The sequence below is a fragment of the Acinetobacter chengduensis genome (genome assembly GCF_003664645.1).
In the GTDB taxonomy this organism is placed as follows: Bacteria; Pseudomonadota; Gammaproteobacteria; order Pseudomonadales; family Moraxellaceae; genus Acinetobacter; species Acinetobacter chengduensis.
The window spans coordinates 173,015-224,640 of sequence record NZ_RCHC01000005.1 but is presented as its reverse complement, the minus strand read 5'-3'; the positions used below and the strand labels follow the sequence as shown (position 1 = coordinate 224,640).

The 51,626-nt window shown below is 38.3% G+C and carries 39 protein-coding genes, 4 pseudogenes and 1 other annotated feature (1 of these 44 cut by a window edge); of the genes and pseudogenes, 18 read left to right on the top strand and 25 right to left on the bottom strand.

The genetic code is table 11. From position 1 onward, the window contains the following. Positions 1-1,518, top strand: a 1,518-nt coding sequence (locus D9K81_RS06560; RefSeq protein WP_147433934.1) for a glycosyltransferase family 4 protein, incomplete at its 5' end; no start/stop codon positions are given. Between the two features lie 97 nt (positions 1,519-1,615). Here D9K81_RS06560 and D9K81_RS06555 read toward each other — a convergent pair. The 6 genes from D9K81_RS06555 to D9K81_RS06530 all read right to left on the bottom strand — a co-directional run bounded on the left by D9K81_RS06555 (position 1,616) and on the right by D9K81_RS06530 (position 7,937). Beyond that, entirely contained in the window at positions 1,616-2,521 is a 906-nt protein-coding gene (locus D9K81_RS06555; RefSeq protein ID WP_120375291.1) for a DUF1796 family putative cysteine peptidase, read from the bottom strand. Between the two features lie 11 nt (positions 2,522-2,532). Then, complete coding sequence (locus D9K81_RS06550; RefSeq protein ID WP_120375292.1) at positions 2,533-3,183, bottom strand: ABC transporter ATP-binding protein; 651 nt, start codon at positions 3,181-3,183, stop codon at positions 2,533-2,535. Then, complete coding sequence (locus tag D9K81_RS06545; RefSeq protein ID WP_120375293.1) at positions 3,180-3,962, bottom strand: ABC transporter permease; 783 nt, start codon at positions 3,960-3,962, stop codon at positions 3,180-3,182. Before D9K81_RS06545 ends, D9K81_RS06550 begins: the two co-directional genes overlap by 4 nt. A 1-nt stretch (position 3,963) precedes the next feature. Next, entirely contained in the window at positions 3,964-5,064 is a 1,101-nt protein-coding gene (locus D9K81_RS06540) for a hypothetical protein (protein WP_120375294.1), read from the bottom strand. Positions 5,065-5,161: 97 nt separating this feature from the next. Next, a complete protein-coding gene (locus tag D9K81_RS06535) occupies positions 5,162-6,616 on the bottom strand; it encodes a mannose-1-phosphate guanylyltransferase/mannose-6-phosphate isomerase (RefSeq protein ID WP_120375295.1) in 1,455 nt (484 codons plus the stop codon). A 22-nt stretch (positions 6,617-6,638) separates the two neighbouring features. Next, the gene (locus D9K81_RS06530; protein WP_120375296.1) at positions 6,639-7,937 is read right to left on the bottom strand and encodes a capsule biosynthesis protein; all 1,299 of its coding nucleotides are present in this window, start codon (positions 7,935-7,937) and stop codon (positions 6,639-6,641) included. A 504-nt stretch (positions 7,938-8,441) separates the two neighbouring features. Here D9K81_RS06530 and D9K81_RS06525 point away from each other — a divergent pair. From D9K81_RS06525 to D9K81_RS06495, 7 genes are all read left to right on the top strand, one after another. Beyond that, the gene (locus D9K81_RS06525) at positions 8,442-9,026 is read left to right on the top strand and encodes an anthranilate synthase component II (RefSeq protein WP_120375297.1); all 585 of its coding nucleotides are present in this window, start codon (positions 8,442-8,444) and stop codon (positions 9,024-9,026) included. Positions 9,027-9,037: 11 nt separating this feature from the next. Next, on the top strand, positions 9,038-10,084 hold the full coding sequence (gene trpD / locus D9K81_RS06520) for an anthranilate phosphoribosyltransferase (RefSeq protein WP_120375298.1): 1,047 nt from the start codon (positions 9,038-9,040) through the stop codon (positions 10,082-10,084). Positions 10,085-10,102: 18 nt separating this feature from the next. Further along, entirely contained in the window at positions 10,103-10,909 is an 807-nt protein-coding gene (gene trpC, locus D9K81_RS06515) for an indole-3-glycerol phosphate synthase TrpC (protein ID WP_120375299.1), read from the top strand. Positions 10,910-11,143: 234 nt separating this feature from the next. Then, a complete protein-coding gene (locus D9K81_RS06510) occupies positions 11,144-12,451 on the top strand; it encodes a flavin monoamine oxidase family protein (protein ID WP_120375300.1) in 1,308 nt (435 codons plus the stop codon). Positions 12,452-12,679: 228 nt separating this feature from the next. After that, positions 12,680-13,363 (top strand): Smr/MutS family protein, encoded by a 684-nt coding sequence (locus D9K81_RS06505; RefSeq protein WP_120375301.1) that lies wholly within the window; start codon positions 12,680-12,682, stop codon positions 13,361-13,363. 94 nt (positions 13,364-13,457) lie between these two features. Next, entirely contained in the window at positions 13,458-14,006 is a 549-nt protein-coding gene (gene folE / locus D9K81_RS06500; RefSeq protein WP_171406891.1) for a GTP cyclohydrolase I FolE, read from the top strand. Positions 14,007-14,092: 86 nt separating this feature from the next. Next, positions 14,093-14,452 carry a cupin domain-containing protein gene (locus D9K81_RS06495; RefSeq protein WP_120375303.1) on the top strand — a complete coding sequence of 120 codons (360 nt, stop codon included), beginning with the start codon at positions 14,093-14,095 and terminating at the stop codon, positions 14,450-14,452. Between the two features lie 55 nt (positions 14,453-14,507). Here the strand turns inward: D9K81_RS06495 and D9K81_RS06490 are convergent, their stop codons facing one another. From D9K81_RS06490 to hemE, 5 genes are all read right to left on the bottom strand, one after another. Beyond that, positions 14,508-15,884: a diguanylate cyclase gene (locus D9K81_RS06490; RefSeq protein ID WP_121523165.1), complete on the bottom strand. Its 1,377-nt coding sequence runs from the start codon at positions 15,882-15,884 to the stop codon at positions 14,508-14,510. Positions 15,885-16,150: 266 nt separating this feature from the next. Beyond that, positions 16,151-18,118, bottom strand: coding sequence for an Lnb N-terminal periplasmic domain-containing protein (locus tag D9K81_RS06485; RefSeq protein ID WP_120375305.1), 1,968 nt, complete (start codon positions 18,116-18,118; stop codon positions 16,151-16,153). Positions 18,119-18,195: 77 nt separating this feature from the next. Next, a complete protein-coding gene (locus D9K81_RS06480) occupies positions 18,196-18,666 on the bottom strand; it encodes a DUF3015 family protein (protein WP_120375306.1) in 471 nt (156 codons plus the stop codon). 132 nt (positions 18,667-18,798) lie between these two features. Continuing rightward, complete coding sequence (locus D9K81_RS06475; RefSeq protein WP_120375307.1) at positions 18,799-19,611, bottom strand: DUF817 family protein; 813 nt, start codon at positions 19,609-19,611, stop codon at positions 18,799-18,801. A 30-nt stretch (positions 19,612-19,641) separates the two neighbouring features. Continuing rightward, the gene (hemE, locus tag D9K81_RS06470; RefSeq protein ID WP_120375308.1) at positions 19,642-20,712 is read right to left on the bottom strand and encodes a uroporphyrinogen decarboxylase; all 1,071 of its coding nucleotides are present in this window, start codon (positions 20,710-20,712) and stop codon (positions 19,642-19,644) included. A gap of 204 nt (positions 20,713-20,916) precedes the next feature. Here hemE and D9K81_RS06465 point away from each other — a divergent pair, with 204 nt between their 5' ends. The 3 genes from D9K81_RS06465 to D9K81_RS06455 all read left to right on the top strand — a co-directional run bounded on the left by D9K81_RS06465 (position 20,917) and on the right by D9K81_RS06455 (position 24,254). Next, entirely contained in the window at positions 20,917-22,143 is a 1,227-nt protein-coding gene (locus tag D9K81_RS06465) for a L,D-transpeptidase family protein (RefSeq protein ID WP_120375309.1), read from the top strand. A gap of 224 nt (positions 22,144-22,367) precedes the next feature. Next, entirely contained in the window at positions 22,368-23,441 is a 1,074-nt protein-coding gene (locus tag D9K81_RS06460; RefSeq protein WP_120375310.1) for a hypothetical protein, read from the top strand. A gap of 114 nt (positions 23,442-23,555) precedes the next feature. After that, positions 23,556-24,254 (top strand): pirin family protein, encoded by a 699-nt coding sequence (locus D9K81_RS06455; RefSeq protein WP_120375311.1) that lies wholly within the window; start codon positions 23,556-23,558, stop codon positions 24,252-24,254. Positions 24,255-24,376: 122 nt separating this feature from the next. Here the strand turns inward: D9K81_RS06455 and D9K81_RS18770 are convergent, their stop codons facing one another. Continuing rightward, entirely contained in the window at positions 24,377-24,499 is a 123-nt protein-coding gene (locus tag D9K81_RS18770; protein ID WP_265091317.1) for a hypothetical protein, read from the bottom strand. Positions 24,500-24,892: 393 nt separating this feature from the next. On the opposite strand from D9K81_RS18770, the gene D9K81_RS06445 reads away from it, so the two are divergent. Beyond that, positions 24,893-26,170 (top strand): tyrosine-type recombinase/integrase, encoded by a 1,278-nt coding sequence (locus tag D9K81_RS06445; RefSeq protein ID WP_120375313.1) that lies wholly within the window; start codon positions 24,893-24,895, stop codon positions 26,168-26,170. Between the two features lie 93 nt (positions 26,171-26,263). Here the strand turns inward: D9K81_RS06445 and D9K81_RS06440 are convergent, their stop codons facing one another. From D9K81_RS06440 to D9K81_RS06430, 3 genes are read right to left on the bottom strand one after another with little or no spacing between them, the layout of a single operon-like run. Continuing rightward, on the bottom strand, positions 26,264-30,250 hold the full coding sequence (locus D9K81_RS06440) for a hypothetical protein (RefSeq protein WP_120375314.1): 3,987 nt from the start codon (positions 30,248-30,250) through the stop codon (positions 26,264-26,266). Between the two features lie 3 nt (positions 30,251-30,253). After that, positions 30,254-31,408 carry a PD-(D/E)XK nuclease domain-containing protein gene (locus D9K81_RS06435; protein ID WP_120375315.1) on the bottom strand — a complete coding sequence of 385 codons (1,155 nt, stop codon included), beginning with the start codon at positions 31,406-31,408 and terminating at the stop codon, positions 30,254-30,256. Next, positions 31,396-33,588 carry an argonaute/piwi family protein gene (locus D9K81_RS06430; RefSeq protein ID WP_171406889.1) on the bottom strand — a complete coding sequence of 731 codons (2,193 nt, stop codon included), beginning with the start codon at positions 33,586-33,588 and terminating at the stop codon, positions 31,396-31,398. Before D9K81_RS06430 ends, D9K81_RS06435 begins: the two co-directional genes overlap by 13 nt. Before the next feature lie 219 nt (positions 33,589-33,807). On the opposite strand from D9K81_RS06430, the pseudogene D9K81_RS18655 reads away from it, so the two are divergent. Continuing rightward, positions 33,808-33,930, top strand: a pseudogene (locus D9K81_RS18655) (integrase); the annotation flags it as partial. Positions 33,931-33,996: 66 nt separating this feature from the next. Here D9K81_RS18655 and D9K81_RS06420 read toward each other — a convergent pair. From D9K81_RS06420 to D9K81_RS06400, 5 genes are all read right to left on the bottom strand, one after another. Continuing rightward, the gene (locus D9K81_RS06420) at positions 33,997-34,575 is read right to left on the bottom strand and encodes a hypothetical protein (protein ID WP_120375316.1); all 579 of its coding nucleotides are present in this window, start codon (positions 34,573-34,575) and stop codon (positions 33,997-33,999) included. A gap of 264 nt (positions 34,576-34,839) precedes the next feature. Further along, positions 34,840-37,971 carry an AAA family ATPase gene (locus D9K81_RS06415; RefSeq protein ID WP_120375317.1) on the bottom strand — a complete coding sequence of 1,044 codons (3,132 nt, stop codon included), beginning with the start codon at positions 37,969-37,971 and terminating at the stop codon, positions 34,840-34,842. After that, positions 37,961-38,500: an ABC-three component system middle component 1 gene (locus D9K81_RS06410; RefSeq protein ID WP_120375318.1), complete on the bottom strand. Its 540-nt coding sequence runs from the start codon at positions 38,498-38,500 to the stop codon at positions 37,961-37,963. Before D9K81_RS06410 ends, D9K81_RS06415 begins: the two co-directional genes overlap by 11 nt. Beyond that, on the bottom strand, positions 38,484-39,782 hold the full coding sequence (locus D9K81_RS06405; RefSeq protein ID WP_120375319.1) for an ABC-three component system protein: 1,299 nt from the start codon (positions 39,780-39,782) through the stop codon (positions 38,484-38,486). Before D9K81_RS06405 ends, D9K81_RS06410 begins: the two co-directional genes overlap by 17 nt. Then, on the bottom strand, positions 39,779-40,861 hold the full coding sequence (locus tag D9K81_RS06400) for a ComEC/Rec2 family competence protein (protein ID WP_228199840.1): 1,083 nt from the start codon (positions 40,859-40,861) through the stop codon (positions 39,779-39,781). The genes D9K81_RS06405 and D9K81_RS06400 overlap by 4 nt, the downstream gene beginning before the upstream one ends. 412 nt (positions 40,862-41,273) lie before the next feature. Between D9K81_RS06400 and D9K81_RS06395 the strand changes: the two are divergent. Beyond that, positions 41,274-41,702, top strand: a pseudogene (locus D9K81_RS06395) (UvrD-helicase domain-containing protein); the annotation flags it as partial. A gap of 29 nt (positions 41,703-41,731) precedes the next feature. Here D9K81_RS06395 and D9K81_RS06390 read toward each other — a convergent pair. Further along, positions 41,732-42,951 (bottom strand): IS3 family transposase gene (locus D9K81_RS06390; protein WP_100249712.1). Its coding sequence is split into 2 segments (ribosomal slippage): positions 41,732-42,675 and positions 42,675-42,951, totalling 1,221 coding nucleotides; the frame shifts between segments, so codons are not numbered across the junction. Further along, positions 42,560-42,676 (bottom strand) — a sequence feature (AL1L pseudoknot). (Overlaps the previous gene by 117 nt.) Before the next feature lie 51 nt (positions 42,952-43,002). Here D9K81_RS06390 and D9K81_RS06380 point away from each other — a divergent pair. After that, a pseudogene (locus tag D9K81_RS06380) lies at positions 43,003-45,324 on the top strand (UvrD-helicase domain-containing protein); the annotation flags it as partial. Here the strand turns inward: D9K81_RS06380 and D9K81_RS06375 are convergent. After that, positions 45,310-45,609, bottom strand: coding sequence for a hypothetical protein (locus D9K81_RS06375; RefSeq protein ID WP_228199860.1), 300 nt, complete (start codon positions 45,607-45,609; stop codon positions 45,310-45,312). The pseudogene D9K81_RS06380 and the gene D9K81_RS06375 overlap by 15 nt on opposite strands. A 17-nt stretch (positions 45,610-45,626) precedes the next feature. On the opposite strand from D9K81_RS06375, the gene tnpA reads away from it, so the two are divergent. From tnpA to tnpC, 3 genes and pseudogenes are all read left to right on the top strand, one after another. Next, the gene (tnpA, locus tag D9K81_RS06370; protein ID WP_120376010.1) at positions 45,627-46,055 is read left to right on the top strand and encodes an IS66-like element accessory protein TnpA; all 429 of its coding nucleotides are present in this window, start codon (positions 45,627-45,629) and stop codon (positions 46,053-46,055) included. Beyond that, on the top strand, positions 46,052-46,387 hold the full coding sequence (gene tnpB / locus D9K81_RS06365) for an IS66 family insertion sequence element accessory protein TnpB (protein ID WP_120376011.1): 336 nt from the start codon (positions 46,052-46,054) through the stop codon (positions 46,385-46,387). The genes tnpA and tnpB overlap by 4 nt, the downstream gene beginning before the upstream one ends. A 74-nt stretch (positions 46,388-46,461) precedes the next feature. Further along, positions 46,462-48,049, top strand: a pseudogene (gene tnpC / locus D9K81_RS06360) (IS66 family transposase). A gap of 322 nt (positions 48,050-48,371) precedes the next feature. Here tnpC and D9K81_RS06355 read toward each other — a convergent pair. From D9K81_RS06355 to D9K81_RS06345, 3 genes are all read right to left on the bottom strand, one after another. Beyond that, complete coding sequence (locus tag D9K81_RS06355; RefSeq protein ID WP_120376012.1) at positions 48,372-49,469, bottom strand: patatin-like phospholipase family protein; 1,098 nt, start codon at positions 49,467-49,469, stop codon at positions 48,372-48,374. Further along, complete coding sequence (locus tag D9K81_RS06350) at positions 49,469-50,356, bottom strand: diguanylate cyclase regulator RdcB family protein (RefSeq protein ID WP_120376013.1); 888 nt, start codon at positions 50,354-50,356, stop codon at positions 49,469-49,471. The genes D9K81_RS06355 and D9K81_RS06350 overlap by 1 nt, the downstream gene beginning before the upstream one ends. A gap of 71 nt (positions 50,357-50,427) precedes the next feature. Next, on the bottom strand, positions 50,428-51,626 hold the end of the coding sequence (locus D9K81_RS06345; RefSeq protein ID WP_120376014.1) for a dynamin family protein. 1,285 nt of this gene lie beyond the right edge of the window; 1,199 of the gene's 2,484 nt are visible here — the last part of the coding sequence; its start codon lies beyond the right edge, outside the window — the gene reads right to left on this strand; the stop codon is at positions 50,428-50,430.

Genomic DNA, 51,626 nt, shown 5'->3' with positions numbered 1-51,626 from the left:
GAAATTTTTAATCAATTAGCAGTTCATTACACTCATCGCTATGAAATTATCCCAGTTAAAATTTCTGAACATGGGCGATATTTAGAAGAAGTTAAAAATGCAAACTTAGTAAATATTCAAAAGCATCGCAATCAAGATAGCGACTTAAATGACATACGACCGGGTGATTTGTATCTGAGCGTAGATCTCGATCATGCCGTCTCATTAAAGCCAGAAGCATTTGATTTTTTAAGGCGCCAAGGGTGTAAAACTCATTTCGTCATTCACGATTTACTGCCATTGGATTTAGGCGATAACTTCTTTAGCCCAGATTCTGCAATTGCCCACTACAATTGGCTCAATGAAATTGCTAAAAGTAATGCCCTCATTTGTGTTTCTCAATCAGTCATGCAACATGCAAATTATTACTTAAATGCAATTCCAAACGTAAATTCAGACTTAAAATTGGGTTGGTTCCATTTGGGTGCTAATTTTAGTAATACATCTGCAAACTCAGCATCGAGTATCAAAAAGTTCAAAGACATCGACTTTGAACATCCTGTTTTCTTTATGGTCGGCAGTGTAGAGCCTCGAAAAGGTCATCTTGAAGTAATTGAAGCCATGACAGAACTTTGGGATAACGGCTATAAGGGTTCTTTAGTCATTGCCGGTGCGCGTGGCTGGAATAACGAATTGGTTGTTGAAATCACTAATGCTAGCCAATACAAAGATAAACGATTATTTTGGCCTCAAAAAGTGAGTGATGATGATTTAGCTTATTTGTATTCCAAAAGTACTGCACTGATTGCTGCTTCACTTGGTGAAGGTTTTGGCTTACCGATTATTGAAGCTATGCAACACAATATTGGTGTCATTGCGCGAGATATTCCTGTATTTAAAGAAGTTACACACGGCACAGCAACATATTTTAAGACTACAGAGCAATTACAAGAAGTTTTACTGAGCTATGAAAAGCCCACCGAAGTTACAGTAACAGCATTCCAAAGTTGGAAACAATCTACGCAGCAGTTGATGAGTGTGATTGAAAATAATCAATATCCTATTGAATGGCAGCGTGATGAAAAACTAAGAATTTTCCCACTGTATACAGGTCGCTTTGACAGCACTGCTGGGCTTAGAAAAAGCGATCGGATTTGTTCTAATAATACTGCTGGTCTTCTACTTTGGGGTGGATATTTCCCATTAGACGAAGGTCAATATACTCTGAATATTTTGGGTAAATCGTATATAGACCAATCTGTTACAATAAAGGTTATTAGCTTAATTGACGATGAAATTGTAGAGTTTGCTGTATATCCAAAGCTTCAACTTAATTCACAAAGAAGTATTTATGACGCGCCTGAATTACTTACTTCAGTTCAATTCACATTAAGCAAAAAGCTGGAAGAGGTAGAGGTTTATGTTGAAGTTGACGAAGAGAATGACCTTTATTTAAGTTCATTGGAGATAATTCAATTGGATGATTCTGACTTAGATACACATCCAATGGATGCAATGACACTTCAAAAATCAAGCTAAAAACTATCTAGAAGAAGCCCTATAATATGACTAATGTTATAGGGCTTTCACACTTTAATAAAAATACTTTAGATTCAAAATTATCGATAAAAATCTATTAAATATTATTAAGTTTAAAATTAAATTCATTCAAAATGCGTAATAAAATAACATCATCAAATGGATCTGCGAAATCAACACCATTTTCCTGACTCACAGGTTGATAATAATAATATTTATGTTCATTTAATACTTTATTGGTCAGTTGAAATTCATTAAATTTCTGACTAGCATTGCCTAACTTGATAAAAATTATTTGAAAATTACAAGTATATTTGGATAACAATTCCACGGTATACGCCAACTTATCTTCGATTTCTTCTTCTGGACGTGCAATGTAAATAAATAGTTTAGCTTCCTCTGAGGCTAATACTTTCCTAAATCTCTGTACGCTTCTAAGCGTATATTGATAATGTTCTTCCTGTGTAATATCTAAGTGATTGAACATTGGATCCAAAACACCAAATTGCTTTTCATAAAAGAAATGATGAGTTGCATCCCGCCCATCCTCAGTATCTGCCTTTAAATAATATTGTTTATCTAAAAAGATATTAAAGTCATTTTCGATTGAATGTAAAACAGCATCAAGATTAGAAAAAATCCAATCAAATGGAAGTGAGTATTTTTTTAATTTATATTTTTTTAATAAAAAACTTGTTAAGCAATGGTCACCCATCGAAATAATATGATTAATTTCTTTTTTATGAGTTAAATTTTGAGTCCAAACAAAATCATTTAGAAATTTTTGTTTTATTTCATCATCAGAGTTTTTTATTAATTTATTTTTATATTCCTCAGACTGTATAAAGGCACTGAGCAATGTCTTTACACCTTGCTCAAAGCCAACATTGTCTAAGAAGTTAACATGATTAGCCAAACCTTGTTGATCTGGTTCTCGTTCCAGTATTACACGATATAAATTTTCAACAAATATCTGATGTTGTTCTTTGGTTAAGCTTGGCATTTTATTCCCCCTCAAAGCAAAGCGTTATAATGTTCAAATCCTTCATCAACATTTTGAAAAAATTTCAGTTTTCCATCATTTAAAACACAAACAGATTCACAGCGCTCGCGAATATTATGCACTTCATGTGAAACTAAAATAATCCCGCGATCTTTTCTTTTTTCAAATAGTTCTTCTTCACATTTACGTTGAAATTTTGCATCACCAACTGCAATCACTTCATCAATTAAAAAACAATCAAACTCAATGGCCATAGACAATGCAAAAGCAAAGCGAGCACGCATTCCTGCTGAGTAGCTTTTTACAGGTTCATATAAATAATTGCCTAATTCAGCAAAATCTTGCACATAATCACGAACATGTTGAATATCTACATCATAAATTCGTGCAATGAAACGTAAATTATCCATACCCGTTAGCGTGCCTTGAAACGCCCCACCAAAAGCTAATGGCCATGAAACAGAGGTTTCTCTTGTGACCTTGCCCGATGTGGGTTGTTCTATACCACTAATGAGTCGAATTAAAGTTGACTTTCCTGCACCATTGCGTCCCAAGAAACCAATTTTATCCGTGCCATTCATTTCAAAATTAATATCATCTAGTACCGTTCGCCAACCCGATTGAATATGATATTGCTTTGTCACATGCTCAAGTTTAATCATGATGGAATTACCTTTTTATTTAACCAAGAGACACCTAACAACCCCAGCAATAACATAGTGATAGACACCATAAATAAATAAACTGGTTCTTCATGTGTTTGAATTAAATGCCCATAATAGCCGTGGCGTAACATTTCAATCGCATGGATCGGTGGTACATAAAGCGCATAAGTTTGTAATTTTGTTGGTAAGGTATCTACAAAGAAAAATGCACCCGAAAATGGTAAAAATAAATAAGTAAATGTGTGCCAAATGCGATCAAATACTTCAGATATTTCCGATAATACTCCGACTAAAAAACCAAGTCCCACAGTAAATAGAGCCAAGAGTAACCATGCACATAACATTAAAAAAATATTATCAGGAGGTGCAATTAACCCCAACACAATAAAGCTGGTCATCAATAAGATAAATGAGATGGTAATCCCTGCGATCTCAAGTAATATTCGTGACCAATACACATCTATAATTCTCACATTACGGTGATACATTAAAGAAAGGTTTGGTTCTACAGCACCAGCTAATCGGCCACCAATATTTCGCCACATCAATACATAGGAATATCCGGTAATTGCAAAAGCAATAATAGAAATACTGCCAGAATGTAATTTGGCATAAGACCATAGAATAATAATGCCTATGGTAAAAAGTAAGGGTTCTAAGAACAACCATAAAAACCCTAGATTATGCCGTCCGTAGCGGGTTAGCACTTCACGCAGTAATAATGCGCCAATGACTCTTAGCTGAATTTTTAAGCTCTGTGAAAAGGAACTTTTCATTTTATCCCTGATGCTCTCTTACACCGGCCGCTAAAAGCGTGAAGATTCCCCATAAAATAAGTGAAATCAAAACTGTTGCTACAATATTTTTAAAGCGTTTAGGCTCAGTTGCAGCATCTGAAATATTTGGTTGCGCGATTCGCTCTAAATAAAGCTGTTTACGTTCTGCTTCATTTTTATTCTGTTCTAAGGTTGCCATTGCTCCAGCAAGTTGCTTCACAGCAACTTCTTTTTCAATCATTAGACGCTCATATTCTGTCGATTTACTGTTATACGATGCATCCGTCTTGCCAAGCATCTGCGCGCGAATTTTAGCAATTTGACTGTCTAAGTTTTTCTCACGCTCTTTTAATACAGAGATTTGTGGGTTTTCTGGTGTAACCAGTTGAATCTGTGCAATTTGAGTTTGCACTAAAATCAGTTGATCCTGTAATTTTGAAATTAACTGTAAATCGATAGTTGCTTGTTTTTCTAAATCAAAAATTTGATTTTTAGTTCTAAAGTTTACTACTTTTGCAGAAATATCTTCTACTCGTTGTTGTGCTACAGCAACCTCCAAGTTAGATGTACGAATTAAATCCTGACGCCCACGGGCATTCAAACTGTTAACCAAAGATTCAGCCATATTCAACAGATTATTGTTTATTTCATAGGCTTCTTTTGCTGAGTAGGCGCGAACTTCTAAAGTTGAAATTGATGAAGTTGACTCTAAAGTGACTTTTACACGATTTTGATAATACTTGTATAAATTTTCCATTGAGTCATCTAAACCCAAGGTATTAAATTTACTCAGGAAATCAATATAATTTTGTGTATAAACTTGCTTTAAATCGAGATCTTTTTGCAGTTTAGCGACTGCATCACGTGACATCATATAGTCATTTACAACGTAACTATCATCTTGGGATCGTGCGAAACCTGAACTTTGTAAAAAAGCGGACAAACCACCTACTGACGAGGTTTTTTGTGGACTTCTCACCACAAAGCTCGATGTAGATACGTATCGGTCTGATGCGATCAATCCAAAATATACGATAGAAAATACTGACGGAATAATTACAATCAGTACGAATGACCACGATAAACGTTTTTGTTTCAACATGCGCTAGCATTACTCTATTTTTTAAAAATTTAAATTTTTATAACAATTTGCGGTAAGTTCCTCTCGCCGCAAATTTATTTTGTTTGATTGCTCTAGATTAACCACAGCGACCGTAATTGTCTTCTAAACGTACAATATCATCTTCACCAAGATAATGCCCCGATTGTACTTCTATAATTTCTAAAGGAACTTTTCCAGGATTTTCAAGACGATGAACCTCGCCCATTGGAATATAGGTCGACTCATTTTCAGTCAATAAAAATACATTTTCTCCACAGGTGACTCGACCTGTACCACGCACCACAATCCAATGTTCAGCACGGTGATAATGCATTTGTAGACTTAACTTTTCACCTGGATTCACCACAATTCGTTTGACTTGAAAGTTCTGCTCTTTATCTATCGAGTCATACGTTCCCCAAGGACGATCAACTTTACGACCATTTTCCATCAACTCAGGGTAGTGATCTTTAATTTTCTTCACCAATGCACGCATTTCATTCAGATTTTTACGATCGGCAATAAAGAGTGCGTCATCGGTATCTACAACGATTAAATTCTCTGCACCTAAAAGTGAAACAACGCGCTTATTGGAGGAATAGACCAGATTATTTTGCGATGCATGTACAAGGTTTGGATCTACCCCTTTAAGCACATTACCTTGTTCATTCTTTTGGCTAATTTCCCAAACTGCAGCCCAGCCACCTACATCAGACCAATCCACGTCAAATGGAACCACATAACTTGGCACATGTGAAAACTCGCCCTGCCCCAATTTCTCCATCACGGCATAGTCGATTGAGTCATCATGTGATTTTTCAAAACTTGGTTTATCTAAAATTGTAAATGCATCTACTTTGCTTGATAGCTGAAATGCTTCTTCACAGGCCGTATAAATTTCAAGATTGGCTTGTTTAATCAGCGATAGCCATACACTGGCTTTCAGCACAAATAAACCGCTGTTCCAATAATATTCACCTGAATCTACATACTGCTTGGCAATTTCTAAAGATGGTTTCTCGACAAATTTCTCAAGTTGGTGAATGCCTGTTTGTTCATTTTTTTGAGTTTTAATATAACCAAAGCCAATATCTGGTGCATGTGGCGTAATACCAAAACAGACAACCGCACCTTCATCTGCTTTTTTTGCTGCAACTTGAACCGCTTGCTCAAATGCATGGATGTTTGAAATCGCATGATCGGCAGGCATGACCAACATGACAGGGTCTAAACCATTTTCAATTGATTTGAACGCGGCAACTGTTAGTGCTGGTGCGGTATTTCTAGATACAGGTTCTAAAATACAATGTGCAATGGACTGAATGCTTTTTAATTGATTTTCAACAATAAACCGATAATCTACATTGCCTACAATCAGCGGTGTAGAAATTTGCGTAAAGTATTGCTCTAAGCCCGAAATACGGCCCATCGTGTTTTGCAACAAAGTCTTATCGTTAAATAGCTTAAGCAATTGTTTAGGATTTTTTTCTCTAGATAAAGGCCATAAACGACTGCCTGAACCTCCAGAGAGTATTACGGGTTTTAATAACATTTTTTATTTCCTAGTAATTTAATTATTTCGCGTTCAGCAATGGATCCGTTGAACGATTTTTCTTGTATATTTTTACATGGACTTTTGACCAAACAACGCCAGTTTGGTTCTCACACCCACTTACTTTTTTATAAAAACTACCGTTAAATTGAGTCGTGTGTTGCAAAAAATACAGATATTTTTGCACAATAGTTTCATCCACTTTCCATGCCAAAGCTTGCTGCCAAAACTGATCTATATGGCATTGCATGGTCATGTGCTCAATGTCGTAAACTGCACGTCCACAAACCTTAACAGGAACTAATGATTCTACCGCAGACATTCCTACAGTACTGTTAATCACCACCACACCACGTGCATTTTCAAGTAAATCTGGTAGGTACTGATCATGAATATATAAAACCCGTATACTCACATTTAATTGTTGGGCCAACTGGTTTATATACGGCGTGTACTCACGATAACCTCGATCAAATGGATGTTGCTTAAACACCAAAAGACTATCTTTTGGTGCGTGATTGGCAAACGAATACATCACCTCTTCAATAAATGCTTCAATCCCACTGTAATTTGAATGAAATTCAATTTGCGCGTCATTATGGGTCTGCAAAGGCACTAAAAAGTATTCTTTTTGTTTGGATTTTAGTAAATATTTTTCAACATTTCTTTCTTTCCATTTAAATTGGTATTTCCGTAAACCACTTTTCAACCACGGCCAGAATTCAAGAATTGTCAGTGGTCTATGGTGCTGATAATGCCGATATTGCTTAGACTTTAAGCTCGCCATAAGATAGTAGATGGCAGCCCATAAGGCGGCATACCAAAATGTCCGCCCCAATTCCACCACCTCATCGGCGATAATATTATCTTCCTGATGATGTTGCAGATATTGCTGAAAGCGCTTTGGTAAGTTCGAAAAACCATTCACTCCACCTTTTTCACAGGTGATATGGTTGGGTCTTAAATAACCTTCTTCAAATACATACCATTCCAAATCAAATTCTGACAACGCTTCGCGTGCTAAACGATGTATAGGCCGACAATCTCCAAATAACATAATGCTGTCGATGTCATGCTGATCCACTAACTGCCGAATATAAGTTGAAAATTCACTCATTTCACCATTAAAGGACCAGCCATTTTTAAAGAAAAATTCATCCCCACCATTAAAATTTATCTTGTAAACACTTGCATTAACAGCTTTTAAATCCCTAGCTAAATTACGAAAAAAATAACCTATAGGCCCCTGAAGTAATAGTATTTTTTTATTTGATAATTCATCTATTATCATTATCTTAATCTTTGTATTGATCTTACGCACTTAAAATACCACAGCAACATGGTGAAAAAAAATACACAAAAAATGCTAAATTTTACCTATGAAATCAATTTGATAGACATTATTACTACATTTATTCACACTCAAATTGTAAATCATTATTTTTTAAAACTTTTTTAATTATTTCATTGATTTATTCATATTTAATTTCGATGATTGATTCTTTGAATCGAAAAGCAAATTTTATGAGGCTTATTTAATCATTATAAATATCCATCAAATGATAACTCTCTTTTTCGTGTATCTAACCATTAACAGATAGATCAACCCTATAAATTACATTTAGCTATTTTGTAGCCAGTTGATGTTGCCTGATAAAAGCTTGATAAAAACCCAAAAATGCGTCCAATAAATGCTATATTAGCCAGAGGCCTATCTTTTTAATGTTTATTATTCAGTAGGCTTATATACTGAGTTGTTCAATACTTTTGACACTCAGTCACGCAAAGGAATAACTTAGATAAATTTCAAAAGGTTACATCTAAAATGCTTCTCATGATCGACAACTATGACTCTTTTACCTATAACATCGTGCAATATTTTGGCGAGTTAAATCAGGAAGTAAAAGTAGTCCGTAATGATGCCGTGACTTTGGAAGATATTGAACGATGGCAACCGAAGTATTTGGTCATTGGTCCAGGCCCTTGTTCACCTAGTGAAGCAGGCATCTCTATTCCTGCTATTCAACATTTTGCTGGCAAAATTCCATTGCTTGGTGTGTGCTTAGGTCACCAAGCTATAGGGCAGGCTTTCGGTGGTGATATTATTCGCGCCAAAAAAGTTATGCATGGTCGCCTGTCAGATATGTATCACAGTGACAAAGGAATCTTCAGCAATCTTCCCTCTCCTTTTTCAGCAACGCGTTATCACTCCTTGGTGATTGATCAAGCGACGCTACCGGATTGTTTAGAAATTACTTGCTGGACCAATGAAAGCGATGGCTCTATGGAAGAAATTATGGGTGTGAAGCATAAGACATTGCCTGTAGAAGGCGTGCAATTTCACCCTGAATCTATCCTGAGTGAACATGGCCACCAAATTTTCAAAAACTTCTTAGAAATTTACGCATAAGTGATATCCAGATGAATATTCAACAAGCTTTAAATAATATTACGAAAAATATCGAACTCACTCAGCCACAAATGGAAGCAGTGATGCGCACCATTATGAATGGCGAAGCTTCAGATGCACAAATTGGCGCATTTATGATGGGCTTACGCCTTAAGGGTGAAAGTATTGATGAAATTACAGCAGCAGCGCGTGTGATGCGTGAACTGGCTATTAAAATTGATGTCAGCGACTTAGCTAACTTAGTCGATATTGTGGGTACTGGTGGTGATGGCCAAAACCTATTTAACGTATCTACTGCTGCTTCATTTGTGATTGCCGCTTCTGGTGCAACCATTGCCAAACATGGCGGTCGCGGTGTGTCTTCTTCTTCTGGCTCTTCAGATTTACTTGAAAAAGCAGGGATTAATCTAGATCTCAACATGGAACAGACAGAACGTTGCATCCGTGAATTGGGGATCGGTTTCTTATTTGCACCAAACCACCATAAAGCAATGAAATATGCAGCAGGCCCACGTAAAGAATTGGGCTTCCGTAGCATATTTAATTTACTCGGCCCGCTTACGAACCCGGCCGGCGTAAAGCGCTTCGTCATTGGTGTATTTTCACCCGAGCTTTGTCGTCCAATGGCAGAAGTGTTAAAACAACTCGGTGCTGAGCACGTAATGGTGGTGCATTCCAAAGATGGCCTAGATGAAATTAGCCTTGCTTCAAGCACTTATGTTGCTGAATTAAAAAATGGAGAAGTCACTGAATGGCAGATTCAACCTGAAGATGTTGATATTGAATCACAAACATTAACAGGTCTATCTGTAGAAAGTTCAGCGGAAAGCTTAGCACTGATTAAAGATGCATTAGGCAAGAAAAAATCAGCCAAAGGTGATAAAGCAGCCAACATGATTGCACTCAACGCTGGCGCTGGTATTTATGTATCGGGCCTTACACCAACTTATAAATTAGGTGTAGCACTGGCACACGACATTATTTATGGCGGTCAAGCACTTGAAAAAATGGATGTGCTGTCTGAATTCACTAAAACGCTCAAACAATACGAAGCCTAAGCATTAAGGAAAAACATCATGGTTGATATCGCAAATACCATCTTAGGTAAAATTGTTGACCGCAAACAGGAAGAGTTTGCTGTCCGTTTAAAGCAGAAAAGCTATAACGATGTCGAAGAGCTTGCTCAAGCTGCCTCACCTGTCCGTGGTTTTGCACAGTCTTTACTCAGCAAGCGCCCTGGGGTAATTGCTGAGATTAAGAAAGCATCTCCATCTAAAGGGATAATTCGTGAAAACTTTAACCCAGCAGAAATTGCACAACAGTATCAAGTTGCTGGCGCTGCATGTTTATCTGTTTTAACCGATATAGATTTTTTCCAAGGTGCTGACGAAAACATTCAAATTGCCCGTGCGCATTGTGATTTGCCTGCCCTGCGCAAAGACTTTTTGATTGATCCATACGGCGTGATTGAAGCCCGTGCTTTACATGCAGATTGCATTTTGCTGATCGTGGCGTGCTTGTCTAATCAGCAACTTGAAGAAATGTCTAAAACTGCGTTTGAGCATCAGTTAGATGTGCTGGTAGAAGTGCATGATGAAGAAGAACTTGAGCGTGCTTTACGCCTGTCTGATCGTTGTCTGCTCGGCGTGAATAACCGTAATTTGAAAACCTTCGATGTAGATTTAAATACATCACTGCGTTTGAAAAAATTGCTTGAGCCTTCTCGCCTGCTGGTGACTGAAAGCGGTATTGCGACACCTGCTGATGTTGCAATGATGCAAGAAAATGACATTCATGCATTCTTAGTCGGTGAAAGCTTTATGAAACAACCACGCCCAGACCATGCTTTTACTGAATTGTTTGGCGTACCACAGTCACAATAAATCCTTTGGTTTAGGGGTGCATATATTCACCCCTAAACCATTTCATTTGAGCGAATATCTTCTCCAACCATCATCTTGCTTTTTATATTTATTTAAAAATTACGCTCTGCATAAGCACAATTAGTCATTGTAAATTTAGGTAAAATTACATGGTAGTGATGTTCTAAGACATCTTTCCTTTTTCATTTTTTTATAGAATCAATTGATAAATTAAATTTTCGATTCAAATTTTATATGATTGATACAACAAGCCATGATCTGCCGATTTATATTATCGGTGCGGGTATTGCAGGGATTAACTGTGCGAAACAGCTACAAGTTGCAGGTAAAAAAGTCGTTATTTTAGAATCAAGAGATCGCATTGGTGGGCGAATTGAATCTAAACAAATCAATGATGATATTTTTGATTTAGGCGCTTCATGGATTCATGGTATTCAATACAATCCAATCTGGACACTATGCCAACAACTTCAAATTAAAACTAAAACATTCAATTATGATCAACCACAATATTTTCATGATGATGGCCAATTATTCACTAAAAATGAAGTTCAAGTTTTTGAAAGTTATATTGAAAAAATACAATCTGCATTACGCGAAAGCGAGCACGAATCAGCTTTAGTAGCAGTTCAGAGCATCATCAACTCGCTTGGCGACACTAACAATGCATTTTCAGAATCAGATCTAAAAGACTTATTAATTCAGTATTTTCAATATATTGCCAATGATCCTTATGCCACAGATCTTGAGCATTTATCTAGCCAATACCAAAATTATGAAGGCTATTTTGAGGGTGATGAAGTTATTTTCCCGCAAGGCTATGCACAAATTATCCACCATCTTGCGCAATATCTTGATATTAAACTCAACGTCGACGTTCAAAAAATATCAATTCAAACTGACTTTGTCGAAATTGAAGATCAACATCATCAAACCTTTCAGGCTTCGAAAGTTATTGTGGCCATACCCTTGGGCGTTTTAAAAAATCAAAAAATTCAATTTCACCCACCCTTAGCCGATACATATCGTCATGCCATAAACAACATGGGCTTTGGGTCTTTTAATAAAGTCTTTTTTCAATTAGAGACCGCGCTTCCAATTCATTCTTCTTTATCAGAAATGAATTCCAGTACACTGTATTGGAGCAAAGATAAATTATTTAATTTGCTCGATTTGACTCAGATCTACAACACACCTACTTATCTTATGCTCTTTGGTGGTACGCCTTCAGAATTTATTGATCACGCGAATGATCAAGCCGTTTGGGAAAACATTGCACAAAGTTTGCAAGACACCTTTAAAACCACTATTGATGAGCCTAAAACATTGATTATAACACGCTGGGGAGCAGATCCGAACAGCTATGGCTCATTTAGTTTCCCCGCACTTAAACATAATGAGCAATTGACGCAGATATTTGAGAATCATATTGATGGCAAAGTGTTTTTTACAGGTGAACACTGTAGTTTAAAATACGCAGGAACAGTTCACGGCGCCTATATGAATGGTTGTGAAACAGCACAAAGATTATTGAATCTTTAGTTTCGTCAATTAATTGCTGATATGTTGCTGTGTTTAATGAAGTTCAATATTGGGGATTAAAAGTTTAAGGAATCAAAACGCATAATTGCCAAAATTCCTCATAATTTATCCTAAACTCTTATTCCGACTAAAATTTTAAATGAACAAAGCAAATGTAATATATTTCTCATTTTTCACAATTGAGACTATAATTTAGTTCTGTCTTAATCTCCTCCCTTGTTTTTTCTCATGAGCAAACACGATTCTTCTTTATCTAAAGAACAATATAACTTACTGAATGCATTTAAAAAGCAAATCAGTAAGCCCGCGCCTGTGCCAGAACCCATTGCACCTATTGAAAAAACACCAGAACAGGAACAGCAGGAAGATTTGGATTTTTTCCGCAAGCAAATGCAAGGCGTGCAAAAAATAGCGGCAAGTAATATTGCGAAAACAGCCCCTAGTTTAAAGAAAAAACCAGATGCACAAATTTTGGCAAAACGTGCCTCAGCAACTGGCCCATTAGAAACTGATGAAACATTGCTTTCTGATACTCAAGCCATGTTAAATCCGGTTGCCAGCCAAGCCAGCTTAAGTTACCGCATTGCAACCTTACAACATCGTGTCTTTGAAGATTTAAAAGCAGGTAATTTACGCTGGTTTGAAGCAGTAGATTTGCACGGCTGTACCATCGAAGAAGCACGTTCTGCAGTGTTGCAAATTATTCAAATGGCCAAAGACAACAATGAAAATGTACTCAAAATTGTACATGGTAAAGGTCCTGAAGCCATTTTAAAAACTCATGTGAATAGCTGGCTTCGTCAGCATCGTGATGTATTGGCATTTGTCAGTGCCCCTGAAAAGCAAGGTGGTACGGGTGCCGTTCTAGTCTTGTTAAAACGAGCAGAAAAGAACCCAAAGTTCAAACAGTAATCGGATTTCTCCTTAAATGCGGGCATTGTAATGGTTTTCTGCTACAATGCGCTCCTTGTTCAATCTCTCTGTGTAAGTGAACACATCTATGTCTATGCAGCAATCCTACGCTAACATTCTTACTGCCGTTGGTGAAGATCTGAATCGCCCAGGTCTTAAAGATACGCCGATGCGTGCTGCGAAAGCTTTTTCTTATCTAACGTCTGGTTATAACCAAACATTAGAGGAAGTAACCAACAATGCGGTTTTTCCTTCAGATAACCGTGAAATGGTTTTAGTTAAAAACATTGAATTCTATTCATTGTGCGAACACCATCTTTTGCCATTTTATGGCCGTGTACATATTGCTTATCTCCCAGAAGGCAATGTTTTGGGCTTATCTAAATTCGCCCGCATTACAGAAATGTTTGCTCGTCGTTTACAAATTCAAGAAAATCTTACACAGCAAATTGCTGAGGCTGTTGCTGAAGTAACAGGTGCCCGTGGTGTTGCTGTAGTGATTGACTCTGCACACATGTGTATGATGATGCGCGGTGTAGGCAAGCAAGAATCAACAACGCGTACCGTCTCTTTTGTAGGTGACTTTAAAACCAACAAAGAAGAACGTCGCGAATTCTTAAGTGCAGTGCCTGAAACTTACTAATTCTTGTTTTATATCAAGCCTCAACTTCTGTTGGGGCTTTTTTATCAGCCAGTTTTATTATTCAGTATTCGTTTGAGGTAAGGACCATGTCACAGATTTGGCTTGCAGGTGAAGGACTCACCCATAGTACATGCGCCGTTGATTTTCCACGACCTGACCGTTTGGTTAAAGGCAACCCACAGCGCCATACCTATAGTGCCTATGCACATCCTAATATGGATTGTGGTATTTGGCAGTGCGAAGTCGGTGCATGGAATATTGTATTTGCACCAAACAAACAAGAATTTTTTACAGTCATTGAAGGCCGTGTCCGCCTGCATCATAAGTATTCAGACGTTGTTATAGAAGTAGGTGCTGGCGAGGCTGGCATTATTCCGCCAGCTTTTGAAGGAACCTTTGAAGTGGTTGAAAAAGTTAAAAAATATTACGTAGTAGTAGAAGCTTAAATTGATTTAAGTGAGTTAAACAGTGCGCTTGATTGCTAAGCGCACTGCTGAACTGTTAAGCCATTTTCTGCACTTCTGTCACGTAAACGCAGTTACGACCACGGTTTTTCGCACTATATAGGGCTAAATCTGTTGCATCTAAAAAACGTTGATAGTCTGGATGCCCATCGTACTGTGTACAACCAATACTGACTGTAAAATTAAAATCTTCACCAACAGATGTCTGTAATGTTGCATCTTCAATGCACATTCGAATACTTTCTGCGAGTGTTTTAGCACGGTTCAAGTCACTATCGACCAGTAAGAGTAAGAACTCTTCTCCCCCCGTACGAAAGGCATAATCACTGCCCTTACTAAACTTTTGTAAGGTTTCAGCAATAAACTTCAGTGCTAAATCACCTGCAGCATGCCCATAACGGTCATTCACAGTTTTAAAGTAATCTGCATCTAAGGCCAACAGCGATAGTGACGATCTGTGCTTACGCGCGTAGCTAATTTCACGCCCAACAATAGTATTTAAATAACGTCGATTGAGTAATTGCGTTAATACATCATTACCCGATTCAATATATTCCGTCACTTGGAACAACTGATCGACTAAATGCTGAATTTCACGATTGATACTACGAATTTTTTGCACCATGAGCATTAATTCCTCACGGCCCTCTAATTTCATGCACTCTTCTGTCAACGCATCAATTTTATAAATTCTACTGGTAATTAAGTCGACTTGCTCTGAACCTGCAAAGGCATAAGAAGCCTTATGAATAAACCATAAACCAAATTCAGATTTTGAAAATAACTGCTGGTAAAATTTCCCCTGCCCCGAAAAAATCTTAAACATCAGGTCATTTTCCCAGTCGAGCAAAGAACCACGCTGACGGTCTTTATGTACTGCAACATCCTGCATTGCAGAAAAAAGTCGATAACTATGTTTTACTTCGTGATTTTTAGCAGTTTTATCCTCATAAGTACGGCACATAATCTCGGTCGAAAAACCCAGAAGTTGCACGACATAACTCACCACATTCATGTAATTGGTGCTGCTGTCTGAAGCAATATATTCAAACATTGTGCGTTCAATTTCACGTACTCCACGCATAATTAGCCATGAAGGAATACCAACACGCGCATGCACATTACCGACTTTTTGTTGTCTAATTACAGCATTTTCATATTGACCATTTAATGCCACATTAAAGGTTTCTAACAACCATGCTTTTAATGTATCTATTAAGCGTTTCTGAATAATATTATCTGAGAAATATTCAGCAGATTCGGGTTCGACTAGCATTTGCTTATAAAATGCAGCAACAAAAGCATCGAGATTTTTTGTAATTAACTCCAACGTTAAATGGTGATCTAACGCAGAGTATTTCTCACAAATACTTTTCCAAGTCTCAGAAAGTTGAATAGAAACATTTTGGGGCATGATATATTATGCAAAGGTTTACAGAAGTTCGCATAATACAGCGGTTACTGCACAAAAAATAGGTTATAAATACATTGATTTTTATTGCATTATCAAAAACAATTAAACTCTTAATTTATACTTAACAATTATTATATAACCTTTACTAAAACTTAAAGCCGACAATATTAAATCCTGATCATCTTCTAGATCTCTTCGAAATAATTTAGCTAATCACGTTCCATTTCTAAACTCTTAGATTCAGCATCTTATCCATAGCATTTTGGCTATTTAAAGAAATAGCGATAACCCAATTTAACTTCGTTCCAATCTATTTGGTTTTGCCACTGATATGCATAACTCAAATTTAAGCTGTGTTGCGGGCGAATTAGATATTGAATTTGTTGGTTCAGCCGAACATTCCATTGATGACTGTCAGACCAATATGGTAATTCTACTTGAGTCACGCTATTCAGCTGTGAGTTCCAAATCATTTGACACCCCGCCGTAGGCCCCAAACCTATACGCCAGCCCTGATCTAATGCAGATGAAAACTGAAAATTGCTTTGCATTTGTCCATAACAGAGGACGTTATGGGCTGGATTTGCCCAGCTATAACCTGCTTGAGTCGTTAGACGCGCCACACCGTGCTGTGTCTTATCACTAAAATGGCCTTGTGAGTCTAAGGCTTCTTGTTCCCAACCAAGATTAAATCCCCACGAAAGCGGTTTTTTAAAGGGCGAAATCGGATTATAGGAATTAACGGCGAGCAGTTCCAATTGCTTGAGCTTGAATTGATCATCTTGATAGCGCACAGTGCCATCCAAAAACTTGAGCTGTGTGCCTAAACGGTATCCCCATGGTGGATCAATTAAATCGTGATATGCCTGCCGATGTGATATTTCCACAAAGCCTTTAGCTTGTGACTCGCCCATTGCCACACTGATGTTTTTAGCATAATGCCCTTGTGATGGATCATGCACGGGCGTAGCAACTTCTTCGCGTTGTTTATCGAGCTGAATTTGGCTACGTAAAATTAAAAGTTGGCGTAAGCGAGGCTGTACAAACGCTGAAGGCTCTTTTGAAGACGTTAAGGCCAAATACAAATCGTCATAGCCCATTTCTAAAATTTTTGCTTGATCGCTCAGCGTATAAGGCGATAGTACCTGAGCCATTTGATTCGGCTCAGACCAAGCCACTTGATGTGCGGTTCGTGCTAGTTGTGCGCCATGCTGTTTGGCCTGTGCCAATAATTGAGTTTCGAGCGCTGGCCGATAGGTTTTTTGGCTCACTAAACTTTTTTTCTCTAAGATTTTAATGGTTTCAATCGGTATTGCCGTGTGCTTAAAGTTTTTTGATAACTGCAATTCAGGGCGCACCAAATCCAATAAGCCTAAAATACGATAGGCACAATTATCACTCACAAAATAATAGGGAAAAGTTACATGTTGCATTTCCCAAATATGTAGCACAAGAAATTGAGTTTCCTGTTCTGTTAAATTCAGCTCATATTCCCACAAATCACGACTTTCAAAATCGCCATATTCCTTAACTTTACGGTAATACGGCATCAGTGAATATTCACCAGGATACTGTCCTGTTAAACCTTTCCATGCATAAGACCAGCTCTCTGCAGTTTGTACAGTGGCAGCATAATTGATTGCATAAGAAACTAAGTTCAGTTGTTTTTGATGAGCGGGATCTATCCTTAATAAAGTATGACCAAACATCGAGCTAGGATTACCCATAAAGTCGGTGGCATATATAACAGTTGCTTTATGCGGCTTAATTTTGCTGTACCAATCGTCTAAATCAGGACAATAAACTTTTGGCAAATCATTTGCAGGAATTGCTAAGGACTGAATCAGCCATTGGCTACGTGCAGGAAATTGGCAACGAACGGATGCATTCTCACTAGCCACTTTAAATAAAGCTTCAATATTGGCATCTAGCTCAGCCTGTAAATCTTGTGCGCCCTGTTCACTCACAAAATACTTCGCATACTGAACGTCACTTCGCCCTTGTGCATTCCGATACATTAAAGCTTGCCATGTCTGGCGCTGTACCAACTGAAGGCTATGCGCCTGCTGTATATAACGCTGAATCTGGTCTGTACTTATTGCATATTGATTGGATGGACTTTGAATAGCGTTTTTCAAAGCGGGAGCATCTACAACATCTGCTTGACCAAGCTCAGTCGCGGCAAGCCCCAAGCTTGGAATACACAGCACCACCAACCAACACAGTAATTTCATAATCTAAAATCTAAGCAATAATGAATCAAAAAGGCATAAAAAACCCCGTCATATAGACAGGGCTTCGTACTACATCATTACACGTATGCTTTGAGCACTTCGTCTTTAGCCATTACTGACTGCAGTGAAGATAAAACTTGCAAAGAGTTTGAATTTTCTGTGGCATAGATTTCTGCAAAATTCGCTTTAGATACCGCGAAGAAATGTGCTTTATCTTCTGCTTTAATATGCAGTAATTCAGCCAATACATTTAAGCTTTCGCCTTGACCAACGGCCATATCACGTGCCAAAGCTTCTGAGTTTTCATTGGTAAATGTCACCGCTTGCGCAGTTACCGTACCTGAACCACTACAGCCAATCGTACCAAAAGTAATACCGAACAATTGGTTAAAGAAAATGCCGTTTGTTGTTGCTGCAAGCAATTTTGGAAGCTTACCAGATTGACCCGCCCATACTTCTGAACCGATACCACAACCTGCATCACGATCGGCAAATGCTGCGGTTGAACCTACTGCTAAAATGGCAGCTAAAGCTATTTTTTTTAACATGATGTTTCTCCAGAAATCACTTTATGAGTGTCATTTTTATTGAGCGCAATCCACATTGCACAACTGTACATTAGACGAAAGCTTTACGAAAAAGCAAAGCTATTTTGAAACTAAATTGTAATATTCGACCAGTTACATATTGTGCTCAGCTTTTAACTTCCACTGCCCTGTCGAGCTACGTTCACCTAATATTTTCAACACTAAAACCAAGCTCAACAAAAGCAATAAATACCAAGACCCTAACTTCGCCCAACCCACCATGTGCCATGCATCGACTTGACTTGGATACAACCAAATTTGATAAAAAGTACTAATGTTTTCTGCAATCCAAATAATAAAGGCCAAAAGCACCAATACAGGTAACATTGGCAACTGAAATTGATGATAATTCAATCTAAAAATTATTTTAGTTTTCCAGAAAATAAAAATACTCCATGCAAATAATACTACACGGTAATCTGGAATAAAAAACTTACTCATAAAGTTAATATAGGACAGTACAGCAAGACTGAGCATATTGGCAAAACTTGGCAAACGCTCAAATGAAACTTGATATAAACGCAATGAACGCGCAAAAAAGCTTCCCACTGCGGAGTACATAAATCCTGCGAATAAGGGTACAGTTAATATTTTAAATACAGCAGGCTGTGGATATTGCCATGATGCAATTTGTGGATGGGTAAGAAATATTTCCATCACCATGGCAACGATATGAAATAAGGCAATGACTTTGGCTTCGGCCCAAGACTCTAGTTTTAAATACAATAGACAGATTTGAATGACCAAGGCATAAAATAATAAATAGTCATACCGAAATAATCCCCAATGTTCTGTGCTTCCCATAGATGCTGTAAGCACAAACGCAATTAACAGCAGTATCCCAAATAAGGCAGCCGAAGCTGCCTTATATGAGAACTCAAAACATGATTTTAAAATGGCAATCACTGTTGAATCCTAAGTATTTCCAAGTACGTTTTATAGATATTTAGCGCTGTATTCATGCACAGTATCTATAAATACACGTGGGTTTTCAGGGTCAACCCACTGGGTAATACCATGACCTAAGTTTGCGACATAACCTGTTTTTTCGCCATTGGCATAAGCGTCATCCAACATGGCTTTGGTGGCTTTTGCAATTGCAGCTGGCGTGCCATATAAAGTTGCAGGATCTAAATTACCTTGTAATGCTGCACGGCCTGCTACAGTTTGACGCGCAGTATGTAGATTGCTTGTCCAATCTAGACCAAATGCATCTGCACCAGTCGCGATCATCGGCTCCAACCACTGACCACCACCTTTAGTGAAAAGAATCACAGGTACTTTACGACCGTCTTTTTCTCGCTGTAAACCATTCACAATGCGTTGCATATAATTCAACGAAAATTCAAGATATTCGCGATGAGCCAACGCACCGCCCCAGCTATCAAAAATCTGTACCGCTTGTGCGCCTGCATCAATTTGCGCATTTAAATAATCGGTCACAGCATCTGCTAAGTGCGACAACAATGCATGCAATACTTCAGGTTGCGCGTACATCATTTGCTTCGTAAAGCGGAAATCTTTGCTTGAACCACCTTCAACCATATAGGTTGCAAGTGTCCAAGGGCTACCAGAGAAACCAATTAAAGGCACTTGACCACCCAAGGCTGAACGAATGGTCGACACCGCATTCATCACGTAATCTAAGTCAGATTTCACATTTAACTTAGGCAAGTTGGCAACATCTTGCTCTGTACGTACTGTTTTATGAAATTTTGGCCCTTCACCTGTTTCAAAGTACAGACCCAGACCCAAAGCATCAGGTACAGTCAAAATATCTGAAAATAAAATCGCCGCATCCAATTCATAGCGACGTAAAGGCTGTAAAGTGACTTCACAAGCAAAATCTTGATTTTTACATAGCGATAGGAAGTCACCCGCTGTCGCACGCGTTGCGCGATATTCTGGTAAATAACGTCCCGCTTGACGCATCATCCAAACAGGTGTTGTATCAACAGGTTCACGCAATAAAGCACGCAAAAAACGATCATTTTTTAAGGTCGTCATGTACTTTCCTATCATTTCTCGACATTTCGCCCATCATAACAAAAAGGCTCATAATTTAATAACTTCTCAGCGTTTTAAAAACCGATCAACTTCAATGCTAAAAATGATAATTACACAAAACAAATACTGCACCGCGCTTTTTTTTCTGCAATACTTGTAGCCGTTTTTCACATAGTAAATGAATAATTCTTAAGGTTGAATTATATGTTCGTTCGCACAATACTCACTTTGAGTTTAAGTTGCATATTTGCTGGTACAGCTTTAGCCGCATCTACTGCTGAACAACCATTAAATCCAAAAGTTCTCACAGATGTTGCCGTTCAAGATCCTATTGATCCACTCGCTGCTGATGCTGCATCTTCGCCTGTCGCAAATACTTCTGCAAAAATTACTGATCAAGAACAAAAAGATTTAAACTCAGCTTCGGATACGCTTAATACATTACAAAATTCTGAAGACCAGAACGCTGATATTGGTAATGCTACAACTACAACTGCGCCAGTGACCACTTCACCAGCTGCAAAAGCCTCTTGGACTTTAGATGGCATGAATAATGCGCAGTGGTTTGAAAATATTGGTAAAGGTCAATTCCCTGTGTATGCACGTGCTCACGTGATGCTAAATAATGCACATGCGTCACCTGGTGCTATTGATGGTTCGAGTGGTAAAAATACTTTAAAAGCAATTGCCTCTTTCCAACAAATGAATGGCATTAAACCAACAGGCACGCTCACCAAAGAAACTTGGGACAAGCTTGTTGCAAATCAAGCTGGCAAAGCTGCTTTTATTGAATACACTATTACTGATGCTGACCTTAAAGGCCCGTATGCGAAGTCAATTCCACATGACTACGCACTTCAAGCAAAAATGCCAGGTTTGTATTACACACGCGTGACTGAGATGTTAGGTGAAAAGTTCCACATGGACGAAGATTTCTTAAAGAAATTGAATCCTAAAGCGACTTTCAGCAAAGCTGGGGAAAAAATCATTGTTGCGAATATTCGTAATGAAGTCCCAGAAGACATTCATTTGATTGTTGCCCATAAAGGTGCAAAACAACTGTATTTATTTAACAGTCGTAATCAAATGATTGGCTCATTCCCAGCAACCATTGGTAGTTCAGACACACCGTCTCCGACAGGCACATACAAAGTGACTGGCGTTGCACCGAATCCTTGGTACAGCTATTCGCCAAGCAATTTCGTACAAGGCAACAATAAAAAGCCATTGTCATTACCACCCGGCCCGAACGGTCCTGTAGGTAATATTTGGATTGGTTTAAGCAAAAAATCATTTGGTATTCATGGTACACCTAACCCATCTGCAATTTCTAAAACTGCATCACATGGCTGTATCCGCTTAACTAACTGGGATGCCAACGATCTTGGTAAAAAAGTTAAAGCAGGTGTAACGGTTAAGTTCTTAGAATAATACCGTTAAAGCCATACTAGAATCATAGGGTGTTCTGCTTTCGGGCAGAGCGCCTTTTTTATATCGTTGATATTCAGTTCCTGTTCGTCACATTCATAGTGTAGCTGACGTAAGAAACAACTCCGTAAAAACAGACTTAATTTTCATTTTCAACTAAACCGATAACAACAGCGCTCTACTTTTGATAAAAACGCGCAATAACAATAAATAAGGCGATTACTTTTATGTCTAAGCACCATCAATTAATCACAATTTTAGGCGGATTTGCGCTAAGCCTTGTATGCACGACCAGCTACGCTGAACTTGAAGAAGAAGTGCAAAATGTTATTCACATTAACGCCAGCCTAGATGATGACGAAGATAATTCAATCTATCCAGAAAACTGGTCAGACCGCAAAAAAATTCTGATGCGTAGTTATAATCCAGCGCAAGACAGTTCACAGGACTACCTGAACAATTCGCGTTATTTTGTCATCAATGGACAAAACGCCGTACGCTATTTTCCATTATCTAAGAAAACTAGCCCAGCATTGCTATATACCGAAGTCGGTGGCAAAAATTTCTTCGCCTTGGTGCAGTCTTACGGCACATCACGTCAAGTGATCAATATTTCATCGCAGTTACCACATCATTTGAAAGATCATCAGCTGTTCAGCATTCAGCCTCATGGCAAAAATATTGTACTGATATTCCGTAGTCGCTATTTCTATAGTCCTAAAGAAATTCAACACAATACAGCTTTTAGTCAGAGTTTTAGTAGCTATTTATATAGAAGCAGTTATGAATTGATTGAAGTGAATATCGCGGGCAAAATCTTGCACCGTACACAATTCACATCGCCCTTCCTTGAAAATGGCATGGGGTTTGGCCCCAGCATGGAAGAAAATCAGGTTCTTGAATATACCACCAGTACGCCTGGCAATTATCAAACCGCGAAGCCTTATGATATTGAGTACAAATACCTTTACCAACACGGTAAACTCACAAAACATAGCAATAAACGCTTCCTCAGCGTTAGCGAACGCGTGGCCTTACGTGATGATAAAGCTGGCGTGAATGCTGAATTGATAGAAGATGAATACCGCGAAATGCATCGTAATGATAAAGCTAAACCCAGTAGCTGCTTGCAAGATTTTTGGGTTTATCATGACAAAGCGGCACCGAAAGAAGTCAACTGGGGGAATCCGTGGATACAGCGCCAGCCTGCATTGTTGCAGACCTTTAAAAAGGAATATGAAAGTGGTAAAACTTATACATGGGCTCAGTTTCGGCAACGTTATTGTGATTTAAGTCACTAAACAATGTCACCAATCATTTCAAATATGCAACGCTATATTGCGGATTTACAGTTTTTAATAAAAATATAAAACACTAAAATAGCTTTAAGTTAAAAATAATACAGGAAGACCATCATGAATGCGTTCTTACATCCAAGTGAAAACCGTGGCCACGTAAAAATGGGCTGGCTTGAGTCTAAACATAGTTTTTCTTTTGGCAATTGGTACAACCCGGACTATATGGGTGTGAGTGCACTACGTGTGATCAACGATGACTTGATTGATGGTCATCAAGGCTTTGGCCAGCACCCGCATGACAATATGGAAATTTTAACCTGTGTGTTAAAAGGTACTATTACTCATAAGGACAGTATGGGTAATCATGGCGGTATTACTGCGGGTGAATGGCAACTGATGAGTGCTGGTACAGGTGTTCGTCATAGCGAAATGAACCAAGGTGATGAGCAGGTTCATTTACTGCAAATTTGGATTATTCCAAATGAGCGTGATGCAGAACCAACGTATCAACAAATTAAATGTGATCCACGCGAACAGCCTGATCAATGGCATTTAATTGTGGGCCCTAATGCGGACGCGCCAATGCACATTCGTCAAAATGCTGAGGTGAAAACTGCTGTTATTTCTAAAGGCAAACGTCTGCCGATTGAAGCAACACAGCATGTAAATTATGTTCATGTGATTGAAGGTAAAGTTCAAATTGCTGAACATACAGTTGATGCTGGTGGTGCGATTGCCTTTCTTGAAAATAGTGAAATTGTAGCTTTGGAAGATACTCAAGTGATTTGGTTTGATCTACCTGAAAAAGTTGCTTAACCCAATCTATACTTCATTTTCAAAAGCTAATATAAAAAAGCCCTGATAATTCAGGGCTTTTTTATTTTTTTCATAACTCATCAAATAACATGAGTTCATACAATTTTTTGATCTGATGGTGCTTAACCCATAGTACGGTTATGTTGCAGATTTTCTGTTTGGCGCAATTGGTCATAAGCTACTGGATCAAATGCACATGCACTCAGTGCGCTCACCATGATTACAACAGTCATTCGTTTTAACATTTCGTACATCCTCATTGCCAGCATTTTGCAAAAAATCCACTCAAGCCTACTGGTAAATGCTTGTATTGGATTTGCTTGTTTAATGCACACACTATAAAGATATCGATAAAATCGTTAAAACTGTTTATTTCAATACTTACAATCTATTTTTTGGATTAAAAATAATATTCCTACATCTTTTTTTAATAAAAAAAAGCCCTTGTAAAAATACAAGGGCTTTTTCAAATTTGGCGGAAGCGGTGTCCGTATAACACCTGTATTATGCCATCCAACCCAATCCAACATAAATATATTTTTCAATAACTTATGTAAACACCAATCCAACCAAGTCTTGCCAAACCCAATCATTTCAAATATTCTATGTGGGTTTTTATGTGGGACAAGAACAAACCTATGCCAAAGAAAGCCAAAGAACTCTCTGCGCTCAGTGTAGCAAAAATCAAAGGAAATGGCAGGCATGCTGTAGGCGGTGTCAATGGTTTGCACCTACGTATTGTCAACGACTCTCGTGCTTGGGTTCTACGTGTTGTTGTAGGTCAGCGCTTTGATGAAAATGGAAAACAGCAACTTCATCGCCGTGATATTGGATTGGGCTCTTACCCAGAAGTGTCACTAGCCGAAGCAAGGGCTAAAGCTCATGAAATGAAAGCCCAAATCCGAAATGGGAATGATCCTATCCAACAAAAACAAGATCAACTTCAAGCTTTACGTACTCAAAAACTTCGTAATCGTTCTTTTCGTGAATGTGCTCAGATTGTGATTGCCAATAAATCTCGTGAATTAAAGAATCAGAAGCATATTGCTCAATGGTCTACCACATTAGAAACTTATATCTATCCTACTCTTGGTGATATTAATATTGGCACAATTACTAAAGTTGATATTGCTGAAGTTCTTAGACCTATCTGGATTGAGAAGAACGAAACAGCTAAACGTATTCGTGGTCGTATTGAGACTATTTTTGATTATGCAAAGGCTATGGAGTATTTTGAAGGTGACAACCCTGCTGAATGGAAAGGTAATCTTGAACCTATATTAGGTAACTTAAAGCAGGAATCACGCCCTCATCCATCTTTGCCTTATGATCAGATTGCTACATTCATTCAGCACCTCCGTCAAAAAGATGGGATTTCCCCTAAAGCTTTAGAATTTGCAATTTTAACAGCATGTCGCTCTGGGGAAATTTTTGGAGCAACTTGGCAAGAAATTGATTTTAAAAATAAAGTCTGGACTATTCCAAAAGAGCGCATGAAAGCTGAAAAAGAACATCGTGTTCCACTTTCAGAACCAGCAATTGAATTATTAAAGTCAATTCAGACTCATACCAGATCTCAAAGTTATATTTTCCCTGCACCTCGTACTGGTAGCATGCTTTCAGACATGTCCTTAACTGCTTTGATTAAGCGTATGCATGAACAAAAACTCAAGGAAAATTGCTTAGGCTATATTGATCCAAAACAGAATCGGGTGGTTACCACACATGGCTTTCGTTCTACTTTCCGAGATTGGTCGGCCGATAAAACAGATTATCCTCGTGAGGTGTGTGAGCACGTACTTGCACATAAACTGCCTGATGAAGTTGAAGCAGCTTATTTACGTGGAGCTTATCTCGAAAAACGTAAGGGATTAATGGCCGATTGGGCAAAGTTTTGCTATCAAAATACTGAATAAATTCAATCAATCTTTTATCCATATTAAGTCCTAAGTACTAAAACTCACTCCATTAAAAAATTGCTTCAACATATTGACTCCGAAAAGGCTTGCTCATTCATTTACATTTTTAGGGTTCAACCAAAAAAGAATTTCTCGGCAAATAGCTGGATCGCCCAAGTCTGCAATGAGGGCGTCATCAGCAAACTCAATCCCACCTGACCTCAACCATCCGAGTGATGGATGATCTTTTGGAAGAAGTTTCTCTATTAAAGATTTGATGCAATCGTCTGAGTCATCCATCAACCACAACATTAAAAGAAGAAGTCCTCGTCGTTTGAGATTGGCAGAGATTTCACGAGCAATCTCTAAATTTTTAGCTGGTGAAGCATGATGTGCAATGATTAAAGTGAGTATAACTGCAATCTTTGGTGTAAGAGTAATTAGCATGTCTGCTGTAATCTGACCGACAATTTCTATGTCAAGTATTTCTAAATTAGTCAGTATTGCACTTGCTGCCGATAGCCTAACCTCAATTCGACTAGGTACAATAGCGAGTTCAAAGAGCTGTTTCTGAAAAGTGTACCCGCCTTGCTCAGCAATCACATTAAACAATTTTTTACATAGAGACCAGTCTGAAGTATCAAGAGCTATTTTCAGTAGCTTCTCAAGAATAGTATCCTCTAGCGGCTTTATTTTACTGATTGCGTCGACTGCGGCGCGCGCGATCTGAAAACAGTCGTCCTCACCGTATCTCGATGAGGATGAAGACCATTGATCTTGTACAAGCTGAACTAGTACGGGAAGATGGTGCAAATGAGGTTTACTAGTGAGCAAAAGGGCCAGTGCTTTACGGACAGGACTTCCCTCAGCATTTACTAAATTAAGGTAATCAATAGGTATTGGTGTAGGAGCATTCTCGCCTAATGTAACAAGTGCCTTTGCTACAACATGTGAAAACCGATGATTTAGCGCTTTGAGAATTACATCATGAAAATCAAGCGCTATGGCAGCATCAAGTGCTTTAACGCAATCTTTACATTCGTCACTATTTGCAAGTATCCATTCAATGTCAGTGCGGACTGAATAAGGTAGCTCACGGTACTTAAGAATACGAAACATTCTTACATTAGGACTTGAACAAACAATACTCTCTAATAGCTTCTTCACAGCCTCTGATAACGGCTGCTGGGCGCCAATATTACTATTGGCCGCTTTACATAATTCCTGCAATTCAGTTCTCAACTGATCCATGACATTCTTTAATGGAATTGCAAGATTATGATCCTCCCCTCCAATAGTGCTTCTATTCTGCAGAGAAGCAAGATCGAGCATGAGCTCAATAAGCCTATCATTGTTACCTGCCAGACTAAGTTCATCAATAATAGTGTTTAAAAAATTTGGTGCGTGTTTAATAAGACATGCTAATGCAGCCAAACGGACATCACTCCATGAAGAGCCGATGCGTACTTGATAAAGGAGTTGGTCTATATAATTGTGATCCCAATGCTCTATGAGAACGAACCACAGAGTGCTTTCTTCTTCACTATTGTAGGCGGCTATAAAAGCTCCAGTCATTTCATCCTGTGCTATCCGTCCTATTCTGGCGCTGTTGTGTAAAGAACGCATCCAATACGGAAGAAAATGCTCAGCATGACGATGTTCTACTAGGTGCTTCCACCCTTTAACTTCACGAACATGATCTACGTATGCTTTCACGAATTCGCTTGCTGTATAGCCATCATCGCTCTCGCAAACATACTCAGCATAATCGCTGTTGTAGACTTCATTAATAATTGCTAAATGGGTCTCAGCATTCTGCTTTTGTTGTTCTTCAGATGGCATAAGCACTTTAACTGCCTTATCGAGAATAGGCTCAAAACCATTAATATCTCGCAATGCACCAGTTGCAATTACTCCTGAAGAGTTTACGTACCCATAATTTAGAATTTTATTTGCTGCCTCTAGATAGACTGGCGTTAAGTTAGATGCTAGACGGTCGAGGTCAGTTATTAACTTATTGCTGTAACAACGTTGATCCTCTGGCAACATTTCCCGAATGAAACGACCTACTATGTAAGAAATTTTTGAATCTGCTTGTAAGCGATTATACCAAGCATCAGACTTGCTAGGAACCTCCCAGTAATTTAAACCCCAAAAAGATTTATCTGGTTGATGAAGTAGATAGCGAGCTAATTCCCCTACATTGGAATTGCGTGAACCAGATTTAGCCGCAAGAGTCATATGGTCACTAAGTAAATAAGAAGGATCATCAAAACGATTAGATAACCAAATATCAATTTGGTGCGCTAATAGCTGTTTAGGTTCGAATTCAAGCTCAGGAAAACGTTGTGTTGCCGCAACCACGCGAGCAGCAATCTCAGTTCCACAGCTTTCTTCAAGACCATCGAAATCCATCAGCACTTCGAGAAAAGTACGTAATGCAATTTTTGCCTTAATCGAATTATGCTTGAGTGCACTTTCAATACCAGCCTCTACACGGGGATGATAATAAGATATATAACCATTCTTCAGACGAAGATTTCGCGCTGCAACGAAAAAATCTACAAGTGGTATTACTCCATTTTCAAGCCCTGTAAGCCTTTCCGAAAGTTCCAACTCTAAGCTACGAATGACATTGATAGATAAATGTTCACTAACTTTTAAAAATGCCCAGATAACCGCTGCTGCAGCTACATCTTTCCGTTCTTCGATCTGTAAGAATACTGTTTGCTCAATAGATTGTTCATGCGCTTTTACAATTGCATCCAATATGAAGCTTTGAGTTTTTCCTTTGTTTGAGCGATTCATTATGCGCAAAGCATCAAAAAATTTCTCAATTTCAAGTGGAGTTGCCAACTTATTAAGAACCATTTTCTCTGAATCAGAAGCCAACAGTTGAATATCTCTAGGTAAAGCATCAATCCTCGTTCGATAAAGTTTCTGTCTCTCATGTTTCCCATACTGCTCCGCTTCAAGAGGAACAATCCACGATTCAACAGATTTCAATGCTCCAGAAGCGCTTGCTACATCTCGTCGACTGGTAGCAATAATCATACTGTCCGCACGTGCCGAAGCCATATATTTTGCGAGTTCATCGTTCCAAGGTCGACTTGCTGGGTCAAAATCATATCGTCCCCATGGATCTTCAATATCGTAAAGAACTGGCTTAGGTGTACGATCATCGCGCAATTGTTGCGGTCCATGACGTATTGAAATACGTGTTAAACCAGGGTTATCACGACGTAGTTCTTCAAAAATTTTGCTAGTTGTAAGTGTCTTTCCTGTTCCCGACTGACCGATAATTAACGCTGCGTAATTGGGCGATCCCATTGCTTCTCTTAAATCTTGCCAATTCTTAGGATATACATAGTCATCAAGTTTAGGTGAGCTAGCCAGATATCCATCATGATTCCGGATAACTTGGGCAAGTTCATTCTTATGCCATTTTCCCTCACCAACACGTCGAACTCGTAATTTTGCTTCCTCGCGAAGCTTTTGCAAACACTCTATCCAGCGTGAGTTTGGTACTCCAAATCGTTCAATAAGAAGCCTTTTGATTTCTTGTTCCAAACGTTCTTCGTACAAATTGTCAACGACAGCAATACGACCATCTGCACCTACCGGAAGAATCTTTGCTGTAGAAGTTGGTAAGCTATTCTTTTTTTGAGGCCAGCTTCCAACACGCTTTACTCTTAGATTTTGTGCATTTCCGTTTAATACTGTGCTGGTTACAAGTACATATCTAACTGTAGGATCATTAAGCCTCTCTGCCGCTGATTGTCTAGTAGCACTGCCATGATTTAACAATCGGTTAATACCTTTAATGGTCCAAGCATCCCCGCCACGTAGTTTAACTTGGACGACAAGTGTGTAGCCATCCAGACTTACCCGCGTTTCCACACGCTCTGGTTCATCGTCTGCCAGTTGCGCTTCAATATCCTCTTCAGAACCAGGTTCGAGCTCAATCATCTGTGTCAAACCTGAGCCGAGCATCAAGTCTAAAGCCAGCCAAATAGAGACATCAACTTGATAGTCATAGCCAGCAAGTGAGCGAGCACCTGACCCAAAATTATCTTCTACAAAATTTTCTTGGTTCATATTTCAACTCATAGTTGAAGGTGCGCTAATCACAACACAGCCATCAATTCCTTCAATCTTTAAAATACCTTCCTTGAATTTGGAATGCTCTTGCGTTGCACGTGTTCTATCCCATAGAAAACTGATAATACGAGCATCCCTGTATTTCAGGTCTGCATGATAAAGTGATGCATCCTCGGCGATCTCCCCGATAAGTGCAGGAAATGATTTTTTGGTGTCTTTACGGTACTTCACTTCAATAATCGTATGTAGGGCAGGCAAATAAAGATCAATTCGTGGATTCTTCTGTCCAACAGGCTGAAGGTTTACTTCGTCAGCAATATCATTAAATATCGGTGCAAGCATGACGTAGAGGAGGTTCTGAACATGATATTCATTCTCTATCAACCACTTGACAGGCTTAGCACCTCTAGTGCGACCAGCTTCCTCCCATGTCCAGCGCTTGAGACCGACTGGAATATTTTCCAGAAACTTAACAAGATCATCGAAGCTCCATCCATTGGGCGCTACTACAGCTACATCCTGATTAATTTGATCGAATACATAGATTATCAAGCTCAGAAATGCAGTTGAAGCCTCTCCATATGCTAGTGTTTGGAATTCATTCAGGAAACGGCTAATAAGGCAAAGACGGCTTTGATGATCCTCGATACGTAATATCTTCTGGTAATGAAGAAACAGTGGCACACATGCACTGGAAAAAACAACAGAATCACCACTGCGGATAAACATTGCGATATCTTTCTCAAAGAGATTGAGGCGATCGCCACTTATTTGTTGCTCTAGAAATTCTGAGATCCAGTTATTGAACTCATAATCAATGTTTGCTTCACCCAATTTTTCAACTAACCATTTTACAGCTAAAACACCAAAAACATCAGATACCCAAGGTCGTGGAGTAGAGTCGATCTTAGCAGCTTGTCCAAGCAAACGTGATATCTCTTGGTTTGAAATCGTTTCAGATAAAATTTTAAGGCCTGAGATCGCGCATCGCTGGTATAAAGAAAGAGAAGAGAAATCGAAAATTGGAAGGTTCTCAGATAATTTCAGAAAATACAGGAAGCTGGTTTTAAATGGATCTGCGCGCGCACCTTCGCACACTTTTAGATACATATATTCGCGCAATTGATATGTATTTTCTTTTTCTACAGAAACCATTGAGACTGCCCTATCTTTCCGATCATGACTGAGTCACTCCAACCTGGAAGCTGATTAAGCCATCCTAGATTTCGAGCTATTATATCTGAATAGCTTATTGTCACTGGCATAGGATTTGGGAAGTAACTTCGCCAAGAGTGAGATGCGAAGCAGTGGATCTGTGCACTCAGATATCTGATATCCTTGAAAGTCGAGTCTTTATGAACATCAAGTATCACCCCTCTTGGATGACCATCTGTATTTTGTCGCAACTCCCGTTGGCCTATCAGATAAATAAGCATTTCGTGTTTGGAAAGTTGGAATATTTTTCCGCGTGGTGGAGCCAGTCGACCTTTCTGCACACCAATTGTAGCGGAATCGAACATGTGAAGCCCATGGTCTTCGGAGATTTTAAGGAATGCGTACTCAATCTGATAATCACGATACTTGTCAATAACAGCACGAACAGCTTCAATCTCTGCTTTGTTAAACTTCTTCACCTGAGCATGGAAAATCAAGCGAATCGTATCACCTTTCTGCCAATTCATGCGCTTTTGGATTTTTTCAATAGTTTCACCGAGAATCGAAGTTAAAGCTTCGCAATAGGCTTCTGGTACAACAGCTTTTGACATGTTGGAAACGATGTAACTACCATCTCCAGAAAAAACAGTAGTAATCCCCATAACCCTTTGTCCGTTAATACCACGCTCCTGTCCAATATTTGCACTACCGATGCCAATTACTAACTCATGAGAAAGTGTTGGTGAGGACTTCAATAACCATGGAACACCACCCATTTTTGCGTAGCAGGCTAGAGCCATATTATTGAGCGAAAAACTGAGGGTATAATCAGACTGAGAAAGAAGCTCTATTGTAAAATCCTGTACAGGTATTTGATGTAGGAAAAAAAGACTTTTGCCTAAATAGTATGGATTCTCTTCTACCTTTAGCTTCTTAAAAGATTGCCGGACCTGCACGAGAGCAAGATCCCAACGACCACTGTCCTCTGCTTTTTTTCGGATTGCAGCTTCGATTGCACTTTTGAACCCATCGAGACTATCTGAGGCTGTCGTAAAAACTTCAACGCGACTCGTACCAAGCGTAAATTTACCCTCAAGCCCATTATTAAAATACTTACTGTTCGGAATCCCTTTCAAGAACTTACGGACAAACTGTTCCACACGACCCTTGTCATGCTGGGCACAGATCACGCAAATCGAAGGATCATTTCTATCGAAAGTACGCTTAGTATAAGGACCGTACTTCGTCAACCCCTTCTCAACCCAGTCGGCTTGTCCATTGTCATTAAAGACAAATACTGGTTTGTGCATTTGCCCGCAATATTTCTGAATATCAGGTGAATCCTCGATTTCTATGTCTATGCCATTAATCATTGAAATGGTATTTGACTGAATGTATCCCTTGAGCCTATCGATGTGCTTCTTTTTATTATCACCTCCATTAAAAAGAGAAATGGATTGTCTAATACGCTCTACAATGGCATCTTTTTGTGTACCGTGCGTGTGAAAAATAAAATCATCGAAATTCGTCAGATTAGCCTCTAGAAAAATATCCTTAGCATTGGTCTGCACAACCTGTCCATCTGGCCGAGTAACAGAAATTATCTCTTCAGTTACACCACTAATCATTCCTAGAAATTTCTTGTATCCATCTTTCTGCTCCGAAACGACATACCGTCCAATCAAATCGAACCCACTATTTAAAAAGTACAAGCAGTTCTCTTTAATGACTTTACGTGTTGTGCAGTCAATAACGAGACATGGGTGACCTTGAATAATACGTGTATCGATTGAATATTTTGTGCAGATTTTAAATGGGTAAGTTTCACCAAGAATCGGAGCCAGAAGATTATCTTTTGGCTTAATGCTTATCAGCTCAATTGGATTAAAACCAGACGGGTTACGTCCCAGCCCATTTAAATGTCGAGTAAGTCCAGCCTTAACCAGCGAACAAAAAATACCGACATTATCCTTAAGCATGACTGTCTGCGGTGAACCGAAATTAGGAAATGTGCCATCCATTGAGAAGATCAGAATGTTATTGCCTTTACGATGAAATGTATGTGTTTTTTTATGGCTGATGCGAAACTCATCCAAGATTTCCTTACTATAAGGTATCTCACAAACCTGCACTTCCAATTCAGGAACTTTCAGCGGAAATGCGTTTAAGAATATCGACAATATTCGCTCCTTTTGCACCTAAAGATTTATGCCTGAATAAAAATTGGAATATTCATACTAGCTAAAATTTTTAAATTCCAATCATTACGTCTGGCTAACAGGTAATTAATTATGATATCTGTTATTAAAATAAATTTTTGATAAATTACTTTAGCTTTAGACTAACATATCTATTCTGCTAGTCTAGAGCCAACTGATTAACCTCATAAGGTTTGTTAGAATGTGCTTGAGCTTAAATTACCAGATGGAGTCGAAGCTGCTTACCTACGTGGAACTTATCTTGAAAAACGTAAAGGATTTATGGCTGATTGGGCTGAACTCTGCAGTACACAATTTTACTAGGCAACATTCATTAAAAGGGAACTAGACAAAATGTTTTACACTAAATTGAGTTACTAATTTTTATGCCTACTCCTGACTTCTAATTTTCTGTGATCCAATAAAACGATTTAGACCGATTCCTTTTATCTTTGAACGACCTTTTGTAGAGGAAAAGTATGGACCACCATGAAATTTAAAAACGTATTTTTTTGAGTCCCTATGCTCAATTATGAGTTCACCAACATTTGCTCTTTGCATCAATCTTCTTAATAATTTTTTTTCACGTTTAGTAGGCTCTTCCGTAAATACACTGTTGTATTTATTGCGCCAATCGTAGTCAAAAAATTTCTCTACATCAGGATAAATCAAAATAAAAGCTGGACGTACTCCATCAAATTCACAAAAACTATATGTATAAGCTTGCATCACACAGTTTAATAACTTTTTCACACTCTCCTTACTTTGAGGATCTTTAATCTCGATACCTATAGCTTCTACATCAAATCCCATCGCTTTTGCTTTTTCATTTGGTCGGAGTAGTAAATCTAATCTTAAAGGAGAATCATCAATGACCCATCTCCCTGCAACTTCTTCTTGGATATAAAATAGATCACTTAACATTTCTATTAATTTTTCTTTAGCTATTTTTTCTCTATCTTGAGACATGTTTAAATCATGTTTCCTATAACTGATTGCTAAATTAATAACCTATACCCTTACAACATAGGACTTAAGTTATTAAAATAGACACTTATTCTATCTATGTCATTTGCTGATTCCAAAGTGACAGTTAATCTAGAAAATAACCAAGGTAATCCAATTTATTTTAGATAAACCTAAAATTTCATTCGCTAACTGGTTAAAATTATAAACTATCGTCAACTATATCGTTTAGCATAGGCATTCTGTTGTGGATTAGCAATCAAAAAGCTAGTTGACGAACGAATCGACTGAAACGACAACACCAAACTTTTCCAATTGCAAGAACTTTGATCCCAAAATTTGTGTCGGAATTTTGCGTTGAAGTAATTTAAAAAAGTTTTCATCATGCGTTGAAATAATGATTTGTTTGTCAAACTGTAAGCAAATACTTCGGAGGAGATCAATTGTCGAAAGTATGTTAATAGAGTCCATTGATTGGATTGGATCATCAATCAGAATAACGTTAATGGGATTACCTTCATCATCCTTCGCATGAAGCGCATTCGCAAGAAATACACTCAAACTAAGAATATTTGTTTGAGCAGCACTGAAATAAAGGATCGGAGATATCAACCCTCCAGCCCCATCGCTAACCACAATATTTAGACCTGGTTTATCGGAATCAAAGTCTGCTCTGAACTCCACTTTTTTAAAGGCAGGATGCGGGTCTATTTTCCTGTAAATTGAATTAATAAGATCTTCATAAAAAAAGTTATTAATAAGCATTTTTAGGCTATCTACAATTTTATCCCTTTCTTCTTTCAGAGCCACATCGACTCGATTGCGTTGCTCAAGCAGCTTCTCTACGTTGGTAAACTCCTCCTGAAGAGAAATACGTTTAATATAGGGCTTAAATGAAACCATAAGCTCTAGGAGCAACTTAATACTATTTAACAACTTATTAAGCTCTTGAGTCTGGAGCCGACAATCTTCAATTGCTCCTGTTATAATCCCTTTGACTTTCTCCACAGTATCTTCAGGCTGAACGATAATAATATCGGATAAGCTCTCATAAAAACTGTTTACAGCCGTTTGGGAACGAGTAAAACTTACTTCCAAATTAACCTTCTGCAGTTTTAAATTAGCAAAATCCATCCATGTACCATCAGCCATCATTTCCTGCTTCAACAAGTTACATTGGCTAGCTAGGGATTCACAAGCATCTTTATATTTGAGTACCTCTGTATCAAACTCGATTTTCTTAGTCTCACAATGCTTTTTGAGCTCTGACGCAGCAATAGCATTTTCATTTAGGTATGTCTTAATTGTAACGTAGACATGTTCACTACTTTTTCTCTCACTTTCAGAAATTAATGCACACAACTCAGAATCTTTAGATTTGATCCATGTAGTTACTGATTGAACTTGATTAGACAATTCAGCTTGACGCTCAAGCAGATTAAAGCGTTTTGTCGCAAGTTGGCTAAGCTCTGTCTCGACTCGAGATACTAGTTCATCATTTGAAAGCCCCCAAACTAACTTTTCCAGCTCAGTTATTCCAACTTCTAAGGTATTGCATTCTGCCTCTAAGGTAGATTTCTCAAACACTGCTTGAGCATGTCTTTCGCTAACTTCAGTGAGCTTTTTATGTAGACTACCGAGCTGCTGAACCTGAGCTTCAACTGCTTGCTCAGTAATCGCTTGTATTGCTTCTCTGAGTTCTTTTTGGCGCATGAAGGAAAGTGAAAGCTTTTTGGAATTTTCTAAACTCAATTCAGACATCAGATTTTGGCTCGTAACCTTTTCTAGCAAAGTCTCTGTAGATGAATGATGAGTTGTACATAAAGGACAAATATGAGACGGCTGTACAGCAAGATAATCTAAACCTATGGCAACCAGTTGCTCGTGCTGTTCCATCTGCTCAGTTAAGGCTTTCTGAGTGGCAGAGAGAGCCTGATTATGCACTTCGATCAAATCAAGGTCAGCCTGACATCTTCTCAATTGTTCAATTTTATCTTGATCAAAAAGTAAAACCCCTACATTTCCAGTTAATAATAAATTGGATGTAATGCTTAATGCGGAGACCTCTTTTAACTCGCGATTCAATTCATCTAATTGGATCTTGTCTACCTGAATAGTAATTTCTTTAGCAGTAATTTGTTGGCTTAGAGTACCAATCTGAGCTCGATGGTTTGAAAGTAACACATAGACTGCTCCAGCATTGTCGACAGAATTTCTTAATAGCAAAGCTCTATCGTCAGCAATCTTAAGTTCGCTGTTCAATTCGATTAATTGCTGCTCAAGACTAGTAAGGTTAAAAATGCTGTTAGAGCGTTCTTCGGTCAGTGCCTTTTGAATTGTTGATAATTCAAGAAGACGTGACTCAGTTATTAAAAAAGTCTCTGTGTTCTCAGCGATTTCAATAAGGCGAGTCAGATGCACATGTGCTTGTTTTTGATCCTCCATACATTTGTTGTATGAATCGAATAGCATCTGATACTTATCGGCATCGGCAACCCCTTTCAATAGCCTAGTAAGTTGAGGTTTTTGCTCTACCTGATAGTTGATATGGCGCTCTATTTCAGGCATTTTCGCCAACCTATCCGCCAGCACTTCTAATGTTTTTGTTTTCGCTTGGAGCAACGTATTCAGTTCATGCTGTCGCGCTACAAGGCTAGCGTTAAGTTGATATTCACTCTGAGATGAAAATTTTTCATCAGGTAATATAATATTCTCACCCGCCGCATTAAGTTCAGCCGCAACTGAATTGAAATGCTCGAATATAGAAGGATTAATAGGTTGTTTCAACTCTTCGATAAGCGACTGACATTGCTTATTAAGAACACTCAGCTCTGCATTATTATCGCTGATAAGTGCTGACAGCTCCTTGCGAGCTATTTCAGTATCACCGCCAAAGCTTTCCATGAATTTAGCATATCGCTCTTGCGGCTTGGCTTCTCTGAGAAATCTATCAATCTCATCCTGGCTCAAAACGACACGTCGGAAAAACTCATTTCTCCGTTGACTGTTATCGCCAAAACTTAAGTCCCGCCCATTCGCACGAAGTTTCGGTAGTTCATTCTCAAAAGGGATCGGCCTTGTTGTGGATACTGCGACCTTTGTAATCACTTGTTTATCAACGTATTTGTTACGTAGAATTTTTTGACCTTCATTTGGGTGCTTAGTAGACTTAGCAGCCCTTTCAAAGTTAGATTTATTATATTCCCCACCAAGCCTTTCCAAATGGTTGGTTACAGCCCATTCAACCGCATCGTAAAACGAGCTTTTACCAAAACCATTTGGCGCATAGATCGCAACAAAGTTTGAAGGATTATCGCCTTCATTCGTAAAATCAAAAGTCCCATCTGCCTTTGTTTTGTAAGCACGAAATGCTTCGATTTCAACTTTTTTAATTTTCATTCTGATGAAAAAGCTCAATTAGGTTATTGATTATTAAAGCCCGTTTTTCTTTCGACTCTATTTTAGAATCCAACGGTATACCACGGAAATGCTCTCTAAAAGACAACACTGGTTCTATAGTTTCGTCGACTCGTTGATTGAGCATTAAATCAGAACCCAATAATTGTTTCTCTAACTCAATCACTAGTTGCTCAGGGCTAGGTACTCCAGTGTATTCATCAAGTATTATCTTACGAGCAACAAACTTGTTATTTTGTATTAGATATTTTTCCCATATGGGAACACGACTACGTGTTACAAATGCTAAATATACATTCCAAGCTGCTAAACTACCTGAAGGCTGATGGTAAACAGAAATAAAATTTTGAATTGCTTGCCAATTTTCAACTATATCTTCTGATTTTTCACATACACACGCTATGCAGGAGATAAATTGTGTGGAATGATTTGAGCAGAACATATGGAAGCTCATATTTCCATATTCTTCACAGAGAGCACGAAAATCAGCTTGTTCACTTAATAATTTCATTAAGCTTATCCTTTAATAACTGCAACTGTTCCCTAGCTGTAGCAACAACTTGATATTCATCTTCTATATCAACTACGCAAGTCTTACGCAGTCCTTGTAAATGACTTAAGTTAAAGCTTGAATATATCAAACTTTCAACTTCATCAATTGGAGCGAGTGGGCCCTGATTTGGCACTAAAGCAATGTTACCTATTACCTTTTTTAGTTGAAAATCTGGTGGAAGTGTTCTTGCCGCTGCATCTGGTGATGCAATAATTAACGTACCATTTTCATCCAAAAGTCTACGTGCTGCTTTAAGAAACTCTTCTAGGCGTCTAATCCAGTTATCACTACTACTGGTATACATTAACCTGCGCTTTCGCCCTAGACGTTCTATATAAACATCATCCGTTTTGCCACTATTATCCATCAGTGCACAAATTACCAAAAACTCTAAATAAGCTTCCCATAGCTCTAAACTATTCAGCTCATCAGATTTCAGTGGATCTACTAAAAGCTGTGAACCATATTCTTCTAGAATTTTATATGGTGGAGGCATACCATTATCAATAAGCGAATTAGTAAAGTTCTCTAAAGCTATTTTCAAATGACGGATATTGTCTGGATCAATAACATTGAACGCAAATATTTTCTCTCTAACTCTTGAAAAGCATTCCAGATGAGCAGGAATCATTGGTGCACATTTATGTATTTTTATGATTTCATGATACTTCGATAAACTATGACATTGTACTCGACCAAATTGCTGATCTTCTTCACTTGCATCCATTCTGAATTCAACACCAGTGAGAAATACTAGCCCATCTTGGTGGAAGTAAGTACCTCCACCAGACATCCCTTCGATTTCAGGCCTACTTGGGATACCGTCAATTGTGAAAAAAATAAGATGATCATTCACATTGGTCATATGCCCGCCATAAAACTTTATTGGGGTTTGACTAGTCCTTTCTAACTTTGGATATCCAACTAACGTTAAGTCTGCGCGATGTGGTAACTCCTCCGCAGTAAATATTTTTTGTGTTACATGTGTCTGAAAACTAACTTTTAAAATTGCATAATCATTTGATAATGTTTCAGGAACGAAGGGTTCAACATGTCTGAGCACTTCTAAAACTTCAACAGGTTTACCTTGATAGTCAAAAACCTCATGAACTGTAATACCATCAAGTACATGAGCTGCTGTTAGAACGTAGGAGTACTCTAGTGTCATGGCATTGACGAGTACACCACTCCCCCCATTAACCTTGACACAGTAAGATTGGATTAATTCGGAAACTGTCATAACCTGATCTCACTATCAAGTCCCTCTAGTCGAGAAGCAAAGTCATCGACTTCACCTGGCAAAAGTAATGACGCAATTACATGACTATAATTAAAGACAATCTTACCATTTGTAACTTTGAGTATCCTCGCAATAGTCCTTTTATTAGGAAGACCATGTTTTGACCCATCGGTGGAAATCACGTAGCATGGTGAATCTAGAAGTGAAAGAGTTTCGCAACTCGTATTGTACTGGCTACCATGGTGTGAAATCTTCACGAGATCAAGTTTAAGCTTATTTGTATCGCTGTAACCTAATGCTTTTATATTATCTGCAACAACTTGATCATGTGCATCTCCGAGGAATAGCATTTTTCTGCCATCAGATTCAAGAAGAAATGCAATAGAGCTCCCATTATAAATAGACGGGTCTGAGACAAACTTATCCTCTGCCCATATCTCGCTTAATGAAAGACTGTAATCATTGTCATACGATGAGGTTGCACCTAATTCAACTTCGGTTGGCCACTTATGTAAGAGTCGCTCAAGTTGACTTCGTTCAGGTGACAATACTCTCAAAGTGAATGGGCCTAAATTATAGACTTGCCCTGCCATGATAAGTGGTGCGCGTACACACTCAATCTCATCAAGTAAAGTTTCAAGATCCTTGCCTTGTTGCACACTCGTTTGGGGAGAATTACCAGCCAATAAAATATTATTTTCAGGGATCTCTGAAGCGTCAAAACTATTTGTAATCAATCTAGATGAATTGAACCAGATCAGTTTGACCATTTGAGCAAGATAATCAGGTTTTTCAAAAGCTTTGATTAGGCCATGTATATGGTCATCATCGATATGAGTTAAAATAGCTAAATCAATGTGCTGTCCCTTCTTTTTTAGATCATCAAGAACATTACACAGCGCCCCTGAATAGCGTTGTCTAGGACCATACTTGAAAGTAGTTGATGGTCCACCATCAATTAATATATTAAAAACACTTGATTCGCTCTCATGGCTAACTAAGAAACAATCTCCATGATTTGCTTTGAGGATACGAACAATAACACCCATAATTCTCTCTGTATAACCATTCTGCGCCATCGGCTCATTGTTATTTACCGATAAAATTATAACCTAAAAATGATGTTCAATTTTATTAGAAAGCAATGCCAAATTCATGGTTTCTTATTATAATTAAATAACTTTCAACTTAATAATGTACTACTTTCGCAGAACAACATGTTCGTTTGCAGAGATTAAACTAAACTCTGTCTAAGAAACTTATAAATCTTACTTTCATTCAGGTGTATAAACACTACTCATTAATTATCTAATTTATTAAAAAAATTCCAAAAGCCCCCCTCTTCAACTCGCTATTGTTTATGTAAATCTACAAAAATAACGATAAGTTTATCCAATGATGTTAAAATCATAAAAAAAGGCTGAATCAATTTTCTGTAAACTCTATAATTAACTATAAATCTTTAACTATTAAAAAATCTTTTTAAACCATCTGGATATTCGACCAAGTTTACTCAGCTACATCTTTGCAGGTTCCACCAAATGGCGAATCAATTATATTTTTCCTGAGCTGATACTTGAGTTGGATACCAAAACCATTAAGCTTAATCCTGAACAAGTGCTAGAAACACATATTCAGAAAGGTTGGATATGGTCATCATTAACACTGGAAACGCTCGATCAAAATTTTCAGTTCAAAGGTATATTCAACACACAAGTTGAAGAGTTTCAAATCGCGCTTCTTCATGATGCAGAATTCCTAAGAAATAAAAGAAATGCTGAAAAAATTAAGGAAACTTTAAAACCATTTTTAAGAGAATACCAAAATTTTATCCAACAAAAACTTTACCTATCCTATCGTCTATGCAACCTGTTTAGATCAGATTTATCACAAAGATCCAAAGCCCTAGTTGAACCGTACCGGGTTTGTCGGAGACTTTTTTATTTAAGTTAGGCCACCTGACCTAACGGATTAATTTTATCATAGTACATTGCTTCAAAATCAAAAGGTGGCACATAACCTAGTGCACTATGTACACGCTCTTTATTGAACCAATCTACCCAATTTAATGTCGCAAGTTGTACATCCGCTAAACCTTGCCAATCTGCTTTTAAATATTCAATCACCTCTGTTTTGTATAAGCCATTCACTGTTTCAGCCAAAGCATTATCGTATGAATCACCGGTCGTACCGACTGATGCTCGTAAATTTGCTGCTTCTAAACGATTGGTATAACGAATGGAAAGATATTGCACACCTCTGTCACTATGATGAATCACGTTCTTTGGCATGCCTCGATCATGCAATGCTTGCTCCAGTGCATCGAGCACCATGTCTGTATTCATCCGTGTTGATACTTTCCATCCAACAATTGCTCGCGAGAACACATCAATAATAAAGGCGGTATAGACCCAGCCTGAATTTGTTTGAATATACGTAAAGTCAGCGACCCACAGCTGGTCAGGGTGATCAGCACTAAAATTGCGTTTCACCAAGTCATCTGCTCGTTTTTGATCATCTCGGCTATGGGTAGTTTGTTTATTCTTACCTCGCCAAACACCTTGTATACCTAGCTTTTGCATCAATCGAGCAACTGTACAGCGTGCAATAATATAGCCTTCACGTTTCAGTTTTTGCCAAACTTTACGTACACCATATCGACCTGAACTTTCCTTCCAAATTCGTTTAATTTGTTCAGCATGATGCAAGTCATGTAGATCTCGCTTTGCTCGATGTTCTGGGTTTTCGCAGAGATCTAGAGTCCGGTAATAGGTTGAGGGTGCGATCGGTAAAATTCTACAAATCGCCTCGACTCCGTACAGCTCTTTATTATTATGGATAAAATCCACCATTATTTGTGTGGGCGGTCGAGTTCCGCCTGGGCGAAAAAAGCGGCTGCTTTACGTAGAATCTCATTGGCGCGTTGCAGTTCTTTATTTTCGCGTTCGAGTTGTTTGATACGTTCTTGGTCTGAAAGCTGCTGTACTTTAACTGGATTTAGTTTATCTAAATATTTTTGATACCAAACACGTAGTGTTTCAGGAGTACAACCTATCTTGGGAGCAATAGCGGTGATCGCAGCCCAATTCGATGGATAATCTTTTTCAGATTCAATCAATAATTGAACCGCTCTTTCTCTGATTTCAGGGGCATATTTTAATTTTGTCATCGGGATAGTCTCTCAGAATATTGACTCTCCGACAAACCCGGTACGGTTCAAGTAGAACAATTTGGCAGTCTCATTCAACGGGATAGCTCTTTTGCATTTGAGCCAGTATTACAAAATCAATTTGAACAACTTCAACAATTTATTGAACTATCGATTCAGGCAAACTACGCTATTGATACCAAAAATAAACGCTTCGTTGAAAGTGAGTTAAAAGCTTTTAAGCAATTTTTCGATCAGGTAGAGAGTACGCCACTAACTAATGAACAACGGGTTTCCTCCATCATCTTTGAAGACCGCAACTTATTGGTTGCTGCGGCGGGTTCGGGGAAAACATCAACGATTGTTGGAAAAGTGGGATATGCCCTATTAACCGGACTCTATAAACCCGAAGAGATTCTTGTTCTGGCATTCAATAAAAATGCAGGTGAAGAACTGAGTGAACGTATTAACTTTAGGCTAAAGGATATTCTCTCCAATTTTGATACTAATGTTGAAGCACTTAATTTCCATAAATTTGGTGTTAAGGTCATTGGAAAAGCAACAGGTAAAAGCCCATCTGTATCCAACGATGCAGGAAAGCCTCAAGCCCTCCTGAATCGGATTATTCAACAATTAATCGAAACAGACCCAGACTTTCAGGAAAAGTATCTTTTATTTAAAACTGCTTATTTAAGAGCCCCGTTGTCCCCTTTTGCTTTTAAGACTAGAAATGATTGGGAAAAGGCACAGAAACGATCATTTGACAGATTCAAGGATGGCTTCGAAACCTATCAGGGAGAGATTGTTAAATCCCATGGCGAAAAAGCAATAGCCAACTGGTTATATAGCCAAGGAGTTCCTTATCAATACGAAAGAAACTATGAGCATCAAACAGCTGATGAAGCCCACCGCCAATATAAGCCTGATTTTTACCTGCCTGAAATAAATCTATATCTAGAACATTATGCTGTAGACCAATATGGCAAAACACCTGCACATTTTGGGCAAAAATATTTGGATGACATGAAATGGAAGTCAGAAACTCATCAAAAGTATAAAACTGATTTAATCAGTACAACCTTTCATGAATTTATTACGGGTGCTATTTTTAAGAAGCTGGAACAGGAACTTAAATCAAGGGGACAGGTATTTAAGCCACGCAGTCTCGCTGAGATTAACGCCAAGGCACAGTCTATTTATGAATATGATGCGAATGATCTTTATGCAAGTTTTTTAAGTCATTACAAGTCTAATCAAGCTAATATTACCAGCCTATTAGCTAAACCATCCCTCAGCCTACGTGAGAGTCTTTTTTTACAGTTATTTTCTAAGGTTTACCAAGAATATGACCAGTTCTTAAAAATTAAGAAAGAATACGATTTTGATGACCTGCTGATTGAGTCTGCTCAGTTAATTAATGAAAAGAAATACAAAAGCCCTTTCAAGCTTATTATCGTGGATGAGTTTCAGGATACATCACAGGCTAGAGCTAGACTCATTCTGTCCTTATTGAATCAGGTACCGGAAGCAAAACTGTTTTGTGTTGGGGATGATTGGCAAGCTATATACCGCTTTGCAGGTTCAGACATCAGTATTTTCACACAGTTTGAAAGGGTCTTTGGTTATACCAAACAAACACAGCTTACCCAGACTTTCCGCTCCAATCAGGGTATCGCCAATGTTGCCAGTGGCTTTATCCAAAAAAATAAATCTCAACTTCAAAAAATCGTCAACGCCGTTGATAAGACCAGTAGTAAAGTGGTTGAAATAAACTTTTTAACAAAAACTCAGGAAATTAACGAATACCTGACTAAAACCATTATGGAAATTAATAATGCCAATACAGGCTCAGGCAAGAAAAAATCCATTTATATTTTGGGTCGTTATAAACACCATAAACCTAATTTAGATAGTATTTTGCCATTTCTTAGAAATTGTACTTTTGAGTTTAAAACCATTCACTCATCAAAAGGCTTACAGGCAGACTATGTTATCCTTCTAGGCTTAAATACTGGTAATAGTGCATTCCCTTCTGAAAAAGAAGATGATCCTCTTATCAACTTAGTCTTACCACAACCAGAGACACATGCCTATGCTGAAGAGCGCCGTTTGTTCTATGTTGCACTGACTCGTGCAAAGGAAAAAGTTTATTTAATTGGTGAGCGTAATTCAGTTTTTCTTGAAGAAATTACCAAAGATCCTATTTTTAAGGAGTTTATCCATATACCTCAAGACGAGCATAAACCAATTAATAGTAATATCCCAGCAGAATGGTTGTGTCCAAAATGTGGGCAAGGCAGACTCAGGAAAATAACTAGTGGACCTTATGGAGCATTTTTAGGTTGCAATCGCTACCCAAATTGTGGGTACAAAAAGAGTTTAAAGCGTCGTTGAATTCTGATGAATCTGTTGAACAATCATTAAATAATCGTTTTCTATTGTTGGCTGATCAAATTCATCTACATAATTTTCAAAGTCTATTGAAGGCGTATATGCATTCAATATATAGAAAAATTTATTATGCCAAGAACCATGTTCATCAATAATTATCGAATTTTCAGCCTCATTAAATTGCCCTGCTGTAATATCCGCGATAATACCATTCACTTTAAGCGTAAGCCTCCAGTGAATCACCACTATTTTTAGTGGATCAATCCCCCGATAGTGTCCACTAACCAATAAGTGGACACCTATTTATGGATTTAAAGACAGTTATAGACAGTGCACCAACGCAAAAAAAGCCTCGCCGAACTTTCACAGCCGAATTTAAACATCAGCTTATTCAACAATGCCAGCAGCCAGACACATCAGTGGCTAACGTGGCAATGCAACATCAGATCAATGCTAATCTACTGCATAAATGGATTCGCCAGTCCGAATCAATGCCCCCTCCATTAAAAAGCCTGCCTATCCCACAGACCGACTTTCTTCCTGTCATTGTTCACTCGATGCCAGTCAAACAAGAGACATCTCCATCACCTGTGCCTGAGAAGAAAGCTCCTGCTCATATCAGGATTCCACTGCATGAGGGACCAGGTTCCGAAAGAGATCAAATGATTGAAATCGAATGGCCTGTGGAATCAACAACTGAATTACTATTTCTGCTGCAAGGTTTGATCAAATGATCCGCATTGATGAAATCTGGCTCTCTACCCAACCCATGGATATGCGAGCAGGTACAGATACTGCACTTGCTCAAGTCCTGAAAGCCTTTGGTGATGTTAAACCGCATTGTGCCTATCTGTTCTGTAATAAACGAGGCCATCGTATGAAAGTGTTGGTACATGATGGTCTAGGGATTTGGCTGTGTGCCCGACGATTGGAACAAGGGAAGTTCCACTGGGCGAAGGTTCATCAGGGTGAAACAATGAGTATCAATGCGGAACAATTACAGGCATTAATTCAAGGTTTAGCTTGGCAGAGAATTGGGCAACAGCACGTGGTCACAATGATCTAAACCAGATACCTTTATTTTACCATCCTCCAAACGACCTATTTCATCCCTAACCTGATCTCAGGCATACTGCGGTCATGAATATGCTGCCTGATTTAAGCCAACTGACCCATGAACAATTGCTGGAATTTACCCAGCAGTTGGCAATGCAGAATCAGCAACTTGTAGAAGATAAACAACAACTCGAACAATCCAATCAACACCTCGATGCCAAAGTTCAGCACCTATCTGTACTCACACAAAAATACGAGCATGAACTTGCGCTGTTTAAACGGCATAAATTTGCTCAGAAGAATGAACACCTCACTGCCAAACAAATCAGCTTGTTAGATGAAGCAGTTGAAGAAGATATCGCAGCCGTTGATTTAGAACTGGAACGACTGAATGCGGATCAACCCAAATCGGCTGAAACCAAAGCAATAAAACCGAAACGCCGACCGCTGCCAGATCATCTAGCCATCATTCGTATAGAGCATGAGCCTTCATCGACACAATGCAGTTGTAGCTGCACGCTTCGTCGTATTGGTGAAGACCTGAGCGAGAAACTCAATTTCAGACCAGCACAGTTCTACAAGGAACAGCATATCCGTGGCAAATGGGTCTGTGATCAGTGTGATACCTTGATTCAAGAACCGATGCCTGCTTATGTGATTGATAAAGGCATTGCTACACCTGAATTGCTCAGCCATGTGCTGGTTTCAAAATATGCGGATCATTTACCTTTATATCGTCAACGTCTGATCTATCAGCGTGTCGGGGTTGATCTTGCTTGCTCAACCTTATCGGAATGGGTTGGTCAATGTGGTGTACAGTTAGAACCACTAGCAGAAGCCTTAAAACAGATCATATTACAACAACAGGTGATTCATGCAGATGAAACACCAGTGACCGTGATGCAGATGGCCGAGAAGAAACCCAAGAAAGGTTATGTCTGGGCCTATGCCACCACACAGTACAACTCTATTCAGGCGGTGATCTATGACTTTCAACCGAGTCGATCAGGTCAACATGCCGAAGATTTCCTAAAAGGCTGGCAAGGTCAACTGATCTGTGATGATTATAGTGGTTATAAGGCACGTTTTGCCTCAGGTCAGATGATTGAAGTGGGTTGTATGGCCCATGCCCGTCGTAAATTCCATGAGCTGCATGTGACGGGTAAAAGTCTCATTGCCGAACAAGCTCTGCAATTGATTCAACAGCTTTACCAAATTGAGGCAGAATTACGAGAGATACCAGACTGTAGTGCCGAACAACGCCACCAGCGAAGGCAGCAGGACAGTCAACCGATCATGCGTCAACTGTATGTCTGGCTGAAAGAATATCAAGATAAAGTACCAAAGAGTTACACCTACAGCGAAAGCAATCAAATACAGCCTAAAACGCTGGTCTGCCTTAAGCCGTTATCTGGATGATGGCAATTTGCCAATAGACAATAATTGGATAGAAAACCAGATGCGTCCGTGGGCATTAGGCAGAAAAAACTGGCTATTTGCAGGATCACTGCGTAGTGGTCAACGGGCAGCGAACATCATGACTTTAATCCAGTCAGCCAAGCTGAATGGTCTTGATCCGTATGCCTATCTCAGTGATGTGTTGAAAAGGCTGTCAACACATAAAATGAAAGATATCGAAGCGCTGCTGCCGCATAACTGGAAGCCTGCTTGAGTTCAAGTGGGCTTCACTGGATGCTTACCTTTTAAATAAAATGAAGTGTGCATAAAAAAACCCATGCGCTAAGGCATGGGATGCTTGTTCAGTGTTTTACATATGAAATGCACTGAGGCTAAATATTTTCAATGCCTACTAGCATAAATATTTTTATGCAAAAGCTCCAACTTGTATCTTTAGGAGAATTTCTACTTTGAAATCCTATTAGATGAACTTGCCCTGTCAGTGAACGGCTAGAGTAATGCACACAAGTAATAGTTAAAATCGTTCTCTTTTCAAAAAAAAAATACTCATAAACGATTCAAGTTAGATATTTAATTTATTTTCTTATTTTTGTCATTATCTCATGCATCCGTTCTGAACTACTCAACATCACTTTTTCAGCTTTTTGCTGTTCTTGCATTATACTCTTTAAATGGCTACGATTATCCAGAGCTTCTTTTATTTTACCAATACAAGCAATTGTATCAGTGTAGCCTTGTTCGATCCATTCATTGATCCGACTGCTATCGAATGCTAATAAATCTTTTGCCCCATCCCGACTAATCTCTTTTTGTGGGCGGATTTCCACAACTGTCGTATCAGGGAAATTATGCCTATCCCATAAAGAGCCATCAGACAAATGACTAACAATCACCAAGTTACAACCTGCTTCAACCAATGGTGTAATCGGTGTATTGCCTTGTACTGTTTTCCATCCACCTTGCCCACCATCAGTAAAAGAATTATCTCCTATTTTCTGACTTTCATACAGTAAAGGTAAAGCAGCCGAAGCCATTAACGCATTTTTCCAATCTTGCTCTGAAAACTGTTGTAAGCAAAAAAACTCTGATGGAGCTGTATCTTTCATATCCAGCATTGCAGCGATACATCCCATTAGATCAATTAGTCCGCCATTACTTTTATAAACAGAAACATATAGTGGTGTTCCACGTTGCAAATCCTGCCAATTGAGATATTCATCAATCAGTGCTGTAAGTGGTGAATTATCTAATACACTATTTCTACTTCCCAATTGATCTTCAAGTTTTTTAAGGAATTCTGGATAAATATCAAACTGTTTTAATAAGCCCTTTACACTACGATAAGCAATAAAAGGCAGAATATTTGTGATATTTAAACGTAAGCCAAAACTTGCCAATAGCACTAGATACTGTGGAACAAATAAATTTTTGGATTGGAATTTCAGTGGTGACTGCTGGCTTAAGGTTTGCCATACCCGATTTAAATGCTCATATCCTTGTTGCATGGAATGACTGGCTGCTAGTAAAGAACCATTTAAGGCGCCAATACTCGCCCCTGCGATCGCGTCAGCTTGGATACCATACTCTGCTAGTGCCTTTACAACTCCTACATGATAAGCCCCTTTTGCGCCACCACCTGATAGAATTAAACCTGTTTTAATTAATTTTTCCATTATCGCACCCCAAACATTTCGTTTAATGAATGGCTGGTTAATTTTTCAGACGTTAAAATACGAGGTAAGTATAAGGAAAGCTGTTCAGGTTGTTGTGAAGCAAAATAATTGAATGGTGTTTTATCGGGATCTGTCCAGTCTCCCATATAAGCATAGGTTTCTTTTAAGTCGAGACTAAGTTCTCTATCATTTTGTTTTGCCCACTGTAAAGGATGTAAAAAATCATTCTTCCCTATGCTTGTGTCTACTTGTAAACGTTGTATTGCCTCTAAACGAATACGTTGCTTTAAATCCTGAATTAATTTTTTAGCTTTATGATCTGAATGATATTGTCGGTAATAATCACCAAAATCCCCCCAGTACAATCTTTCCAGAACAGTATAAAGCCTTAATAATGGAGAAATCTGATCAAAATCATGAGCAGCCCACTGTTTAAACAATAAAGTAATTTGTCGTTCAGCTTTATTTTCAGCTTCGACCAATGACAATCTCTCATCAAGGTTATCACAACGATCATGTAGGTTTACAGATAACTCTTCTAATAAGTATCGGGTTTCTACACTGAATCCTGCTAAATCAGTTACAGCATCCTGAACCTCAGTAATTTTTTGATTGGCAACCTGAATAGCTGAGAAACCCAGTGTTAGCTCTTTGGTTAAAGTATTTAGCCATTCAAAAGCAGAATTTAAACCTGTTGTTAAATTTTGATTAATTTGCTGCTGGCGTTTTGCTCCTGCACCTGTAAAGCCATCAACTAAACGAGCAACTTTTCCCAATCTAGTTGATTGAACTCTGACATGATCTTGCGAAACTTGAATACTATTTGCAATTTCAATGACAAATTTATCTGCAATACAAGGCATAATTTTTGATATTTCACACTGCATGATTTAAACCTTTTTAGATGAGGTTATTCTTGATCATTCAAATAACCTCGATAGTGAAACAAAAATTAAAGCTATGCCTTTATATTTTCCGCTACAGTAGTTCTCAGCATCGAAATACGCTCTTTCACACCTTCACATATCTTTTTCATTGATACAACAGCTTCCAAGAATTGAGTTTCATCTTGTTTAGACTTTTCCTTATCATTCAGACTATTCTCAATATCCTTTCTTAAACCAGAGACTTTAGTTTTAAAATCTTTAAAGAACTGCTGTGAAGTTTCCTCTAAAGGTTTTTCGATATTCTTGGCAATAGATTGATTCAATAATTCCTGATTTTCTTTTAAACTACTTTCAACCTGTAGCTTAATTATATTCATATCTACCTTATACTCTTTAACAGTTACAGTATAATCTTCTCGTCCCCAATCATTACTAAACCAATTTTTAGTTCGTCCCCACCAACTATTTACAACCCTAGAATAAGTTTCTTTACGACTATCCTCAACCAAAGCATCCTGCATCAGTTTTGCACTTGAAACTTTTAGATCCAAGTTTCTACGACTTGGGAGTTTTAATTCAATATCTTCAAAACCACTTTGATTGAGTGTCTTATTGATCTGTTTAATCGTTTTTTGAGCTTCTACACTAATTTTATCTTTAAACTCTGTTTCAAATGTATTTAACAAGGTATCAAGTGCAATCTCAATATTTCTATTGGTTTCATCATTCGATTTAGAAATGACTTCTGCAAGACTATCTAAAAACTCTTGCGCTTTTTCCTTATGATCACCAAAATTAATCACTGGATTTTTAGAATCATATTGAAAATCTTCAAATTTCCTAGACATTTTCTCTAATGATCTAAACATAGAGTCCAAGAATGATCTGCTTTTTCTTTCTGTTTGTTTTTGTTGTTCTTTATCTTGCTTTTTTAAATCAGCAGACAGCTTATTCCCACTAAATATACTCTTATTTATTTCACTCCGTACATCATCAAACTCTTTCTGAATAATAACATCAATATTTTTTGAAAAATTTTCTCGATGTTGAGCAATTGATTTTTCAGCTTCTGATTGAGTTTGGTTAATACTTACAATATCTTTGGTTAAATTCTCAACCAATTCCTCCAACTCGCTAGCAGTTTTTTGAACTGCTTTCTCTTTAACAGCCAAGATCGTATTTATCTTTCCCGAACATTCATTTAATTTATCAATTGCCGAGTCAAGAGCAAAAAATGCTGCTTTCTTATAAGACTCTTCAATCACTTCTT

Bases quoted from the DNA above. Each gene is read 5' to 3' on its own strand.
- D9K81_RS06435 (WP_120375315.1), bottom strand. From the start codon at position 31,408: ATGGTTTCTGTAGAAAAAGAAAATACATATCAATTGCGCGAATATATG.
- D9K81_RS06495 (WP_120375303.1), top strand. From the start codon at position 14,093: ATGTCACAGATTTGGCTTGCAGGTGAAGGACTCACCCATAGTACATGC.
- tnpA (WP_120376010.1), top strand. From the start codon at position 45,627: ATGGATTTAAAGACAGTTATAGACAGTGCACCAACGCAAAAAAAGCCT.
- D9K81_RS06510 (WP_120375300.1), top strand. From the start codon at position 11,144: ATGATTGATACAACAAGCCATGATCTGCCGATTTATATTATCGGTGCG.
- D9K81_RS06505 (WP_120375301.1), top strand. From the start codon at position 12,680: ATGAGCAAACACGATTCTTCTTTATCTAAAGAACAATATAACTTACTG.
- D9K81_RS06465 (WP_120375309.1), top strand. From the start codon at position 20,917: ATGTTCGTTCGCACAATACTCACTTTGAGTTTAAGTTGCATATTTGCT.
- D9K81_RS06415 (WP_120375317.1), bottom strand. From the start codon at position 37,971: ATGAAAATTAAAAAAGTTGAAATCGAAGCATTTCGTGCTTACAAAACA.
- D9K81_RS06485 (WP_120375305.1), bottom strand. From the start codon at position 18,118: ATGAAATTACTGTGTTGGTTGGTGGTGCTGTGTATTCCAAGCTTGGGG.
- D9K81_RS06460 (WP_120375310.1), top strand. From the start codon at position 22,368: ATGTCTAAGCACCATCAATTAATCACAATTTTAGGCGGATTTGCGCTA.
- D9K81_RS06490 (WP_121523165.1), bottom strand. From the start codon at position 15,884: ATGCCCCAAAATGTTTCTATTCAACTTTCTGAGACTTGGAAAAGTATT.
- D9K81_RS06545 (WP_120375293.1), bottom strand. From the start codon at position 3,962: ATGAAAAGTTCCTTTTCACAGAGCTTAAAAATTCAGCTAAGAGTCATT.
- D9K81_RS06350 (WP_120376013.1), bottom strand. From the start codon at position 50,356: ATGCAGTGTGAAATATCAAAAATTATGCCTTGTATTGCAGATAAATTT.
- D9K81_RS06535 (WP_120375295.1), bottom strand. From the start codon at position 6,616: ATGTTATTAAAACCCGTAATACTCTCTGGAGGTTCAGGCAGTCGTTTA.
- tnpB (WP_120376011.1), top strand. From the start codon at position 46,052: ATGATCCGCATTGATGAAATCTGGCTCTCTACCCAACCCATGGATATG.
- trpC (WP_120375299.1), top strand. From the start codon at position 10,103: ATGGTTGATATCGCAAATACCATCTTAGGTAAAATTGTTGACCGCAAA.
- D9K81_RS06355 (WP_120376012.1), bottom strand. From the start codon at position 49,469: ATGGAAAAATTAATTAAAACAGGTTTAATTCTATCAGGTGGTGGCGCA.
- D9K81_RS06480 (WP_120375306.1), bottom strand. From the start codon at position 18,666: ATGTTAAAAAAAATAGCTTTAGCTGCCATTTTAGCAGTAGGTTCAACC.
- D9K81_RS06420 (WP_120375316.1), bottom strand. From the start codon at position 34,575: ATGTCTCAAGATAGAGAAAAAATAGCTAAAGAAAAATTAATAGAAATG.
- D9K81_RS06525 (WP_120375297.1), top strand. From the start codon at position 8,442: ATGCTTCTCATGATCGACAACTATGACTCTTTTACCTATAACATCGTG.
- D9K81_RS06455 (WP_120375311.1), top strand. From the start codon at position 23,556: ATGAATGCGTTCTTACATCCAAGTGAAAACCGTGGCCACGTAAAAATG.
- D9K81_RS06410 (WP_120375318.1), bottom strand. From the start codon at position 38,500: ATGAAATTATTAAGTGAACAAGCTGATTTTCGTGCTCTCTGTGAAGAA.
- folE (WP_171406891.1), top strand. From the start codon at position 13,458: ATGCAGCAATCCTACGCTAACATTCTTACTGCCGTTGGTGAAGATCTG.
- trpD (WP_120375298.1), top strand. From the start codon at position 9,038: ATGAATATTCAACAAGCTTTAAATAATATTACGAAAAATATCGAACTC.
- D9K81_RS06400 (WP_228199840.1), bottom strand. From the start codon at position 40,861: ATGGCGCAGAATGGTTATACAGAGAGAATTATGGGTGTTATTGTTCGT.
- D9K81_RS18770 (WP_265091317.1), bottom strand. From the start codon at position 24,499: ATGTTAAAACGAATGACTGTTGTAATCATGGTGAGCGCACTGAGTGCA.
- hemE (WP_120375308.1), bottom strand. From the start codon at position 20,712: ATGACGACCTTAAAAAATGATCGTTTTTTGCGTGCTTTATTGCGTGAA.
- D9K81_RS06445 (WP_120375313.1), top strand. From the start codon at position 24,893: ATGCCAAAGAAAGCCAAAGAACTCTCTGCGCTCAGTGTAGCAAAAATC.
- D9K81_RS06550 (WP_120375292.1), bottom strand. From the start codon at position 3,183: ATGATTAAACTTGAGCATGTGACAAAGCAATATCATATTCAATCGGGT.
- D9K81_RS06440 (WP_120375314.1), bottom strand. From the start codon at position 30,250: ATGAACCAAGAAAATTTTGTAGAAGATAATTTTGGGTCAGGTGCTCGC.
- D9K81_RS06555 (WP_120375291.1), bottom strand. From the start codon at position 2,521: ATGCCAAGCTTAACCAAAGAACAACATCAGATATTTGTTGAAAATTTA.
- D9K81_RS06540 (WP_120375294.1), bottom strand. From the start codon at position 5,064: ATGTTGAAACAAAAACGTTTATCGTGGTCATTCGTACTGATTGTAATT.
- D9K81_RS06405 (WP_120375319.1), bottom strand. From the start codon at position 39,782: ATGACAGTTTCCGAATTAATCCAATCTTACTGTGTCAAGGTTAATGGG.